Origin of the sequence: Shewanella sp. SG44-6, assembly GCF_014164185.1 — a bacterium.
In the GTDB taxonomy this organism is placed as follows: domain Bacteria; phylum Pseudomonadota; class Gammaproteobacteria; order Enterobacterales; family Shewanellaceae; genus Shewanella; species Shewanella vesiculosa.
The window spans coordinates 1-57,671 of sequence record NZ_JACJER010000001.1; the positions used below are offsets into that span (position 1 = coordinate 1).

General features: G+C 42.7%; 41 protein-coding genes and 1 pseudogene (1 of these 42 running past the window's edge). 25 read left to right on the forward strand and 17 right to left on the reverse strand.

The features are described 5' to 3' along the window. Window positions 1-673: 673 nt before the first annotated feature. The gene (locus H5185_RS00005; protein WP_259396127.1) at window positions 674-1,792 is read right to left on the reverse strand and encodes a GNAT family N-acetyltransferase/peptidase C39 family protein; all 1,119 of its coding nucleotides are present in this window, start codon (window positions 1,790-1,792) and stop codon (window positions 674-676) included. A 50-nt stretch (window positions 1,793-1,842) separates the two neighbouring features. On the opposite strand from H5185_RS00005, the gene H5185_RS00010 reads away from it, so the two are divergent. Further along, the gene (locus H5185_RS00010; RefSeq protein ID WP_124016257.1) at window positions 1,843-3,294 is read left to right on the forward strand and encodes a RimK family protein; all 1,452 of its coding nucleotides are present in this window, start codon (window positions 1,843-1,845) and stop codon (window positions 3,292-3,294) included. An 87-nt stretch (window positions 3,295-3,381) separates the two neighbouring features. On the opposite strand, the gene H5185_RS00015 is transcribed toward H5185_RS00010, so the two are convergent. Beyond that, window positions 3,382-4,272 carry a GGDEF domain-containing protein gene (locus H5185_RS00015; RefSeq protein ID WP_182741009.1) on the reverse strand — a complete coding sequence of 297 codons (891 nt, stop codon included), beginning with the start codon at window positions 4,270-4,272 and terminating at the stop codon, window positions 3,382-3,384. 162 nt (window positions 4,273-4,434) lie between these two features. Between H5185_RS00015 and H5185_RS00020 the strand changes: the two genes are divergently transcribed. The 11 genes from H5185_RS00020 (at window position 4,435) to mdoH (ending at window position 21,647) form a co-directional block, all read left to right on the forward strand. Continuing rightward, window positions 4,435-6,387 carry a monovalent cation:proton antiporter family protein gene (locus H5185_RS00020; RefSeq protein WP_124016255.1) on the forward strand — a complete coding sequence of 651 codons (1,953 nt, stop codon included), beginning with the start codon at window positions 4,435-4,437 and terminating at the stop codon, window positions 6,385-6,387. Between the two features lie 224 nt (window positions 6,388-6,611). Next, window positions 6,612-7,148, forward strand: a complete 537-nt coding sequence (locus tag H5185_RS00025) for a sigma-70 family RNA polymerase sigma factor (RefSeq protein WP_124016254.1) — start codon at window positions 6,612-6,614, stop codon at window positions 7,146-7,148. Continuing rightward, a complete protein-coding gene (locus tag H5185_RS00030) occupies window positions 7,145-7,858 on the forward strand; it encodes an anti-sigma factor domain-containing protein (RefSeq protein ID WP_182741010.1) in 714 nt (237 codons plus the stop codon). The genes H5185_RS00025 and H5185_RS00030 overlap by 4 nt, the downstream gene beginning before the upstream one ends. Before the next feature lie 459 nt (window positions 7,859-8,317). After that, a complete protein-coding gene (locus H5185_RS00035) occupies window positions 8,318-9,904 on the forward strand; it encodes a DUF4331 domain-containing protein (protein ID WP_182721912.1) in 1,587 nt (528 codons plus the stop codon). Window positions 9,905-9,914: 10 nt separating this feature from the next. Next, a complete protein-coding gene (locus H5185_RS00040; protein ID WP_259396128.1) occupies window positions 9,915-10,457 on the forward strand; it encodes a cadherin-like domain-containing protein in 543 nt (180 codons plus the stop codon). A 141-nt stretch (window positions 10,458-10,598) separates the two neighbouring features. Next, entirely contained in the window at window positions 10,599-11,747 is a 1,149-nt protein-coding gene (locus H5185_RS00045; RefSeq protein ID WP_182741011.1) for a lipopolysaccharide assembly protein LapB, read from the forward strand. A 10-nt stretch (window positions 11,748-11,757) separates the two neighbouring features. Then, a complete protein-coding gene (locus tag H5185_RS00050) occupies window positions 11,758-12,882 on the forward strand; it encodes a HupE/UreJ family protein (RefSeq protein WP_310741650.1) in 1,125 nt (374 codons plus the stop codon). A 679-nt stretch (window positions 12,883-13,561) separates the two neighbouring features. Further along, window positions 13,562-16,774: a DEAD/DEAH box helicase gene (locus tag H5185_RS00055; RefSeq protein WP_182741012.1), complete on the forward strand. Its 3,213-nt coding sequence runs from the start codon at window positions 13,562-13,564 to the stop codon at window positions 16,772-16,774. A gap of 48 nt (window positions 16,775-16,822) precedes the next feature. Then, entirely contained in the window at window positions 16,823-17,170 is a 348-nt protein-coding gene (locus H5185_RS00060) for a hypothetical protein (protein WP_182721909.1), read from the forward strand. Window positions 17,171-17,919: 749 nt separating this feature from the next. Further along, window positions 17,920-19,512, forward strand: a complete 1,593-nt coding sequence (locus H5185_RS00065) for a glucan biosynthesis protein G (protein WP_182721908.1) — start codon at window positions 17,920-17,922, stop codon at window positions 19,510-19,512. Further along, window positions 19,509-21,647 carry a glucans biosynthesis glucosyltransferase MdoH gene (gene mdoH, locus H5185_RS00070; protein ID WP_259396129.1) on the forward strand — a complete coding sequence of 713 codons (2,139 nt, stop codon included), beginning with the start codon at window positions 19,509-19,511 and terminating at the stop codon, window positions 21,645-21,647. The genes H5185_RS00065 and mdoH overlap by 4 nt, the downstream gene beginning before the upstream one ends. Window positions 21,648-21,779: 132 nt before the next feature. Here the strand turns inward: mdoH and H5185_RS00075 are convergent, their stop codons facing one another. After that, on the reverse strand, window positions 21,780-22,781 hold the full coding sequence (locus tag H5185_RS00075; protein ID WP_182721907.1) for an NADH:flavin oxidoreductase: 1,002 nt from the start codon (window positions 22,779-22,781) through the stop codon (window positions 21,780-21,782). A 9-nt stretch (window positions 22,782-22,790) separates the two neighbouring features. Further along, entirely contained in the window at window positions 22,791-23,405 is a 615-nt protein-coding gene (locus tag H5185_RS00080; RefSeq protein WP_182741013.1) for a LysE family translocator, read from the reverse strand. Window positions 23,406-23,618: 213 nt separating this feature from the next. On the opposite strand from H5185_RS00080, the gene H5185_RS00085 reads away from it, so the two are divergent. Further along, window positions 23,619-24,104 (forward strand): DTW domain-containing protein, encoded by a 486-nt coding sequence (locus H5185_RS00085; protein WP_124016245.1) that lies wholly within the window; start codon window positions 23,619-23,621, stop codon window positions 24,102-24,104. A gap of 96 nt (window positions 24,105-24,200) precedes the next feature. Further along, a complete protein-coding gene (locus H5185_RS00090; protein WP_182698876.1) occupies window positions 24,201-25,832 on the forward strand; it encodes a methyl-accepting chemotaxis protein in 1,632 nt (543 codons plus the stop codon). 92 nt (window positions 25,833-25,924) lie between these two features. Here H5185_RS00090 and H5185_RS00095 read toward each other — a convergent pair whose 3' ends face one another. From H5185_RS00095 to H5185_RS00140, 10 genes are all read right to left on the reverse strand, one after another. Beyond that, window positions 25,925-28,585, reverse strand: a complete 2,661-nt coding sequence (locus H5185_RS00095; RefSeq protein WP_259396130.1) for a glycoside hydrolase family 3 protein — start codon at window positions 28,583-28,585, stop codon at window positions 25,925-25,927. 15 nt (window positions 28,586-28,600) lie between these two features. After that, a complete protein-coding gene (locus H5185_RS00100) occupies window positions 28,601-29,326 on the reverse strand; it encodes a DUF6445 family protein (RefSeq protein WP_124016243.1) in 726 nt (241 codons plus the stop codon). A 5-nt stretch (window positions 29,327-29,331) separates the two neighbouring features. Continuing rightward, window positions 29,332-30,825 (reverse strand): tryptophan halogenase family protein, encoded by a 1,494-nt coding sequence (locus H5185_RS00105; protein ID WP_182741014.1) that lies wholly within the window; start codon window positions 30,823-30,825, stop codon window positions 29,332-29,334. A gap of 37 nt (window positions 30,826-30,862) precedes the next feature. After that, window positions 30,863-31,882, reverse strand: a complete 1,020-nt coding sequence (locus H5185_RS00110) for a cupin-like domain-containing protein (RefSeq protein ID WP_310741652.1) — start codon at window positions 31,880-31,882, stop codon at window positions 30,863-30,865. Window positions 31,883-31,927: 45 nt separating this feature from the next. Then, entirely contained in the window at window positions 31,928-32,650 is a 723-nt protein-coding gene (locus H5185_RS00115) for a SapC family protein (RefSeq protein ID WP_182741016.1), read from the reverse strand. Window positions 32,651-32,771: 121 nt separating this feature from the next. Next, entirely contained in the window at window positions 32,772-34,367 is a 1,596-nt protein-coding gene (locus H5185_RS00120) for a tryptophan halogenase family protein (protein WP_182741017.1), read from the reverse strand. A gap of 365 nt (window positions 34,368-34,732) precedes the next feature. Beyond that, window positions 34,733-37,672 carry a TonB-dependent receptor gene (locus tag H5185_RS00125; protein ID WP_182741018.1) on the reverse strand — a complete coding sequence of 980 codons (2,940 nt, stop codon included), beginning with the start codon at window positions 37,670-37,672 and terminating at the stop codon, window positions 34,733-34,735. 923 nt (window positions 37,673-38,595) lie between these two features. Next, on the reverse strand, window positions 38,596-39,600 hold the full coding sequence (locus H5185_RS00130; protein ID WP_124016237.1) for a LacI family DNA-binding transcriptional regulator: 1,005 nt from the start codon (window positions 39,598-39,600) through the stop codon (window positions 38,596-38,598). A gap of 55 nt (window positions 39,601-39,655) precedes the next feature. Beyond that, window positions 39,656-40,984: a glycoside-pentoside-hexuronide (GPH):cation symporter gene (locus H5185_RS00135; protein ID WP_124016236.1), complete on the reverse strand. Its 1,329-nt coding sequence runs from the start codon at window positions 40,982-40,984 to the stop codon at window positions 39,656-39,658. 94 nt (window positions 40,985-41,078) lie between these two features. Next, entirely contained in the window at window positions 41,079-42,410 is a 1,332-nt protein-coding gene (locus H5185_RS00140; protein ID WP_182741019.1) for a GH1 family beta-glucosidase, read from the reverse strand. A gap of 383 nt (window positions 42,411-42,793) precedes the next feature. On the opposite strand from H5185_RS00140, the gene H5185_RS00145 reads away from it, so the two are divergent. The 7 genes and pseudogenes from H5185_RS00145 to H5185_RS00175 all read left to right on the forward strand — a co-directional run bounded on the left by H5185_RS00145 (window position 42,794) and on the right by H5185_RS00175 (window position 51,078). Further along, the gene (locus H5185_RS00145) at window positions 42,794-44,101 is read left to right on the forward strand and encodes a sugar MFS transporter (protein ID WP_182741020.1); all 1,308 of its coding nucleotides are present in this window, start codon (window positions 42,794-42,796) and stop codon (window positions 44,099-44,101) included. A gap of 10 nt (window positions 44,102-44,111) precedes the next feature. After that, window positions 44,112-46,733, forward strand: coding sequence for an exo 1,3/1,4-beta-D-glucan glucohydrolase (locus H5185_RS00150; protein WP_182741021.1), 2,622 nt, complete (start codon window positions 44,112-44,114; stop codon window positions 46,731-46,733). 372 nt (window positions 46,734-47,105) lie between these two features. Continuing rightward, window positions 47,106-47,906, forward strand: coding sequence for a 3'(2'),5'-bisphosphate nucleotidase CysQ (cysQ, locus tag H5185_RS00155; RefSeq protein ID WP_182741022.1), 801 nt, complete (start codon window positions 47,106-47,108; stop codon window positions 47,904-47,906). Window positions 47,907-47,978: 72 nt separating this feature from the next. After that, complete coding sequence (gene mak, locus H5185_RS00160) at window positions 47,979-48,884, forward strand: fructokinase (RefSeq protein ID WP_124016231.1); 906 nt, start codon at window positions 47,979-47,981, stop codon at window positions 48,882-48,884. A gap of 216 nt (window positions 48,885-49,100) precedes the next feature. Next, on the forward strand, window positions 49,101-49,865 hold the full coding sequence (locus H5185_RS00165) for a YdcF family protein (protein WP_182741023.1): 765 nt from the start codon (window positions 49,101-49,103) through the stop codon (window positions 49,863-49,865). Window positions 49,866-49,930: 65 nt separating this feature from the next. Next, window positions 49,931-50,614, forward strand: a complete 684-nt coding sequence (locus H5185_RS00170) for a DUF2982 domain-containing protein (protein WP_310741653.1) — start codon at window positions 49,931-49,933, stop codon at window positions 50,612-50,614. Window positions 50,615-50,653: 39 nt separating this feature from the next. After that, a pseudogene (locus H5185_RS00175) lies at window positions 50,654-51,078 on the forward strand (GFA family protein). Here the strand turns inward: H5185_RS00175 and H5185_RS00180 are convergent. The 3 genes from H5185_RS00180 to galE all read right to left on the reverse strand — a co-directional run bounded on the left by H5185_RS00180 (window position 51,075) and on the right by galE (window position 53,328). Further along, on the reverse strand, window positions 51,075-51,434 hold the full coding sequence (locus H5185_RS00180; RefSeq protein ID WP_124016228.1) for a polymer-forming cytoskeletal protein: 360 nt from the start codon (window positions 51,432-51,434) through the stop codon (window positions 51,075-51,077). The pseudogene H5185_RS00175 and the gene H5185_RS00180 overlap by 4 nt on opposite strands. 112 nt (window positions 51,435-51,546) lie before the next feature. Beyond that, the gene (gene napF, locus H5185_RS00185) at window positions 51,547-52,032 is read right to left on the reverse strand and encodes a ferredoxin-type protein NapF (protein WP_124016227.1); all 486 of its coding nucleotides are present in this window, start codon (window positions 52,030-52,032) and stop codon (window positions 51,547-51,549) included. A gap of 273 nt (window positions 52,033-52,305) precedes the next feature. After that, entirely contained in the window at window positions 52,306-53,328 is a 1,023-nt protein-coding gene (galE, locus tag H5185_RS00190) for a UDP-glucose 4-epimerase GalE (protein ID WP_124016226.1), read from the reverse strand. 295 nt (window positions 53,329-53,623) lie between these two features. Between galE and phhA the strand changes: the two genes are divergently transcribed. From phhA to H5185_RS00210, 4 genes are all read left to right on the forward strand, one after another. Beyond that, a complete protein-coding gene (gene phhA, locus H5185_RS00195) occupies window positions 53,624-54,421 on the forward strand; it encodes a phenylalanine 4-monooxygenase (RefSeq protein WP_182741024.1) in 798 nt (265 codons plus the stop codon). Window positions 54,422-54,503: 82 nt separating this feature from the next. After that, window positions 54,504-54,845, forward strand: coding sequence for a 4a-hydroxytetrahydrobiopterin dehydratase (locus H5185_RS00200; RefSeq protein ID WP_124016224.1), 342 nt, complete (start codon window positions 54,504-54,506; stop codon window positions 54,843-54,845). 161 nt (window positions 54,846-55,006) lie between these two features. Beyond that, the gene (gene tyrR, locus H5185_RS00205; RefSeq protein WP_182698861.1) at window positions 55,007-56,545 is read left to right on the forward strand and encodes a transcriptional regulator TyrR; all 1,539 of its coding nucleotides are present in this window, start codon (window positions 55,007-55,009) and stop codon (window positions 56,543-56,545) included. Window positions 56,546-56,781: 236 nt separating this feature from the next. Next, window positions 56,782-57,671, forward strand: partial view of a fumarylacetoacetate hydrolase family protein gene (locus H5185_RS00210; RefSeq protein WP_182741025.1) — the 5' portion only. The gene runs 97 nt beyond the window's last position; only the first 890 of its 987 coding nucleotides appear in the window; the start codon lies at window positions 56,782-56,784; its stop codon lies beyond the right edge, outside the window.

A 57,671-nucleotide genomic window follows, 5' to 3' on the forward strand; every position in this document is an offset into this window, starting at 1 on the left:
ATACCACAGTAGTATGGATGTGAGTTATTATAAAATCTCATTGAGCTTTCTCCTGTTGGTTTAGTCACCTTAAGCATACCGCTGATGCGGCTTGCTAGGGAGGAGGCTCAATGAGTATCAAGTCATTCAAAAGGACAAAAAACAGTTGGCTTTTGCTCCTTCGTCGCTAATTTTAGCCAACAATTTTAGTCCGCTTAATGCGGCGTTAATCCATAGAAATTTTAATCCTAAACTTACGAATTAGATTTGGAAACCTAGCTCGTTTCTGTCCAAAAACGAGTTAGTTTTTTATGAAAATGCCTAAATTCAACTCTGAACTTGAGGCCGTTGAAGACTCCTTACAAAAGAATACGTGAGTTAGCCAAGGATGGCGAGCTAGCTTTCGAGGGGAAGGGATGTACCATCGGAAGCGTTAGCATTTTCACTCTTTATTGTAAGATGGGCCGAAGCAGGTTGCAAACGAAGTCAAAAGCTAGAGCTATTTCCGTCGCAATTTTTTCGCTGCTGTTGTTTGGTTAAAAAGCGAAAATGTTGCCGGAACGGCAGGGGTGCTCCAAGAGGGGATTGCTGTTGATCCCCCTTTTGGCCCCTGCAGGGTGGAACCTTGCGATTTCAATTCAAACGAAGTTTGCAAAGCCAGTTGTGCCCGCTGGCCATAAAAAGCTTAACCATCTTAAGCCAAAGATGACTTCACCACTAAACAAGAAACCTGTTTCTGCTTCCCATATTGCATCACTTGCGCCAGCTCCGATTGGCTAATCGGTACATACGCCGCGTTAATCGCATCCTTTTGTGCTTCAACAAATGGGTCGTGAATAAACATAAACTGTTCGTTGTAACCACTTAATACCACCCAATGAGGGCCTTTTTCGCCATTAAATCGATAGGTGCTGATCATTAATAACACAGCATAACCGCTGTCAATCCAATGTCGAAGTTGAGTCAGGCTGGGTGATGCATTGTGGATCTGAATTCCTTGTGAGGCTAATTGCTGACAAAAATCGTCATGCACTATAGTAATGACGGCTTTTTTATTGCTGCCACGAACGCTATCAATAAAGGGGACTGACGTTGACTGGCTGTACATCTCAATCTGTAATCCGCGCTTTATGGCTGCTAAAGCTAAACCATGCACACTGCAACCACCATGACCGCTGGTCATAAAAATAGTGGTGGCTTCGCGCCAAATACTCAACTCATCAACTCGGCTCGGATTATAGTGCGTTTTTACCGCACTCATGGCCATCATTAAGCAAGCGGCGCCACACGTAAAGGGTGTGGTTTGCACATACAAAGGCATCTTGATGACTTTGCTTGGCCCTGGCGGGTCTAAGCGTTTGTGCATGCGCACGCCATCAGCTAAATCGTCGTAATAATGCACTAAGGTTTTGAGTACTTTATAACCCATTTTTAAATAAAGATTTTTGGCCGCGATGTTGTCGTTTCGCACTTCTAGGCGTAATGTAATGAAGCCGCGCTCGACCACGGTATGTTCACATTGTGTGACCAGTTCAAAGGCAATGTTGCGACCTCTAAACTCGCTCGCAACAGCAATAGAGTATAGCCTTGCTAGACGTGTGCCACGATGAAATAGCACCAATGCATAACCTGCAAGGGTGCCGTCTATGTCGGCGACCAATAAGCTGTCCAGTGGCGAGTTTATAAAGCGTTTCATCTGCCGAGAGCTGATTTTATCACCACTAAAGGCATTGGATTCGATTTGGTTAAGCTGGGATAAATCGCTGGGAATAGCTTGACGAAGCAGCATGAGTTGGCTCGAGTTGGCAAACATGATAGTGACTTAATTTACGCGCTAAACCGCACAAGAGGCAATCGATATTTATGGCTCATTTTTTAATTGTCACCGACGATGTTAATGATTGGCGTCCCTATTTACCCAGTGACCATATGGTCACAGTGCATGATTATTTAGAAATGGGGGCGTTTTCCGAGCAAAGTGCCATGCAAGTGATTAACTTGTGTCGCAGTTATGATTATTTAAGCACTGGTTATTACTGTTCGTTAATGGCTGAAGCACGCGGTCACCGGGTGATCCCGCGTGTGATGACCATTAATGATTTATCTCAGGACCGTTTTTTTAGTTTACCTCAAGCTGGTTTAGATAAGCTGCCTGATACCGTGACTGAAATATCCATGAAGCTGTATTTTGGCTATTGTGATAATCCGTCGCTTGACAAGCTTGCTCGCAAAATTTTTGAACGTTTTACTGTGCCGGTATTGCAAGTGAGTTTGTTAAAAATGTCAGGAAAGTGGCAGGTTGGTTCCATTGAGCCTGCGGCTTTTCAAGACTTAACCGAATCAGAACAAGATTTATTTGCTAAGTATTTAGAGGTATTTTCACAAAAAGTATGGCGTTTACCTAAACCATCGAAACGCTATCGATATGAAATTGCCATGCTGGTGAATGAGCATGAGAAAATGCCACCATCAGATAAAGCGGCGCTGAAGTTATTTACTAAGTCGGCTAATCGTATCGGCATGGATTTAGTCCAAATTGGTTCTCACGATTTGGCGCGGTTAAGTGAGTTTGATGGCTTGTTTATTCGCTCTACCACTAATATCAGCAACTTTACTTATCGATTTGCGAAAGCGGCAGAGCAACTTGGCTTGGTGGTAATGGATGACCCTGAATCCATTATGAAGTGCACTAACAAGGTGTTTTTGACCGAGCTATTAAACAAACATAAAGTGCCAGTGCCTAAAAGTGTCATCTTTAAAGCCTCGGATAAAAACTGGGCCGATAATGTAATTAATACCATAGGATTACCGATTGTACTTAAAGTACCCGATGGGGCATTTTCCCTTGGGGTTGTTAAGGTGAACGACCGTGAAACCTTACTTGAACAAGCTGCGATTATCTTCGAGCACAGTGCGTTAATTTTAGCGCAAGCGTTTATGCCTACCGATTATGATTGGCGCATTGGCGTGCTAAATCGCCAACCTATTTATGCCTGTCGTTACTTTATGAGTCGTGGTCACTGGCAGATTTATCAACATCATCAAAGCGGCCGTGTCAGTAGTGGTGATTTTGACTGTATCGATTTAAAAATGGTGCCGCAAAATATTGTTGATGCGGCGGTTAAAGCATCAAACTTAATTGGCGCTGGTTTGTATGGTGTCGATTTAAAAGAAATTGACGGTAAGGCTTATGTCATTGAAGTGAATGACAATCCGAGTATTGACCATGGCGTAGAAGATTTGTTTTTAGGGGATTTAGTTTACGACAGGGTGATGACTGAATTTTTAAGACGTATTCAGCTTCGCGGAATGTAATCACGATAGCGTAGGCCATGGCAAAAAAGACCTGTTAAGGTCTTTTTTGGTTAATTAGTTGTGTACTGTATTACGCATTTTACGGCGTTATATTATGCTGTTTTCACAGACCCGAAAACAATTACGCCCGGCTGCTTTTGCTGCATACATGGCTTTATCCGCTCGCTCATATAAGTTTTCTGCTTGTTGCTGTGGTAATGATTGCGCAATGCCTAAACTGCATTGAATATTATATTCGGTCAGTTCAGAATGTTTTGGCATCATATCAATAATACGTTGGCAAATAATTGCCGCTGCATCTGCATTTCCTTGAGTAATAATCACAAACTCATCACCACCAATTCTGAAAGCTTGGTCCGTATTACGGATCGCTTCACTAATTAATGCTGCAAACCCTACTAAAACGTAATCACCGGCTTTATGGCCGTGTACGTCATTGAGTTGTTTAAACTTATCCAAATCTAATACCACTAATGATACCTGACCTTGTTTGCGATTCGCTCGGGCTAATGCAATATCAAGAGCTTGACGATAATAATATCGATTACCTAAGTTAGTTAGCGCATCAAACATGGCTTGATTAGACATTGCTTGATATTTTAATGCATTATTAAACGGTTGAATGAGCATGTTTTCAAGCCGTTGTAGTAATTTCTTCTGCGCCGAGTTGAGTGGCACAGACAACTGATAAGTGATAGCAAAGCTGTCATTGTTATCGTTAATAGTATGTTTTAATTCAATACCGTAATGACGTCCCCAAACAAATTTTTGTTTATCTAGGGTCAACTGCAGTCCTTTAATCGGCAAATGTTGTCCTAGGACTTTGCCAAAACAGGCAAAAACTGTCCGAGGATCTAAACTTCCATGTAGTTGTTGAATTACTTGAACAAGGTCTAGATCAGACTCTCGATTCAAGTAAGCGTCTGAACGGTACCAGTAATCATCAGGATAGAACTCTGTTGCTAGCGCGAAATCCATAGTATTTACTCCAGTACGTTACAACTAATTGTCAATTTATTAGCAAAAAGCGTGCCTATGAAAATTTTTCTATAGTTATTAGTTGCTTGTTGTTTTACTGTAGTATTTAGAAAACGTTTTATTTCCCTTTCGACACTTTTTTGACGAGGAGCCAAAGCCATAATGGAACACAGCATTTTTATCCATATTTTGTCGATGCTTGTGATTGCGATTGTGGCGATTGCATTATTACGCCGTCTCGGCTTACCTGCCATTTTAGCTTATCTACTCACTGGGGTGGTCAGCGGTCCCAGTGGTTTCCATTGGTTTACCCAGTTACAAATGCAGTCTGTGGCTGAGTTAGGTGTCGTGCTATTGATGTTCACTTTAGGGCTGGAGTTTTCTGTGCCTAGATTGTGGGCCATGCGTCGCACAGTGTTTGGCTTGGGCAGCGCCCAAATGTTGATAACGGCTTTTGTGGCTGGCGGCATCGCCATGTTGGTTGGCCAGGATTTAGTGGCCGCAATAGTGATTGGTTCAGCCATTGCCTTGTCGTCAACGGCCATTGTATTAAAGTTGCTAAACGAACAAAACTGGTTAAGGCGCAGGCACGGCGAATTATCCGTCAGTGTGTTGTTATTTCAAGACTTAGCCGTAGTGCCGTTATTGATTTTAATGCCGCTGTTAGCCAAAGGCGATGTGGAAATGAGCTTCAACAGTATTATGTGGGAATTGCTCACTGGTATTTTGGCTTTTGTCGGCTTAATGTCATTTGGTAAGTGGATACTGCCACGTATTTTCGATGAAGTGGCTCGCTCACGCTCAAATGAGTTATTTGTATTATCGACCTTAGTTGTGGCCTTAGTGACGGGCGCGTTTACTCAATGGCTTGGACTGTCAATGGCATTAGGGGCGTTTATTGCGGGTATGCTACTGGGCGAAAGTCAGTACCGACGTCAGTTAGAGGCTGATATTAGGCCGTTTCGTGATTTATTAATGGGCCTGTTTTTTATCTCAATCGGCATGCTACTGGATTTCAATCTGGTGATGCAATATTGGTGGCAAGTGCTGTTAATTTTAGTCGCAGTGGTACTGACTAAAATTTTGATCGTGCATGGTTTACTCAAGCTTGTAGGCGAAAATACGAAGGTATCACTCAGTACGGCAATCAGTTTAGGTCAAGTGGGTGAATTTAGTTTTGTGTTATTGGCATTGGCGGTGAATTATCAATTGCTCAATAACGAAGTCAGCACAGTATTAGTTGCTGTGGCAGTGATCTCTATGTCTATGGCACCTTGGTTGATCCGCCATAGCCTTGATATTGCTAAAAAGGTTAGCGGTAACAAGTTAGCAGCTAAATCTGAGCCTATTGAGGTTGTTTTACCTCATTCTGATGAAAGTGACGTGGTGCTTATTTTAGGTTATGGCCGAGTAGGGCAAACAATAGCGCGCTTTTTGAAAAAAGAAGCCGTGCCATACATGGTACTCGATTTAGACCCCACCCGCGTGTCAGAGGCCAGAGCGGCGGGCGAGAACATTCATTTTGGTGATGCTTGCAGAATGGCACTGTTAAAGAAGATGGGCATCCGCGATGCCAGTTTAGTGGTGGTGACATTTTGTGAACCACGCCAGTCAGAAGAGTGTTTAGCCGTAGCACGTAAGCTTGCTCCCGATGTAAAAATACTCGTGCGTACTCGCGATGATGCTAACTTGCATGAACTTAAAGAAGCTGGCGCAACCCAAGTGATTCCTGAATCCCTTGAAGGCAGTTTGATGCTGGTTTCGCAAGTCTTGTTTAAATGTGGAGTACCATTAGCGCGTATTATTAAGCGTTTAGAATCAGAGCGACGTAACCATTACCAATATTTACACGGTTTTTTTTCGGGCACCGAAACTGATTTCACTCTGGATTTACTCCATGCAGTATCACTGGCGTCAAGAGCCAGTGCTGTGGGGAAAACCGTTGCTGATATTCCATGGCAAGCATTGGACGTGGAGCTTAGAGCTGTGCGTCGTAAAGGGGAGGAGATTAATCCTCCGCCACCAGAGTGGGTGTTAAGGCGTAATGATATTTTAATGCTGGTGGGTAAACCGCGCAGTATCGAAAAAGCTGAAGAGTACTTGCTGCAGGGATAGTGGTTCCCTGTTTGCATCACTTTTCTGGAGTATAACTCTTCTATTTCATCAATTTTCCTAATCATAGGATCCGTATATTAAAGGGCGCTGAGCGTTTTTTTATCAAACTTGCATCCAATTAGCAGGCTGTAACGTATACACTCTGAAGGGCTTTTTTTATTCTATATATGCAGTAACAGCCCGTATTAACGAAATCGAATCATTACCGGGAAGCGTGGCATATTATGGATCAAGACACATTACTTAACTTATTGAGTGCCAGTGCGGATGGAGATAAACAAGCTTTTGCTGATTTATACCAGTCGACTAGCAGTCAATTATTTGCGGTTAGTTTGAAAATGCTCGGTCGACGGGAGCTGGCTGAAGAGGTGCTGCAAGAAGCCTACGTAAAAATTTGGCATAACGCGACCGAGTATCAACATGGCAAGGGGTCGGTACTCACTTGGATGATCAGCATAGTGCGTTACCGAGCACTAGACATGCTGCGTTATCAAAAAGTCAGAAAAGAAGATCCGCTTGAAGAGGGCCAAGAAGCGATTTTTGATGAGCCCAGCAATGACGACGGTCCGCAAGTGCATAAAAATCAACTCGATCAATGCATGAGCGAGCTTGAACCGCAGCAAAAACAAGCGATTCATTTAGCGTACTACAATGGTTTATCGCATCATGAAGTGGTTGGGCACCTAGACTTACCTTTGGGCACGATTAAGAGTTGGATCCGCCGTGGTTTACAGCAATTACAGAGGTGTTTATCGTTATGAATTATCATGATCCTCAATTGAAAGAAGCCTTGGCTGCAGAATATGTGCTGGGCACATTGCGCGGCCAAGCTAGACGTCGGTTTCAAAAATTAATGATGCAAATACCTAGCCTGCGTGAAAGCACTTGGTTATGGGAGCAACATTTGCATGGTATGAACCAGTTATTACCTCCGGTAAAACCTGATGATCGTGTGTGGCAAAATATTCGTCATACGCTGGGTTTTGTTGATAATTTGAGCCACACTCCAGCACCAGAGACACCCAATGTCGTGCCTTTAACAACTCGCCATCGCGTCTGGAAAGGCCTGGCCTCCATGGCCACAGCCGCAGCCATTATTATGGCGGTTATCCTGGTGAATAACCAACCTGTGCCCGTCGCGGCGCCGCAACAAGTTGCCGTTGTGCAAAGTGCGCAAGCTAAAGCATTATGGCTTATTGAAGTCACGGCCAATACTATTGAAGTTCGCTCTACCAGTAACCTAAAACCTTTACCGAACAAAGATTATGAGTTGTGGATGGTGGCGAAAGGTGTTGAAAACCCCATCTCATTGGGCTTGTTACCTAAATCGGGTAAGCTGAGTTTAGCTAAAAATAGTCAGTTTGATGATGTCGATATTGTTGCTTTGGCGGTCAGTTTAGAGCCTTTAAACGGTTCACCGAATGGCATGCCTACTGAAGTGTTGTATACCGCAGAGCTGGCAATTTTATAATCCATTGATGGATCTGTGAATACGGTATAACAATGATGTGTAAATGCTTATTCACGCAACAATAAGCTGAAGCATAAATCGAGACGGCCAAAGGAGATATCCTTGGCCGTTTTTTTATGGGGAAAGATTTTATTATCGCGAAATTATCACTAAATTATCACTCTAGCAGGAATTGATCATGACGAACCGTGACGGGGTGAATGTACTCAGGTTTACTGAGTATCAAGCTGCAGTATTGATGCAAAATCGATAAGGTTTCAGATGATTATCAACAAATATTCAAAAATCATCAAAAATAATTCAAATTAAGCACAGGTTTATAATCTTTATAATTCAGCGCCTTAGTGTTAATTTATTTTTATTTTAAAATTAATGCAACAATAATGGCTAAATTCTGCATCCAAAATGGAACCTGAGCCGTTTACTTACATGACTCTACTACACAACAAGGAAATGGTCATGAAAGTACTAAAAATATCCCTAATCGCCAGTATGGTATGCAGCACTTTGTTAGGCGCTAATGCATTTGCCTCAAGTCATCGAGAAGCACCGAATATCACGCGTTTTCCGACATTAGATTCTACCGATTTTTATGCATTTAACAGTTATGAAGCAGGACGTGAAGACTACGTCACTCTTATCGCTAACTATATTCCATTGCAAGACGCCTACGGCGGACCTAACTATTATGCGATGGATCCTGCTGCGGTATACAGCATTCATATCGATAACGACGGCGATGCAGTAGAAGATTTAACCTTTCAATTTAACTTTACCAATGAGCTTGCCAATAATAATCAAGGTATTGCGTTAACGGTTGGTCCAGCTGGAAATCAACGCAGTGTGTCAGTCCCACTTAAAAATATTGGTGGCATTACAGCAGCAGATCAAAGTGCGGCAAACTTTAGCGAGTCGTATCAGTTAACACTTGTTAAAGGACCACAAAATAGCGGTAGTGCAACAGTGTTGAGCAATACTGCTGGCGGGATGTTCCATAAACCTCTGGATTATATTGGTAATAAAAGTTTCGGTGATAGCAGCGCTTATGCAAGCTATGCTGGACAATTTATTTACGAATTTAACCTCGACGGTTGTGCCAGCCCTGGTAAGGTGTTTGTCGGTCAACGTAAAGACCCTTTCGTGGTTAACTTAGGCAAAACTTTTGACTTAGTTAACTATGTACCAGTGGAAGGTGATAGTGCTCCGGGTGCTGGTGATCAAGGCGGTTTTCCAGGTGGTATTACCCAATCAGCCGATAATGATGACTTAATGGATAAAAATGTTACAGCCATTTCAATTGAAGTGCCAAAGACATGTTTAACCACTCAAGGTAACGGCACTATCGGTGCATGGACTACCGCCAGTTTACCGCAAGCGCGTATTTTAAATCCAAATGCAAAAGTAGGCAAAACTGAAGTTAACGGTGGGGCATTAACTCAAGTCTCTCGTCTAGGTAATCCGCTGGTGAACGAGTTAGTGATTGGCCTAAAAGACAAAGACACCTTTTCGACTTCACAGCCTAAAGATGATACTCAGTTTGCTGATTATGTCACCCACCCAAGCTTACCAGAATTGCTCAATATTTTGTTTAAAGACGCAGTTAATCAAACTTTAGGCACAAATATTGAGACATTAGCACCAACCAATTTCCCTCGTAATGATCTCGTTACTGCATTTCTAACAGGCTTTGCCGGTGTTAACCAACTTGAAACGGTGACGCCATCAGAAATGTTGCGTCTTAATACCGGTATTCCAGCAAAACCTCGCGATATGCAGTCCGCTTTTGGTGTTGCAGGCGATGATTTAGCTGGTTTCCCTAATGGTCGTCGTCCTGGTGATGATGTCGTTGATATTGCCCTGCGCGTGGTCATGGGACGTTTATGTTACCCGATCCCAGTTAATGGAACAGATACTGATTTAGGCCTTTGTACTAGTGATGATGCCAGTGTTGGTACTGTGCCATTTACAGATGGCGCACCGGTTGATGCGACTATGATGATGGATCACTTCCCCTATTTAGCGACGCCACTTTCTGGCTCAAAATAAGGAACATAAGATGAATACTTCTATTCAATATGCTACTCGCCAGCTTATTAACGCTATGGCTAAGCCAGTGGTATTAGTCAGTGTGATCAGCGCAGGATTATTAGCTGGGTGTAACTCAGATGATGATCCGATGGCAATGGTTAAAAACAGTGCGCCTATGGTAAGTGGTTTGATGCTGTCTACTGTGACTGAAACTGCGGTAACCGATCAAGTAGCTGCCACCGACAAGGACGGCGATACCCTGACGTTTACACTAGTGAATGAGCCCACGCTGGGATCTCTGAGCTTAATGGCAAATGGTGAGTTTACCTATACACCGGCAAATGAAGTCACTGGCATGGACAGTTTTACCTTGGCTGTGAGCGATGGCGTAAATGATCCTGTTACTGCGCTGGTAAGCATTACTATTGATGCTGAGCAAGTGATGTTTTCAAGCTTAAGTCGTCAGGCATTTTCACAACCAAGCCAAGCAGCACCTTTGCGTGTTAATGGCCGTGTGGTTGACAACGATGTATCAACGACTGATTTTTACGATGACTTATTACTCGACTAAGAGTGCGTTTGCTATTAGCTCAGGTAACAATATAAATAGGACAATATACCCTGCTATTGCAGCGATTAATCATCTTATTAACAGGGGGTTAGTGGTGCATTACAGGGTATAAATGACCAAGGATGGCATTTTGGAGGCGTTATGCAAGTGACAACAGGGCGGTTAACACAAATGATAAAGTACCGGCACTCTATGGTTAATATGAGCATGTTTGTCAGCCTATGCTTATTGTTAATCGGTAATAGCCTTGCGGCGCCCTATACACCTAAGGATAACAACGAAGTTGTTGCAACTTGGAAGGTGTTTAATGATACCGATCAACAGATGAGTTTAGATGACATCAGTGATTTTATTGAACAAGGACAATATCCTGGTGAGGCGGATTACCGTTATGGCCGCGCAAAAGCTTGGTTACAAACCAAGATGGCTAATGCCAGTCCCAATGCGCAAACCTATTACTTATATGCTCGGGTATTACAACATCAGCATCAATTCGATCGGGCATTAAAAGCGTTAGATCGCGCTATTGAATTAAAGCCAACAGCGGTTAACAGTTGGTTATTAAAAGCCAATATTCATCTGGTACAGGGGGATATTGTTGCAGCAAGACAAGCGTGTTTAACGTTAATCGGTAAAGCCGATATTTTATTGATTTCTACCTGTGCTCTAGAGGTCGCTAGCCAAAATGGCAAACTGGCCGAAAGCTATCAAGAATTGGCTCGTTTGTATCGCTTGTATCAGCCGGCGAATGAACCAGAAAAAACTTGGCTTGTACAAATTCTTGCAGATATGGCATTAAAGCAAGATTTAGCAGAAGCAGCATTAGGCTATTTAGATCAGGCGAACATGGATAATGCGCCAGTCAGTTTATTAGCCTTATGGTCAGATGTGCAGATGTCACTTAATCAGCATCAAGTCGTGTACGACAAACTGTCTAACGTCATTGATCAACATCCTGTGCAGGATGATGCATTACTGTTGCGCCTTGCCATAGCGGAAAAATACCTTGGCAATACTGTAAAATGGCAATGGGCTTTTGCCCAACGCGTGACACTGCGCGAGCAAAGACATGATAGCTTGCATGCATCCGATTTAGCACAATATTACTTAAAGGTTGATGTACAGCCCAAAAAAGCACTTTACTGGGCTAAAATAAACTGGCAGGTAGCACGTCAAACTAATGACAGAATGCTATTAGAGCAAGCTAAGGCATTGTTCAGTCAGGCTAAAAATGATAAAAAGTCAGTACAAGCTAGTGGCAATCTTACTGTCGATAATTTAGCAGGCTAAGGATAAATCAGTGAAAGCATTAACAGGATTTTTTTCGATGATAAAAGGCGGTTTATTATTGCTACTGTTGCTGTTCAGTCATGTCAGTTTTGGCCATCAAATGAGCACCAGTTATTTGGCTGTTAACTTGGATAAGCAAGGGCAAGTTGACGGGACTTGGCAAGTGCGCCTTTTCGATATCAACCAAATCGTTTCTATTGATGACAATCAAGATGGCCAACTTACTTGGGCAGAGTTACAAGCTCATCAAGTGGCGGTGATGGATTATTTACGCGCATCATTAATGATCAGTAGGCAACAAGATTGTCCGCTCAGTTTCAATCCAATCCAGCAAATTGATCAGCATTTTAGTGAAGGGTATTTGGTTAGTTCATTTAACGCTGCCTGCGATAGCTCTGGTCCGTTATCGATAAATTATAATGCTTTTTTTAATATCGACTCCGATCATAAAGCTATCACGACAATTATCACGTCCGATCATCAATATGCTCGTGTGATCAGCAATGATAACCGCATAATATTGATTAACTTAGGTGAAAGTCAGGTCAGTGACACATTTACTGAATATGTGTATCAAGGGATTATTCATATTTGGAAGGGCACTGACCATGTTCTATTTCTGCTGGCGTTATTATTAACCTGCGTATTAGTGCGTGAGCAGAGAAAATGGAATCCGATAGACAATCCTAAGCAAATATTTAAAGACACAGCATGGATTATTACCGCGTTTACACTTGCGCATTCTGTGACATTAACGGCCACAGCATTAGGGATACTCAATTTTAGTAGCCATTGGGTTGAGCTGGGTATTGCATTATCGGTATTGTTTGCCGCATTAAATAATGTTTGGCCGATTGTGTTGCGATTAGGCTGGATTACCTTTGCATTTGGCTTATTGCACGGTATGGGGTTCGCGGGAGTATTAGCTGAACTTGGACTGCCAGAAAATCAAAAACTATTAGCGATTTTAGCTTTTAATGTCGGCGTTGAAATTGGCCAACTGGCGATTCTAGCTCTAGTGCTGCCGTTATTAATCTTTTTACGCCACACAAACTGGTATCGAAACTGGGGCATGCAGCTTGGATCTATCGCGATTGGCTTGATGGCGATTCAGTGGTCGGTAGAGCGTTTCTAATATTGATTTAATAAACAAGTCGCCAGCGCTTATCTGTGGCGACTTGTTATTAAGATTACACTCTCGGCAATGGATTAAGCTGCGTGGCGTTAGCGCTTACTGGTATTGGTTATACAGAAATGCGCCAACATGACTGTCTGGTCACTAGCCTTTAGCCGACATACTTAAGCAGCAGTGTTAACCCTGTAGCATTGGACTAAGCCCAATGTCTTTCAGCCATATCTCTCAGTACTATCCCTTAGCAACAATAGGCACACTCTATGGCCATCTTTTCATCGGCACAAGCTGATAACCAATACTGATGGTTCATATTGATTGGTGATAACGTTACCCGTTAAAACACCTCTAGGTTATTGCCCGTCTCAATTGCCGTTTAATGGCACAATATTATAACAATGGTCGCATAAAACCAGTTTGTCACTGGTTTTGCTAATTTGTCGCAAACATAAGTAAAACTTTTTTACGGGTTAATTCGTATGATGGTTCGGTTTGCTGCTGTATCTGTGTATTGATAGCAACGCTGAGTGCGTAATCTCAATAATATAGTGTGTTTGAACGAGTTTTTTGTCCGAAACACCAGCTAAGCCTAGATATTGCCCGCTTTCTTCCATAGAATGGCAAGTTAACTTTTTTATCAGCAGCCAGTGTTTATTTTGCTGCGGTTTTATTAGGTATATTGATGTCGGCGAAACTGTTTAATCTTCCCATTAAGCTTTCATTAGAGATGATTGCGAAACTGTTTTCGGCCACGCAAATTCAAAAAGCGCAAAACTATTTGATCCAAGGCCGGGTACTCGAAGTTACTGCCAGCAGTAACAACCATGATATTGAGGCCTATGTAGAGGGATCTGCTGCCGAGCCTTATCGTCAAGAAATCACCCTAGTCAACGTTAATCACAAAATTGTGATGCGATCTCATTGCACTTGTCCGGTCAGAACCAATTGTAAACACGTTGCTGCAGCTATGCTGGCACTGGTGGATAAGAAGCCGGTTGAAGAACAGCGCATTCATCAATGGTTACGCCAACTTGATGAACAAAAAACGGTAGCAGAATTTGAAGATGAAGAGGAAGAAAAAGACCGCATTATCTATGTGTTATCTAATGATCCTCACGGCATTTTTGTCGAATTCAAACGCAGTAAATTAAATAAAAAAGATCAATATAATAAAGGCAGTAAGCTGGCATTAGCCGATATTCGTTATAGTATGCCTTGGTGGATAGATCCTGAAGATAAACAAATTATTAGCTTGCTATTATCATCTAACAATCAAGGCTCAAAAATTTATATCGATGGCGAAATTTCATTTTTAGCCCTGACAAAAATGCTTGCCGCCGAAGTGTGTTTTTGGGAAGAAAATCGCACTCCATTGACCTGGGCCAAAGCCATTACCCCAGAGTTTATCTGGTGTGAGATAGATAAAAAACATACTCAAATGCAAATGCGCATGCCTGGGCTTGAAAATTGGGAGTTTATTGCCACCGAGCCCCCTTTGTATGTGGAACTAGACTATTTGCGTTTAGGCCGAATAGACACAGATTTACCCGTGAAAAAACTCAGTTTGTTACAGCATATGCCGCCGGTGCCATTGGCTCAAGTTGATGCGATTAGCCATAAAATGCTGCAACATTTTTCACCTAAAACCGTGCCTGTTCCAAGCGAGATTGATTTTTGCGAGATAACCGCGGAACTGGTTACGCGTTTAACCTTTACGCGTGAGTTTTTCAGCAGCAGTCAGATCATGCAACCGGTTATTCGAGTCGATCATTGTTATGGTGAAATTACTTTTAATGCTTCGACTAAGCCAGAACGGATTAGCCTAGTTAAAAAGGATCAGGTGCAATATCAAGTGCATCGACAGGTAGATCATGAATTAGCCGCGCTGCAATCATTAACCGATATTGGCTTAGTGACGCTTGAGCCCGATCCTGTGCTAGTCAGTTCACATAAGCCCTATTATGTCAGTGTCGGTTTATTACCTGAGTCTATTTTTGAATGGTCTGAGTTGACCAGTGATGGTCTTGATGCGTTAAGTGCATTGGGCATGGACATTCACTTTGATGATGATTTTGACTTACAAATTACTGATGCACAACTTGATGTCGACTTGGTTGACGATGATGAGTCGGGTTGGTTTTCGTTATCACTCAGTGCCGACATTGATGGGCAGAGTGTACCGTTATTGGCTTTAGTGGCTCGTTGGTTACAACAAAATGGTGAACCAGCAGATGACGATGAATTGCTGTTACCTGGCCCTAATGGCGGCTTTATTAAAATTAAAGCCAAAACCATTAAGCCACTGATCAGCATCATCCAAGAATTATTTAACCGCCATTCTGGTGATGTAATTGCAATACCTCGTAACCGTGCACATATTTTAAATGATTTGTCTGCTAGCGATGTGCGTTTGCTTAATGGCGAGCGAGTGCGCAACTTAGCCACGAAACTGGCTGAGTTTAAAGGGGTTGTTCCGGTTGAATTACCCAATGGTTTACATGCGACATTACGTGATTACCAAAAACAGGGTTTTGATTGGTTGTGTTTCCTCAAGGAATATCAACTGGGCGGCATTTTAGCCGATGACATGGGCCTTGGTAAAACAGTTCAAGCTTTGGCATTTCTACTCAAAGCTAAACAAGAAGCGACTGAACATCGCACCAGTTTAATTGTCTGCCCGACCAGTTTAGTTGGTAACTGGTTAAAAGAAGCCAACAAGTTTGCACCATCGCTCAATGTAGTGGTGATCCACGGTAATAAACGCCAACCATTATTAGACCAAATTAACCAGTTTGATGTGGTCGTGACCACTTATCCTTTAATGTTGCGTGATGAAGCTATTTACTGTGAATATGTGTTTGAACACATTATTTTGGATGAAGCACAACAGATTAAAAATGCCCAAGCCAAAGTCACTCAAGTCATTAAAACCCTCAAAGGTAAGTTCCGCTTGTGCTTATCAGGTACGCCACTTGAAAATCATTTAGGCGAATTAAAATCGTTGATGGATTTTTGCTTACCGGGTCTATTAGGTCAGCATACTTACTTTAATAAACAGTTTCGTGGTCCGATTGAAAAGCAGGCTGATGTCGAAAAATCCTTGTTACTGAGCCAGCGTATTGCGCCCTTTATGCTGCGACGCACTAAACAGGAAGTGGTATCAGAGTTACCTGAAAAAACGGTAATTATCCAAACCTTGGAGCTTGAAAAAGACCAACGTAATTTATATGAATCTATCCGCTTAGTGATGGAGAAAAAATTGCGTGAGTTGTTTGCTAAAAAAGGCGTATCGAGCAGCCATATTGAGTTTTTAGATGCGTTACTCAAGCTTCGCCAAGCCTGTTGCGACCCTCGTTTAGTTAAGCTTGAACAAGCTCAGCAAGTAAAAGATAACGCTAAAATGACTTGGCTTATCCAAAACCTGCCTGACATGATTGAAGATGGCCGTAAAATTCTTATCTTTAGCCAATTTACTGGCATGTTAGCGCTGATTGAAGATGAGTTAAAACGCTTGGCGATTACTTACAGTAAGCTGACAGGGCAAACACGCGACCGTCAAACCCAGATTGATGCGTTTCAAGAAGGCGGCAACTCAGTGTTTTTGATCAGTTTAAAAGCTGGTGGCACCGGGCTTAATTTAACCACTGCGGATACCGTTATTCACTTTGATCCTTGGTGGAACCCAGCCGCAGAAAGGCAAGCAACTGATCGTGCCCATCGTATTGGTCAGTTAAATCCGGTCTTTGTGTATAAGCTGATTGCCCAAGGGACTGTTGAAGAGAAAATTCAAGAAATGCAGCAGCATAAGCAAGGTTTAGCGGACAGTATTTTATCGGATGGCACTCAAGGTCCATGGCAGGGCAGTGCCAATGATTTATTGGCTCTATTGAGTTAACTCACGGTGAAGTTAATTGAATAACATATGGTTAATGAGGTAACGTGATTGCCAGCAGTGTACTTTAAACGAGGTTCGTCGCAGCCAAGACAACGGCGCTCAAATCGGGCGACACCTGTTCAACATATGGCGTATTTTGAGCAAGTGTTTGCCGAGCTTCGGCTTCATCCTGAAAAAATAGCGATTGTGAGACACAATATTGCTGAGTTTCAGGCTCAGCCATACTTGAAGAAAGGTCTGCATACGGCAATCGACAGATTGTTGTTAGTGTTTGAAGATGATGACGACATTGAACGTTTGTATCGACAAGTGATGAGTGATGATATTGGTCAGAGGGTAAGGCGTTATCCGCTTATTTTTAAAGGTATTATCTCAATATCGTCAGACCTGATTTAAGTGCATTTTGCCTATGTCCATATCATGTTTGCTCTAATCGATATGGGCGTTAACTCATGCTTAAAAGTAGCCTTAGATTAACGCCCTGATCAGCACGCTGTGTTCCAATGACCGCTTATTTTATTACTCCTTTTAGCTTCATTGAGCCATGATCCCAAAACCATCACTTCAACTCTGTTCCTCTCAGCTTACTCATTTTATTAGATCAATTTATTTACTTAGAACACTTGCAGCATAGTCGATTGCATTTACCTGATGGCATATTACAGATAATCGCGATTGCTGGTGGAAAGACGGGCTTTATCGTTAAGCCAAATACCGTTGGAGTATTAAAGATGATTCATATTGTAGGGGAAATACATAAAACGATTAAGTTTTTCTGCTATTAATAACTAGAAGCTCTACTATTAATAAATAGAAGTTTATGTTCAAACGACTTGGTTTCACTCTCTTGCAAAGCTGAGCCCATGTTGTCGTGATAAACCCAGTACAAACAAGGAACCTTAAATCGGGATAATATCGGATATCAAGCCGTCCTATGTCCTGACATTGTGATGAGTAAAACCCATATTCAAATTTGGCTCGTTTATCCCATTGCTTAACCCAATCTGAGGTTAAGCCGATATCAATGATCTTCGATTAACGCCTACCTCGATCAACATTATTTCCGATTAATAGCAGAGGGTCAGTTCAGTTACTAGTGCGATATTGTGATGTTATTTTGTGAATGCTCAATTAAGGAGTTTTATATGTTAAGGACTTTGAATCTGTTTTGCGATTCACCGGTTAAACAAAGGATTTATGACCAATTGTCTGTCAAAGGTTTTCTTAACCTTGTCGTATTTGTGTTACTCGTCTCATGGACAAACCTTGTTAACGCTCAGACAACAATACCCAAAACGGATGGTAAGGCCTTCTCCCATGACACAGTCGTCGAGATTGCACGTAAATTGTCGCAGAAACCTTTTATTGAACCTAAACAAGCCCCTGAAGCGCTGACTAAAATAGATTATTCCACCTATCGCCAAATTAATTTCCAGCAAGATGCCGCTATTTGGGGCAATGCACCCACACCTTTTTCTATACAACTATTTGCGCCTGGCTATATCTATAAACAGTTAGTCGACATTGATGTGGTCGAAAACGGTAAATCATTTCCGGTTGCCGTGTCTGAATCATCATTTAGAGTGCCAGATGAGTCAATTGGTCAGTTACTGCAACAAGTCGGCAAATATGCCGGCTTTCGTCTGCATTACCCCATTAATCGCGATGATTATAAAGATGAGTTCTTAGTGTTTCAGGGGGCCAGTTATTTTCGGGGAGTATCTAAAGGGCAAGCTTATGGTTTGTCGACCCGTGGACTAGCCATTAATGTTGCCGATCCTAAAGGCGAAGAATATCCGCTGTTTAAAAAATTCTGGATCGAACGTCCATCAAGCCACCAAAAGGCGATAGTGGTTCATGCGTTGCTAGACAGTGTTAGTGTAACCGGCGCCTATCGTTTTGCGATTTACCCTGGCGATCCAACTCGAATGGGGGTCGATGTAATGCTTTTCCCAAGGCGAGATGTGCAAAATGTGGGTCTGGCGCCGTTAACATCAATGTTTATGCATGGCGGTATAGACCGTGCTGACACAGCAGATTACCGTCCAGCGGTGCATGACTCTGAAGGCTTGCTGATGGAGAAAGGTAATCGTGAGAAAATTTGGCGACCACTGAATAATCCACGGGGATTGCAGGTGAGTTCTTTCATGGACGAAAATCCTAAGGGCTTTGGTCTGATGCAGCCACATCGACAAGTTGATTACTATCAAGATCTTGAAGCCAAATATCATCAACGTCCATCTGCCTGGGTTGAACCAACAGGTGATTGGGGTAAAGGCAGAGTAGAACTGGTTGAGATCCCATCGGATTCGGAGGCCAATGACAATATTGTTGCTTATTGGAAACCAGAAAATGGATTGAAAAAAGATCAGCCATTTGCATATTCATACCAACTCACTTGGGTAGATAATATTCCCAAAACTGAGGGCAAAGTTAAAGTCGTTCGAACGGCTGGTGGTCGTAAGTTATTTACCGATAAAAACGAGATCGTTATCGATTATAGCCATCTTAGTGCAAATGATGTTAGCAACATTAGCGTTGATGCGAGTATCAGTAGTGGCGCGATTTTAGAGGCCCGTATTGAGCCCAATCCTAATGTTGATGGTGCAAGAGTGTTTGTTACTTTTGATCCAGAAGATGCCGATGTAGCTGAATTGCGTGTACAGCTGAGGAATAACGATAAACCGCTTGGCATGACGTGGTTGTATCGATTTACGTCGGAGGACTGGCCATTATGATACAACAAGATAATGCTTTGTCGGCGGCAATGACCGAAAAAAATCATCGTAAACGAGCCTTGCCTGACGAATCGCCATTGGTTATGAATCGTCATGAAGTTTCTGAGGCTGGTCATCGATTGAATTCCAGTCAACAGACTATGTTGTTTAGACTTCGCACGTTTGTTGCCCAATTATTTGTGTTTATGGTCACTGCGGGCTTATCTACTTACGGTATAAGGGAAATGTATTTGGTGCTAAACACCAATAACATTACCAATTTACAGATAGTCTTTTTAGTGTTGTTTAGTATTAACTTTCTTTGGGTTGCTTTTGCTTTCTCGCAGGCCTTATTGGGTTTTCTATTGCATCTCAAGCCGCGGTTAGTAAAAGAGAGCGAAATAGACCCCAGCTTTAAAACGGCTATTTTACTGCCGATTTATAATGAAGATCCGCTGCGCATTAGGGCTACAATTGAAGCCATGAGTGCAGATCTCATTGCCACTGCGCCAGGCAAGTATGCTTTCTTCATTCTCAGTGATACTAATCGAGCTAATGCTTGGATTGCTGAAGAGGCTACCTTTTTAGCACTTATCAATAAATATCAACCAGAGTGTCCAGTGTATTATCGTCGTCGTCACCAAAACAGTGAACGTAAAGCCGGTAACATCGGTGACTGGGTGCAACGTTGGGGCGGTGATTATGAAGCCATGATAGTGCTTGATGCTGACAGCATCATGAGCGCAAAGTCGATGGTGACACTGTCACGTCGTTTGGCCGCTGCGCCTGGTGTCGGCCTTATTCAAACCTTGCCGACACTTGTTTTCGCCAATACCCTATACAGCAGGCTACAACAGTTTGCTAATCAATGTTTTGGTCCCATCTATGCTGCGGGCTTGTCAGCCTGGCATGGTTTGTCTTCAAATTTTTGGGGACACAATGCCATCATTCGCACTAGAGCCTTTGCTGAAGCCTGTCATTTGCCTATTCTGCCCGGTAAAGCACCTTTTGGCGGCCATGTATTAAGTCATGATTTTATTGAAGCGGCGCTGCTGCGCCGTGCGGGGTGGGGGGTACGTTTTGATACCGATATTGAGGCTTCATTTGAAGAAGCCCCTCCTTCGTTACTTGATGTGATGATCCGCGATCGACGCTGGTGTCAGGGCAACTTACAGCATTCGGCATTTATGTTCGCCCGAGGGTTTTCCTTGCCAACCCGGTTGCATCTTTTGTCTGGGGTCATGTCTTACCTAAGTGCCATTTTTTGGTTAGCGTTAATTATGGTGGGGCTGGCGATTGCCGTTCAGGCGGCTTTTATTCGCCCTGAGTATTTTGCTAATCCATCGCTGTTTCCAACCTGGCCAGTGTTTGACTCTGAGCGCGCGTTAAGTCTGTTTGTGGTTTCAATGGCAATTGTATTGGCCCCCAAAGCCTTTGGCTGGTTTGCTGCGATGATTAATATTCCTCGGTGCTTAAGATTTGGTGGCCCAATCTTGTTAACCTTGAGTACCTTATTCGAAATGGTAATGTCTGCTCTGTATGCGCCAATTCTGATGGTGTCGCAGTTTGGCGTGGTGTTATCTATATTTCGAGGTAAAGACAGCGGCTGGATGCCCCAATCAAGAGATGACGGCGCATTGAGCTGGATACCAGTGATGCGTGCACATCTTGGCCATACTGTGTTTGGTGTTGTACTTGCTTTGACTGCAATGTTGCTAAGTAAGGAATTGTTTTACTGGTTATTACCGATCACCATAGGGTTAATGTTATCTATCCCACTTTCATGGTTAAGCGGCGGCGCGCGGCGCACGAAATGGATTAAAACCATTGGGTTACTGCGAGCGCCAGAAGAAAAGAAGCCAGTTCACATTCTGGTTGAATTGAAAGCCAACCTGGCTAAAATACCACATCTACAACACATGCATCCGTTCAGTCGACTGGTGAATAATCCACAGTTATTTACATGGCACCTTGCTCAGTTACCTGACTTAGATGAGCAAAAACCGTTGTTTTATGCTCCGAGGATCATTGCCGAGTGGAAATTGGAGCATGCTGAAAGCTTATCGCAACTGGAATCATGGTTAGAACCGGCAGAAGTCATAGCCTTACTCAGCAAAGCGGATTATCTACAAAAGCTGCAAACAATCGGCAAGTAATGTCTGTCATAGAATTAAAAAGGCCCGAATAACGCGTTATTCGGGCCTTTTTTACTACTCAAGCTTAGACTCTAGATGATGATTTCATATCGGCTACTATGATTTTGAGCCATGATGGACTTTACATCATGATTAATTGTTAACCATCACACGTGTTGCAAAATCAGTTGGCCCTGCCAAAATGGCGCGGCCAACTGCCACCAGATCTACTTGCTTGTTCGTTAAAATGGTCTCAATGTAATCAAGGGTTTCAATGCCGCCAACACCAATAACCGCAGCAGCAGTTTTACCTGTTAATGGCGCAGCATCGGCAACTAAAAAGCCTTCGCCGCGGATATCTTTAGGTCTGTTCCAACCGCCAATGCCTGACGACACATTGAGTATTTCCACGCCCGCATCAACTAACCACTGGCTAACTTGGCCCATATCACTGTGGGATAGGCCTCCTGGGTAACCATCTTGACCGGGAATACGGGTCATTATGGCTAATCTTGGCGCGGCTTGTTTTATCTGACTGACCATTTCTAGCAAGATTCTGGCGCGATTTTTAACACTGCCACCGTATTGGTCTGTACGTTGATTGGTTAGCGGCGATAACCACTGATTGATACCATAACCATGTGCACAATGGATTTCGACTAAATCAAATCCAGCTTTGTCGGCACGAATAGCGCTATTGACGAAGTCTTGCTGCCATCTTGCTATATCATCCTGTGTCATGGCGCGCGGTGTGGGTAATACGCGATCGTATGCTGGCACTACAATGCCAGAAGGACCCATAATATCGGTGCTAATAGCAGCACTGTCTTTGCCGCCGCAATGGGTAATCTGTAAGCCTGTTTTAACATCCATTTGGTGTAATAGCTTGGCAATTTGACTCAGTCCAGGTAAACAGGCGTCATCATGGGCGCCAAGCTGATTTGCTTCGCTGCGACCAGCTAGATTGACATGGCTATACTCTACCATCACTAAGCCCGCACCAGACTGGGCTAAGCCTTGATAATGGCTAAAGGTTTTCTCGGTGGCTAAACCATTATTGTCTGCCGTTTGGGATGCCATAGGCGGCACCACAACACGGTTTTTTAAGGTTAATCCATTGACTAATGTAAGGGGAGTAAAGCGTACTGCGCTCATTGCAACATCCTAAATATTTAACACAATCAATATGCCTGCAATCAACATAATACTGCCTGCGGTTCGATTGATTATGGTGACCGCATTGGGTGAGGTAAATACATGCTTTGCACTAGAGGCTAAATAAGCATAAGTCAGATTAACAGAACCAAAAGCCAGGGTTGCAGTAGCCAGTATGATAATAACATCGGTCACATCTACTTGGTTCATCGGCACAAAGGCAGGGAAGAAACTGACGTAAAATATTAAGGCTTTAGGATTGCCTAGCGCAATTGCTGTGCCGGTGATGATATTCTTAAGCTGACTGACCTTGGGCGTGGTGGCTAACTGAACGCCCTTTGCTGTGTTTCGCAGCATACTGACGCCAAGCCAGCATAAATACAGCGCACTAGCGTATTTTATTAGCTCAAATGTTGGCCCCATGGCGTTAGCTATTGCCGATAACCCAAACAGTGCTAATAGGATATAAATAAAATCCCCCAGCAATACACCAAAGGTAATGGCAGTACCATGATTAAATCCATTCGAAAATGATCGCGATACCACCGCAAATACAGCCGGACCTGGCACTATGGCTAAAATGAGCATAGTGAAAAACAGCGCGATAACTTGTTGTAATAGCATTATCTCAGTTCAACTCATATTAAGGGATAGGATAACTTAGCAAAATATTTTTGCGATTATAGCGTAAAGTGATGCAGGTAATGAACAGGTTAACGCTAAAGTATCCATCTAATTTTTATTGATTTTTTTATCTCACTTAGGTTTATTCTATCGTTTTTGCATCTGTGTTACATTGCGAAATTAAATTAATCATTTGTTCAGTTGAGTATTGTTGTGAATATTATTTTGTTAACTCATCCTCGCGAAATGTTACGAGCCAATAATACGGGCAAATTAGTGTCTCAGGTGTTAGGCGAGCGCGCTCGTGTGGTTGAGTGGCACCGTAAACAGCCTGATGCTGAATTATTACGTTTGATTGCAGCTGGTAAGGTGGGGTTGGTTTTCCCCAGTGATGATAAAAATATTTCACAAAAAGTATGCGAGATATCTCAAAGACTATTATATTTAGTGCTTATTGATGCAACTTGGCAAGAAGCTCGCAAGATGTTTAATCAAAGTCCATATCTCAAAGCACTACCTAAAGTGTTATTAATTAATTCGCCCAAGTCGATATACCCACTGAGGCGAAACCAAATAGAAGGAGGATTATGTACGGCAGAATGTGTTATACATTTATTGACCGAGTCAGAAAACATAATCGAAGCACAGCAGTTAAGTGAGTTATTGATGACATTTATTGACACTAAGGCCGGTGTTTGAATGGGGAATAAGCGTTAGCCATTATAGATTGATAAATTTGTTGTTTAATCACAAATAATAAAAATACCTAAATTACAACATTCATCGGAGGTTGCTATGTTTAGCACTATTCGCGCTAAATTCTCATTGATATTCATTATATTTGCAGTAGCTTTAGCCATTATGGCCATTACTAATGCCACTCAGAGTCAAAATCAACTAGAGCAGATCCATGAGCTCAGTCGTCAATTTAATCCTGCTATTTCAAGCATTATCAATGGTGATCGCGATTTATATCAAGCTCATTTAAGTGAAGTTCTTTTGCTTAGTAGTGAACTAAGTGCGCAGCAAAGAGATGATCAAATCAGTAATTGGCAAGAGAATGCCGATCAAGCTAAGCAGCGAGTTGCCGAATTTAGCCGTCTGTTAACACTTTACCCAGATGTGGTCAGTGGGCTAAACGGCTTTGATACTCAATATGACAAATGGTTTACGGCCTCGTCGTCGGTAATCAGTGCAGTTAAAGCGGGAGACTATTCCACTGCAAAACAACGTTATAAGGACGTGTCTTTATCTGAGTTTTCAAGATTGCGTGATATTTATAATACGGCCGGCGAGCGTGCCGATGAGCAAGTTAAATTAATCGACCAAAATAATACTCAAACAGCAAAAAATCAGCTAACAATATTATTTACAGTGTCTGGCATTCTGATTATTTTGACCATCTTCTTGGCTTATTACGGCCCTAAAGTGGTGGTGGATAGAATTAATGATGTGAACGATCGTATCACTGATATTAGTCGAGGTGATGGTGATTTAACCCGTCGATTAATCATTAGGCAACATGATGAAATTGGCGAGCTGGCTACAACATTTAATCATTTCATTGATCATTTACAGCAAATGATTATTGCTATCGATAAACAGTCTAATGAGGTTAATACCAGTATTGGACAGCTAGCGGGCAATGCTGCAACTGCCAGCCAAATTAGCCAAGAACAGCATTATTCAGTGGATAGTATTGTCACCGCCGTCAATCAAATGAGCTCAGCGGTTCGTGAAGTGGCTAAAAATGCATTGGATACCGCATCTGAAATTAATAATGTGAATGATCAGACGGTTGAAGGTAAACGCATTCTGTCGTTGTCTATCGATAATATTCAACAACTGTCGACGTCTGTTCAAAATGCTGTGGTGGTTATTCAAGCCTTGTCGACTAATTCGTCACAAATTGCGTCGGTTCTTGATGTGATCCGCGGTATTGCAGAGCAAACCAACTTGCTGGCGTTAAATGCGGCAATTGAAGCGGCTCGCGCTGGTGAGCAAGGTCGTGGATTTGCGGTGGTTGCTGATGAGGTACGAACCTTGGCCAGCCGAACAGAACGATCAATTCAAGATATTCAGAATATGATTGAGCAGCTGCAACGTGGTGTTAACGATGCCGTTCATACCATTGAAGCGGGTGCGAGTTTAACCGCGACTACGGTCGAGTTATCTTCACAAACACGAATTTCCCTTGATTTAATTTTGCAAGCCACAGCCAAAGTGACCGATATGTCGACTCATACCGCTGCGGCAACTGAACAACAAACCCATGTAACCGAGGAGATTAATCGTAATCTAACTGAGTTATCTGATAAAACCCGTCATTGCAATGATGTGATTGCTGAAAACCAACAAATTGCGCTAAAAACAGCTTCAGTGTGTCAATCATTACGCTCAGAAGTGGCTCGCTTTAAGGTTGTTTAACACGAGATTGAATTGAGAGTGTAACGTTATAAAAATGGCTTAATGTTGATTACATTAAGCCATTTTTCGTTAGATCTTTTGAATATAATGATTTATTTTACTTGTTGATACTCAAAGGTTTTACGTAAGCGTATGTCTGCAACCGATGCGCCAATCATCACTTCAAATGTGCCAGATTCTGCTAGCCAATCATTGGTGTTAACGTCCCAAAATGATAAATCACGTTGAGTTAAGGTAAAGCTAGCTGTTTTAGTTTCGCCGGCTTTTAACCACAGTTTATCAAAACCTTTTAGCTCTTTAATGGGGCGTGGGACGCTGGCTTTGACATCGTGTAAATACAGTTGAGCCACTTCTGCACCATCGACTTTACTGGTGTTAGTAATATCGACTTTGACTGTGATGGTGTCGTCGCCTGCAATACTCGCACTTGATAGGCTAATGTTTTGGTAACTAAATTTGCTATAAGACAAACCATGACCAAAAGCAAATAAAGGCTTAATTTTCTGTTGCTCAAACCAGCGATAACCAATAAACACACCTTCGGAATATAACGACTCAGTTGCATTGTAATCATTTAACGCAATAGGTGCGGTATCGATGAGTTTTTTAGGCAAGGTTATCGGCATTTTACCGCTAGGATTAGTATCCCCAAATAACATGTCGGCATAGGCGTTGCCTGCTTCCATACCACCATACCAGCCCCACACAAGCGTACTTGCGCTATCGGCCCATGGCATTTCAACCGCCGAACCGCCAATCATAAACACGATTGTGTTGGGATTTGCTTTCAGCAGTTTGGCAATAACCTCATCTTGCTGACCGGGTAAGATCATGTCTGGACGATCAATTGATTCTCGGTCATCGGCATGGCTTAAGCCTGCAAAATAAAATACTGCATCTGCCTTCTTCGCCGCGGCTAAATATTCTTTTTCGCTATTGTACAAGCTGTTGGGTGTTTCCCAGCCCAAGGTGGCTTGTTGGTCGCCCTGATAGCGTAAGCTAACAGCATAGGTTTCGCCTGCTGTTAACTTTATTGCTTTAGTGATGATGCTATCTGACTTAGCCATGGTTGAGGTTAATAAAGGTTTATCATTGATAAATAGAGCAATGTTTCCGTCTGCTTTGATATTAAAGCTATGGCTGCCGCTTTCGATTGGTTTAAGGTTGGCTTTTATCTCCACAAATTGACGTTGGCCTTTTGCATCAAACTGCGGATCGGCAATCCAAGATTCACTGGCAAGCTTGGTCATTGCTTTATCACTATAATAGTTAATTTGCCAAGACGGGGTGCCAGTCCAATGACGAGTAGTGAGATAGTCATTAGGAATAGGCATAAACTTGCTGCTGGCAGCTCGCATTAGGGTAATATCAACCTTGTTACCTAGTTTGGCTTTTAATCCCTCTAGCGGGCTAATTTCATATAAGGTTTTAACCTCGGATGAACCTCCACCAAAGCCATGACGCTTGTCGGCATTGGGGCCTAAGACTAATACTCGTTTAAGTTTGTTGGCGTTCAATGGCAGGATATTGCTGTCATTTTTGAGTAGCACTATGCCATTGGCTGCAATAGTGCGAGCATCATCACGATGTGCCTGAGTATTACGCTCGCCTGATAGGCGCTGCTTATCCATCATGCCGATACTGAGTTCTAATCGTAAAATACGACGAACTTTGTCATCTAACACCGCTACTGGGATTTTGCCAGCAGTAATCATTTCCAGTAATGGCTTGGCAAAAAAGTAGTCGTCAAAATCAGCGACATCGGTGCCCATCTCAATATCAAGACCGTTCATCGCAGCATCATAAGTGTTTATGTCGACATTCCAGTCAGTTAATAACACCCCTTGAAAACCCCATTCGCCTTTTAATATCGTATTAACTAAATGTGCGCTTTGGTTGGCATTCGTGCCGCGAAACTCGTTATATGAGCCCATAATAGAATGGACATTGGCTTGTTTTACTGCCGCTTCAAATGCAGGTAAATACACTTCACGAAGTGTGCGTTCATCAGGTTTGGCATTCACTCCAGTGCGGTTGAGCTCTTGAGTATTTAACGCATAATGTTTTACGGTTGCACCGACATCATTAGCTTGAATCGCAAGCACTTCAGGTACCACTAGACTGGCAACTAAAAATGGGTCTTCTCCCATGTATTCAAAGTTACGCCCATACAATGGCAATCTTGCTAGGTTAACACCAGGACCAAGAATAAGGTCTTTATTACGATGACGCGCCTCTGCACCTAAAATATTGCCGTGCAGGCTGGCCATGTTTGGGTCCCAGCTGGCGGCTACTGCGGTTAATGGTGGTAAATAAGTGGAATAATCGTTAGTCCAGCCAGCAGGTGCCCATGAATTTCGGTCAATTTCATAACGCACGCCGTGTGGGCCGTCAGACATCCACATTTCATGTATTCCTAAGCGTTCAATGGCTGGGATGTGAAACTTGCCCGCAGCATGTACTAATGACACTTTTTCAGCCAATGTCAGCTGTGGTAATAAGCGGTTAACCTCGTCTTCGACTTGGCTGATACGATCGCCAATACGCAACTTCTCGCTGTCGGATAATACTGTTAATGCATGCAGGGTTTCAGGCGTAATATTAGGGTGTTCGGCAAGCGCTGCTGGACTGATGGTGACAAAACTGCACATCAACAGGGCGCTATAAAGAGGGCTTAAGGTGGTGCTAGACGCACTGTTTTGTGGCTTATTTTTATGGCGAATAGGCATTATTATCCCAAGAGGATTAACCATAACGTGTTCCTTATGTTATTGAAAATTTATAAAAATATTAGTGGTGAGCCGACCTGAACTAGGATTTGCATCAATGTCAGTTTGTGGGTTTACTATGGTTGAATGTAATAAGTTACCGGGGTAAATCACTAAGCGATTTGGGCGATATTCAATTTGATGATACAAGCTGTAATGCTCGTCGCTGGCAACAAAGTAACTGGCTGGTGTTTGGGTTTTGCTGTCGAGAAACGGCTGCGCTTTGGTAAAATAGTCTTCGATATTTTCCGCCGTTATCCGCTCCAGATCGGTGAGGTTATGCCTAAAAAAGCCTGTGTTGCCATGTGGACCATCGTTAAGATAATGCAAAATGGCAAAGTAATGCGGGTTTGTCGCATCGAAGTGAGGCAAACATTGTAGTGGAGCCAAGGTTTCTGGCTGTTTGTCGATTAATGAATAGACATATTGTTGCGGCTTTAATCGTAATGATGCTGGAATGCGATAAACGTCGTAGATCAGTTTGTACAGCGCATTGAGAACCTCGATAACATATTGCTTGGGCAATGATGTACGACATCCTGGGTAGTATGAGCCTTTATCTTGACGGAATGTGCTGTCATTGACCGCAATAGCGATCAACTGAGCGATATCTTCAGCAAAATTATCAATCACAATCACAGGTGTTTGTTGTTGGCCAATCAATTGCACCTGCGGTGCAATATGATTGACCTTGATAATGGGCTTGGTTGTTGCTGATACAGACATCAGAATTAGCCCTGCATCGCCGTTGATTTACAATAATGCTGCACAAAATCATGGTGTACAGGCAAGGTATCAACTTTGCGTTTTACGGTGGCTTTAATGCTGTTTAAAAAGCTCTGTAATTCAGCATCGTCCATCATGTCGACAATTGGATGGTACTCTTTAGGTTGTAGACCTTGGCCCATCATAACTTGGATCCATGAGCTTTCACCAAACAGTTCACTGCCGTATTTGTAGACTTTGCCTGATTGGCTAAACATGTCGATACGATGTTGTAATGACGTTGGGATCTGCATGTTTTTGCAATAACGCCAAAAGCGGCTGTCTTCACGGTCAGTGACTTTGTAATGCAAAATAATAAAGTCGCGAATGTTGTCTAATTCAATCTTGGTTTGTTGATTAAATTCATCAATGTCGGCTTGAATTATCCCTTGAGATGGAAACAGTTGCAGTAAGCGGACAATGCTTCGTTGGATCATATGAATGCTGGTTGACTCTAACGGCTCTAAAAATCCCGCTGATAAGCCAATGGCGATACAGTTTTTATTCCAATGTTGACGACGCGTACCGGTTTTGAACTTAATGACTCTAGGCTTATTGATTGGTTGGCCTTCAATATTGTTGAGTAACAGTTCGGTGGCATCGGCATCAGAGAGGTACTTGCTGCAAAATACTAAGCCATTACCAGTACGAGTTTGCAACGGAATGCGCCATTGCCAGCCAGATTCACGGGCAATTGAACGTGTGTAAGGTATGGGGTTTTGCACTGCTTCGGTTTGTACGGCAATAGCACTGTCGCACGGTAACCAATGACTCCAGTCTTCAAAACCAGAGTTTAAGGTTTGCTCAATTAGTAAGGCTTTAAAACCAGTACAGTCGATAAATAAATCACCTTCGATGAACTCACCATTTTCAAGTTGTAATGCGCGAATATTGCCCGTGTCTTCATGTTGCAAAACATCGGCTATCTTGCCTTCAATGCGCCTCATTCCATGTTGCTCAGCAAATTTTCGCAGAAACTTGGCGTAAAGACTGGAGTCCATGTGGTAAGCATGGTTGTAATCTTGATTTGGCAGCACAGCAAAACGGCCTTGGCGAGCGGCTAAATGTTCGGTGCAATAATCACCAATTTCGCTGACCATGTTTTTTTGTTGGCCTTTAAGCCAAAAGTGCTGAAAACCACAGGCCCAGCAGTCTTTGCCTAAAAAGCCAAATGAATGCAAGTAGTCTTTATTAACATCATGCCAGTTTTCAAATTGGATACCGAGTTTAAAGGTGGCATTGGTAGCAGCCATCACATCTTGCTCTTTTAATCCCAGTAAACGATGAAAGATATGCAGGGTAGGGATGGTAGCTTCACCGACACCAATAGTGCCGATTTCATCTGATTCGACTAAGACAATATCAAGATTTTTGCCCAATAGTTTGCTGAAGGCGGCAGCGGCCATCCAGCCAGCGGTACCACCACCGGCAATCACTACTTTTTTGACTGTTTTATTCATCTTGAGCGTCCTGTTTGATGTCTTGCTGTTCGCAGCATTATCGTTTTAATTTGTTGATTAAATCTGCGCGTAACTTACGGGCGTTGAGTTCATCTAATGGCTTGGTTAACATGCCTTTAGCTTGGTCTGGTATATGGCTGTCATCAATATCGTCGTGGTTAAAAATGTAATGTTCAAAAAGTGCTTTCCACGCTTGGCGTTGTGCTTTAGGTAATGATCGAAGGCTTAGCATGCTGTGAAGCAGGGCATTGTTGGGTCTGCCTAAATAGCCTGGTGTGTCGCGCCACCAATGGGTGATGAGTACGTTAAAGTCGTCAACTCCGCGCACGTGATGCCACCACATGCTGGGAATAAACAACACATCACCCGGATTCAGTTGTGCGGTCAATGATGCCGCAAGTGCCTGCTTAAACTTAGGGAAACGCTCGAAGTCCGGTTCTGCAAAATCTACCATGCTGATGTCTTGTCCACCTGGAGCGAATTCCATTGGGCCGACATATAAATTGCTGATTTGCTCAGGCGGAAATAAGGTGAAAGTGCGTTTCCCCACAGCGTTACATGCGAGGTTGAGCGGAAAGTCAAAATGCGCTGCTACCTTGGTTTGGTTACCAAGCCAAATACTCGTCAATGGTTGCGTTGGCGATAAATCTAAACTGTTTTGTTCACCCAGCCCCGGCAGACATTGGTGTATGTCTGTTGAGCCCATGTAGATCCCCGCAGGTGCTTGGCTGGTATTTTCTTGTTTTAAGCGGCTTAATAATTGGTTGAAATCCAGGCGACCTGCTTGGTAATTAAAACCATTAACCTCTTGATTGTAAAATACCCGTCCATGTTGCTCGTGGGGTAGATAATATGCGGTCACCGCCGAGCCTTGATAAAATTGACGCAGATAATCCATTGCCTTGTCTGCTGACTCAAGACCCGCTTGGACTAAAGGCCAGTGATGGCATAGGCCTTTAAATACTATGGGCTTATCTGCATGCTCAATATGAGCGAGCACTTGCTCTAAGGTCCAACCGCTTACGCTGTCGACAGCTTGTGTCGAGTGAGCTTGTATCGGCTCTGATAGGTTTGGATTTGTATTGTGGCTCACCATTATCGATTAACCTTGAGCATTTTTAAGGTTAAGTAGCTCGCGAACTTTGCTTTGCGATGCCAGAGCCATATAAATGGCTTGTAAATAACCTTGCTGATGCAAAGTGCCTAGCACTTCTGCAGGTAACGCGGCTAGGGTGTTTTCATTAATGGTATAAAAACCAATCATTTGATGTTTTTGGCCATTGTCTAGTTCGAGGTCTAAGGTAAACGATTCCAGTAACTCATGCTCAATTAAGACATCGATAAAACGATTACTGTCACTGAGTCCATGATGAATCGCTTCAAGCATTTCACCGACTTCATCCAATAAAGGCGTGTTACCACCATAAGGAAAAAACAGCGCTTCACCGTCGTTATGGCTTACTCTTGGGTGGTCTAAATCGATGTGAATAACCCGTTGCTGACGCTCAATGCCATCTTCTTGAACGGTTTGTTGTCCTATCAAAAATGGCTGGCGACGCACACTTAGAGGAATATAAGATGCATTCCAACCAGCGTCAGATAAAAACAGATTCTCATTTTGCTTAAAACCAAATAATGCCACCGCATAAAACTGGCCAGTGGTAGCGTCTTTATGAAAGAAAATAGGGTAATGAGCTTGAATGCTACGAAATTCTTGCGGAAAGGTTAAGCCGAACCAAAGGTTATCGCCTAACGCACTAGAACGGGTGGTGATAACCTTAAGGTCTTTATGATCGATGCTATTTAGTAATACATGTTGGCTCATTTTGATGTCCTATCTTGTTCGTTCAAATACGTTATGTAGTTATGATTATTGTAGGTGATCTTAGTTAGTCGTTTGATATTAGCTGTCTGCCATCCGAGCAACCCATCTGAGTTAATCTAGATTACAGCTTAGCAAATCCATATTGCACGACTTTGGCTAGCAAATCGCGATTGCTCAGTAAGCTTTTACTTAATACTTGAGTGCGCTGCTGATTATCATTAAACAGTTGCTGTGCCTGTTGTTGCATTGATGGTTTTACATGGCTGGGTAATTGAGTATTAAAACCCATGCCATAGAGCACATATTGAAAACTGGCAGCCGGAAATAAGGCTTCTTTATAGCTAATATCGTGTTGGTTTGGCACTTGATAGCGCCATAATTCAAGTTGCGCTTGCAGACTATCGGGTATTGATTGCTTATCGCGATGATCGCGCCAATAGCTGTCAACTTCACGTTGACTTATTACATAGTGCAGCTTTAAAAAGTCGATAATTTGTTGCCAGTGCATTTGATAGCGCTGGTTAACCCTTGCCGCAATCGTATCCATCACTTGGCGATTGGAGGGGAGTTGTTGGGCTAGGGTAGCTGCTGTCCATTCAATTAACGCTAATGCTGAGGCTTCTAGCGGTTCGATAAATCCTGCAGCCATGCCAATGGCAATACAGTTATTTTGCCAGCATTTGGCTCTATAGCCTGGATTGAACGATAATTTTCGTGGCGTTAGTTTGTCGGCCGTGGCGCTATCAAGCCCTAAATAAGTTAATAGGATTTGCTCGGCGTCAGCATCATTAGTATGGCTTGATGAATACACATACCCCACTCCCTTGCGAGTCGGCAAGCCTATGTCCCAAATCCAGCCATTTTGCTGAGCCGTTGAATGAGTACAAGATGCGATAGGGCTGTCTGCTTGTTCATAAGGTACCTGTACAGCAAGGGCGCTATCATTAAATAACACTGACTTTTGAGATAAAAATGGTACTTGTAAATGCTCACCTAATAACAGTGATTTAGTGCCAGTACAGTCGATAAATAATTGCCCGTGGATTTCACCATGTGCTGCAGTGATCACTTTGGCTATATCACCATTATCATGATTAATAATATGACTGACATGATCACGAATATGACTAACGCCAAGCTTTTGGGTGCAATGTTCGCTTAACATCTGGCTAAATTTGCCAGCATTAAGGTGGTAGCCGTAATTATTTTGAAAATGATATTGCGCTGATGCGATGGTTTTGGGCGCTAATCCAAGTTGAGTCAACACTGCTTGACTACTGACCGCCTCAGCAAAGCTAACTTGATCTGCATGGGGCAACCAAAATGGGCATAAGTCGAGTTCTTGGTGACCGTGAGGCAGGCTAAAAGGGTGTAAATAGCTGTTTGACTGAGTCGGCGCTTTGCTGTCGTCACCTTTACTTGGGTCATTGCGCCAATCAATAAATCTTGAACCTTGCTTAAAGCTTGCGTCACAGCAGCGAATAAACTGGTTTTCATCAATGCCGATTTTGCTCAAAGTTGAACGCATCGAAGGCCAAGTGCCTTCTCCTACGCCAATGGTGGCAACATCTGGTGATTCAATAAGGGTAATGTTGAGCTTAGGAGAGTGGGCCAGGACACCTTTGTCGACATTATGCTCTGCAGCCAGTAATCCAGCGGTTATCCAACCGGCTGTACCGCCACCAACAATGACTATTTGGGTGATTGGTTTATGCATTATCTCTACCTACGCCTTTGGCACTATTGTTATTATTAAGTTGTTATCAATATTTTTATTGCAGATTTTATTATGTTGAAGTCTCATCATAAGTAGAATTTAGAAAAATGTAACCACTTAATACGTATTGGTTATTCATCTTCTCTTAGCAATGTTTTTAGCTCTTATAAGCAGCATAAAAATAGTAACGTCCTTGTTACTCAATATGTTGCAATAAAAAGAGGTGACAAATTACGTGCACCTCAACGACCTAAAAGGGAAACTTATATGGATAACACCTAACACTGAGCGTGTTAGGCACCATAATATAAGGTTAAATCATTGAGCTAAGTGGTGCTTAGCTCAATATTGCTAACGTTATTCACTTAGAAGGTATAACGAGCACCTAAGCTATAACGTGCGCCGGTTTCAGTCAGGTTTAACACTTGCTCTTCAGCACGGCCGTGAACACGGACGTACTCTTCTGTAATGTTAAGTCCTTCGAAAAACATGGTTAAGCCTTCAACTGATTCGATATCATAACTAACAGACAAATCGATTTGTGAGTAGGCTTCAGTATACTTAGGGTTTGCCCCAGTATCCTGACCACGTGAGTTTAAGAACTCATCACGCCAGTTATAAGCAACACGAGCTTGGAAACCATAGTTTTCATAAACTAAGACTGCGTTAGCGGTATCACTAATGCCGATAAGTGCTGATTGGTCTGCTAATGAGTAGTTGTTGTAGGCTTCATCACTATTAACCAAGGTATAGTTGGCTATGACACCAAAACCCGTTTCACCGAAGAAATGTTGCGCAGCAAATTCCCAACCATCGATCACCGACTTACGTGGGCTGTTTGACGGGGTATCGATATTGAAGGTCAATAGATCATCATTATTTGCAGCACTACCGGCGATAGTTTGATTAGCAACATCTACCGCAGCATTGTCAGCATAGTTTGCGAAAATATAATCACGAACAGCCCCAGCTTCGGTTGTACCCGTTGCTGCCACAGCAGCTTTATATAAATCACCAGATGCTGGGTTATAAATACCGTTAGTCGTTTTAACAATACCATTGCTAATGAAGTTTGCAGTATCCTTGCGGAAATAACCTACAGACACATAGCTTGACGGTGCGTAGTACCACTCTGCCGAGAAGTCGATATTTTCCGATTCTAATGGCAATAGTGTTGGGTTACCTGCAGATCCACCACCATTAGTTCGGTTTGCGAGAGTTGCTAATACCGTACCGCCTTGGATATCTGTGTAGTTAGGGCGCCCAATGGTTTCGCTATAAGCTGCACGTAAGATCACATCTTCAACCACTTCAATGTTGAAGTTGAAACTAGGAAGTAAGTAGTCGTAATCACCCGTTTTAGTTTCAAATACTTGTTCACCGGTGGCAGCAAGTGCTATTTCAGTTTCTGCAATCCAAACTGCGCCATCATAGCCCGCTACTGCAGCTGTTGATGTCACGTCAGTTTTTTCATAACGCAAACCAAAGTGAACATCATATGGCATGCCGGCAATTTCATTGTCGTAGTTGTACTGGACGTAAACAGCTTGTGACTCTTCTTCTGTATAACGGTCTGTTTGAGCCGCATAATTAGTAGAAGGACAGAAACCATTACCACAATCACCACTAACAGAAGAGGTGTAATTAGCTGCTGAGAAGTCACGAACAGCAGCAAAGTCCCACATGAAGATGGTATTTAAAATGTCAAAGTTGCCATCAGCGAGTGAGAAGTCACCACCATTGGCATCAAATTTGTCAGTAATCGTATCGGCTGGGAACCATGATTCGTCGAAATCACCAGCAGAACCTACACCACCCCAATCGTTACGTTGTACGTCAACTTGCTGAGAGTGATTGTTGACATTAGTAAGCTCAACACCAAAGTCGATACTACCTGCGTCTTCAAACAAGTACTCGCCATCAAACTGATATTGATCAATTTCAGATTTGTTGCGTGCATTAGAGAAGTTGGAACCAGTAAGTAACATGTCTGCAGGAGTCACAGCATTACCACCACCAACCGCAAGCACTGGTAAATCACCGCTAAAGTCAGTAGCCGCGCTGGTACGTATAAATGCAGCGGTACTTAAATTGTTGCTAGAACCATAAATGTTATTGGGTTTAAATTCGGCCGTTGAGTTATGTGCATCGAAAGTCAGTTTTAAATTATCTGTCGCTTGCCATTCAATGTTAAAGCCTAATGAGCCACTCTCGTTACGAACACCAAAATCGCCAGCTGCCATCGATAAGTCTACAGGTGAGCCGTAAGTTTCAGAATAAATGAGCGGTGATGCGACTGGGCCGTCACTCCACACGTTTTCAGATGGTACAAAGTTAAACCAAGCTGATACATCATGAGATTGAGTGTCGATATCGTTACGCATGTAGGTATAGTCTAGGCTGGTGACTATGCTATCTACTGGGCTGTACTGTAAAACTAACTGGCCATTGGTACGAGTACGTTGTTGCTCTTCAAAACGATAAACGGTTGTCTGCGGCACTGAGTAAATATCATCATCACCAGGACGGTTTACTTGAGTGTCGTCTTTAGCGACACCGCCCCATTGACTATTGTTGTCATCTGTACCAGCAAAACTACGCCAGCCTGTACCAACTTGCGCTTGTTGGTTACCGCTTTCGCGTTCTTGATAACTGGCCGATAGCGAAATACCAAATTTGTCGTCAGCAAAAGTATTTGAATATAAACCGGACAATTCTGGTGTCATTGAGCCTTTATCTGTTGATTTATCATCAACAGCTTTTACCCCAAATGTGGCTTTCAATCCAGGAGAGCTAAATGGTTTGTGAGTCAAAATATTGATAGTAGAACCGATACCACCAGTGGAGTTTGACGCTGAGCTCGTTTTATATACTTCAACACCGCTAATACTTTCAGATGCGATATTGGCAAAATCAAATGAGCGCGAGCCAGTCGTTACTGGCATTTGACGACCATTGAGGGTGATCAAGTTGTAGTCTGGGCCAAAACCACGCACGGACACTTTGCTGCCTTCACCGTTAGAACGGTCAATTGATACACCAGTAATACGTTGTAATGATTCTGCTAGGTTGGTATCAGGAAACTTACCAATGTCTTCAGCAGAAATAGAGTCCACGACACCACTTGATGAACGTTTAACGTCCATTGATTTAATTAAACTGCCACGAATACCTGTAACTTGGAGTACTTCAATATTCTCATCACCAGCTTCATCAGCTGCGTAGGCAGGTAACATACTGCTTACACCAAGCACTAGCGATAAACTGGTCGCTAGCTTGGTTTTTGTAAATTTTGTTGTTTTCATCTAGGAAATCCCCATTGACTAGATTTTGCTTCTCTCAATATTGCGGGTTAGGCGCAAATCGTTTTTTTAATTCTCCATCAACGCTGTAGTCATTATTTATAATGGTTATGTTATAAAACAGCTAATGTAAGCGCTTACATAAAACTAGTGTAAATTGTGACCGCCGTCAACAAAAACAAGTTTTAAATATTACATTTCATTAACCATAATAAGAAGCTATTCAAGATTTGTTTTATTAGTTTTTGTTTAGTAAGCTTTTTATTTTTTATGAACATTTAAAATAAAAATGTAAGCGCTTTCTTTTGTTGGTTGAATTGTTACCACTTAGGTTGGGTTTTATCCGTTACTGAGAACAAGTAAGGTTATTCTAGACTAACTTTCTAGCGCGTTAATATTTTGTGCATGTTGCGACAGTGAATTGATGTGGTTGTTGCTTATGGTGTTAGGGCTTATTTCAGTGTTATCGATAACAAAAGTATGAGTCATTAAGATGCATGTGAATGACCACAGGACTTGAGACAACATATTATCCAAAGGTTAACTGATTAATCATTGCGCGGCTGATAGCTTGCATAGGTCGATTGAAATCTCACTATTGCGGTATTTTATGGCCATGCTTGTTCTCTCATTACTCATAAGGTGCGTTTATGTGTGGTTAAGTTGTTAGTCTATAGCGCATATTGCATTATTTGTTTGCGAGCAGATGCTTGATGGCACGTCACAGAGAGATGGTCAGTATCAGTACTTTTTAATCGCTACGAGATACTATCATCTCTGCATAAGGAATCGTTGACTCACTCGTGATCGATTACTGACTTGGGGCAGCCACTTATGGGAAGAGGGACTAATCATCTGGCTTTTTTGGATGTCTTTTATCGACATTGCAGCTGGATAGGTTAACCGCTAAATGGTTCGGTTGGCTCTTACTGATTGATTGCTCTAGCTGATTCTCGCACAAATAGCTCTGGTGTAAACGAGCTTTCAACTAAGACGGCTTTATCGTTATACACTTGTTGTAATACCCAGAGGGCTGCCATTTTACCCATTTCGTGAATAGGGTTGTTAACGGTCGATAATTTCGGTGAGATGTACTGTGGAAATGGAATATTATCGTAACCAATAAATGAAATATCATCGGGTACGCGGATTCCGTGTTCTAAACACACTGCAATTGCCCCAGAGGCCATTTGATCATTCGCACACACGACAGCAGTTATGGTTTTATTCATCGACAGTAAATGCTCCATCGCTTCACAACCGCCAGCTTCTTTAAAGTCACTTTCAATGCAAAGGGTGTCATCAAAATCGATATTGTATTGTTGCAATGCTCGTTTATGTCCTTTTAGACGATCTCGTACGTCGAGCTTAAACAATGGCCCTGAAATGTAAGCGATGTCTTTATGACCAAGTGATAATATGTGCTCGGTAGCCATGAAACCGCCTTGCTCATTTTCAAGATAAACACAACGTTCCTTGATAGCGTCGATATAGCGGTTAATAAATACCACTGGTGTTGGGCCTTTACTCAATTCAATCAAGTAATCGTCTGATACCGCCTCAATGTCCAAAATAAGAGCATCACAACCGCGACTCATCAAAAACTCAACCCCTTCTTTTTCTTGCTTCTCGTCGCTATGACCAGCAGCAATAATCACGTGCTTGTTAGCTGTTCGAAGGGCGGTTTCGATTTCTGTCATCATGGGACCATAAAAAGGACCGTCAAGCTGAGACACTAAAACCCCAACACTGTTGGAGCAATTTGAGGCTAATGATTGGGCAATAGTATTAGGGCGATAGCCTAAAGAGGCCATCGCATCGAGAACCTTTTGTTTGGTTTTATCGCTGACTTTGGTGTTGTTATTCATCACTCTAGACACGGTCGCTAGAGACACACCAGCCATTACGGATACATCGTAAATTGTTGCCATATAATTAGTTTTTAAAAGCCGTCTTGGAGCACATGGCTCCAAGACTATCATGCTTTTATTTTACTTCTCTATTTAATTCTAAGTGTATTTGGTCCACTTTTTCATTGTCCAAGGTGTACCAACGCATAACAAAGGCCACTACCAATGAACCGATAGCAGGGTATACAGTGAATGAAAGTAATATTCCTTGTTGAGTCTGTTCAGTTTGGATGATATCTGGCTGATAACCATAACCTGCCAGTAACCAACCAGCTGCCGCACCACCAATAGCAACCCCAAGTTTGATAAAGAATATGACCGATGAGTAAATCATTCCGGTAATGCGTACACCGTTTTTATGTTGACCATAGTCGACCACATCAGCCATTTTTGCCCAAAGCAGTGGTGTAGCCATATTGAAAGTAAAACCCCATATGACATACATCCCAAAGGCCAGTATCACTTGATCGCTTGGCACAAAGTAGCTTACGACACACATGGCCGCCGCCAGCAGTTGCAAGGTAATATAGGCTTTTACTTTACAAAAACGTTTTGCTAAAGGTTGAGCTAAAATACAACCGAATATATTACCAACCATGCCAAGAGTGATGAAAAGGGTAATAGAATCAGGCATATTTAAGAAATATTTCACATAGTAAATCGCTAAACTGGTGCGCAATACCATGCCTGATAATAGACAGACTGCCGCAATGGCCAATACTCGCCACTGATCATTTTTTAGCATGTCGGTGAAGTCTTTTTTAAAGCTTGTTTGTTGGTCTATAGGTGGATGTAGACGCTCTTTGGTGCCCCAAAAGCAGGCTAAAAACATCGCAACACCCAAAATGCTCATCGCGGCAATCGTCAGTTGATAGCCTTTAGCCTGATCGCCTTTACCTAAAAACTCCACCAAAGGTAAGGTTAGGCCTGACACCAATAATCCGCCCAGCATCGCAAACACAAAACGGTATGATTGCACTGACACGCGTTCTTTAGGATCCGCCGTTAATACCCCGCCTAATGCACAATAAGGAATATTAATCGCGGTATACACCATCATCAATGCGGTATAGGTGACGAAGGCATAAATCATTTTACCGTCTTCAGACAAATCTGGCGTAGTAAAGGCTAATACGCTAATAAAGCCAAAGGGAAGGGCAAACCATAATAGATAAGGTCTAAACTTACCCCAACGAGTGTTGGTTCTGTCTGCTAGCGCGCCCATTAGTGGGTCGGTTATCGCATCAATTAAGCGAACAGCTAAAAACATTGTGCCCACAAATGCAGGCGAAATACCGAAAATGTCGGTATAGAAAAAAGTTAGAAATAGCATCACGGTTTGAAACACAATATTACTGGCGGTGTCCCCAAGTCCGTAAGCTATTTTTTCTCTAGTGCTAATCATACATGCCTCAATTATTGTTGTTATTGCTTAAAATGATGCAACTATTTGAATAGAATAAAGCCGTTTATATAACGGCTTTATTCTGGTTAACATATTATGTTCTTGCGTTAATAAAGTCTCTATACGCGTATGCACTGGCTTTTAAGGTACGTTCTTGGCTTGCATAATCAACATAGACAATACCGAAGCGTTTTAAATAACCTTCTGCCCACTCAAAGTTATCCATCAAACTCCAAGCAAAATAACCCACAACATTAACACCTTGTTCAATGGCATTATTTACCGCATTTAAGTGAGCGTTATAGTATTCGAGTCTGTCTTGGTCATCCACTTTACCGTTTAACAATTTATCATCCATTGCCGCACCGTTTTCGGTAATGTAGATCGGTGGTAAAGGATAAAGTGCATCTAAAGAGGTTAATAAATCACTAAAGGCTTGTGGGTAAATTTCCCATCCCATATCTGTTTTAGGTTTGCCGACCATGTCTACTTGGCTAAAGCCATTAACTGGGTCGGCTTTATAGACTGCACGGGTATAAAAGTTGATGCCTAGAAAGTCGATAGGTTGAGCAATAATATCAAAGTCGCCAGCTTCAATAACCGGCACATCTTCTGCGGCAAAGTCATTGATAATGTCTGGGTAGCAGCGGTCAAACAAGGGTTTGATGTACCACTGATTGAAATATTGGTCGGCTTTACTTGCCGCGTCAACATCTGCGGCAGAATCTGTGGCGCTATAGCAAGGCGTAAAGTTAAGCACGATACCATTTTGGCTGTTAGGGCTGTTTTTTTGCAGCACTTTCATGGCTAAACCATGAGCCAATAATAAGTGGTGTGCAGATTGACGGCCATAAGCTTTTTTCGCTAATCCAGGAGCATGAATGCCAATTTCATAACCTAAGTATGAACTGCAAAAAGGTTCGTTAAATGTGGCATATGAGTAAACTCTGTCACCGAATGCATGGGTTATTTTGTCGGCATAGTCAGCAAATAAATAGGCTGTTTCGCGATTTAACCAACCACCATTATCTTCAATATGTTGTGGTAAATCCCAATGGTACAAGGTCACAAAGGTTTTAATGCCACGACGGTTTAGCTCATCGAGTAAGTCGGTATAAAACTGCACACCTTGTGGATTCAGGCTACCATCTTTGTGCATAACGCGAGGCCATGAGATCGATAAACGGTAGGCATCGACACCTAGCGATTCTATTAGATCGACATCTTCACGCCATAACTTAACGTGTTCGCATGCTTGCGAGCCATCAGACCCATCACGAATTTTGTCAGGAGTCGCACAAAATGTGTCCCAAATACAGGGCAGGCGAGTTGCCACAGCACCTTCAATTTGAAATGAAGCTGTCGCCACACCAAAGGTGAACGCTTTTGAATGCATTTTTGAATCGGCTGGTAACATAATTTTCATATTTTAATTCACTTAGTATTGATTAATTTTGTCTTTTTTTATTACTAACTTATTAGCTTAAAACACACTGATAAAAGGCCTAGTGTCGCATTGTCCTAACCGTAAATATTATGCTCTCGCGTTTAAAAACCGTTGACATCAGTTATCGATATGTTAAAAATGAAAGCGCTTACATTGAGATTAGTGATTAATTATCCAAAGGTCAATAATTGATTTGGTTAAATATTGAATCCTCATCTGCTTGCACAAGTGTGGGAATAGCGATATGGAAAATGCCTAGCGTTTACGGGGAGTTAACTCTTAGGTAATGACAAAGAGCATCCAGTTCACTGGCGTTATGTACTGCAACCCAAGATAACTATTAACAACAATAAGGGAATGTCATGACGACTTCGCAGCTTCAACTCGAATCGACTCCGGTTAATTCAATTCATCAGCAAGGAAACTTTCGCTTTGCGTTAGTGGCGTTAACATCATTATTTTTTATGTGGGGTTTTTTAACCTGTTTAAATGATATTTTAATCCCTTATCTAAAAAACATGTTCGACCTTAATTACACTCAAGCGATGCTGGTGCAATTTTGCTTTTTTGGTGCGTATTTTGTTGTGTCGATCCCTGCCGGTGCGCTAGTCGGTAAAATTGGTTATCAAAAAGGCATTATTACCGGACTGGTTATTGCCTGTATTGGATGTTTATTATTTTATCCGTCAGCAAGTTATGCTTCTTATAATATGTTTTTGTTTGCCTTTTTTGTATTGGCATCAGGCATTACTATTTTACAAGTATCTGCCAACCCTTATGTCAGTGTTTTAGGCCCTGCAGAAACCGCATCGTCTCGCTTAACCTTAACCCAAGCATTTAATTCATTAGGTACAACAGTTGCGCCATTTTTTGGCAGTTGGTTAATTTTATCAACGGTTGAGCATGATGAGAGCATCACTGAGGTAGGTGAAGTTATTGGCCGATTATCAGTAGAGCAACAAGCCAGTGCCGTTCAAATCCCTTACTTAATTTTAGCCTTGTCATTGTTTGCATTGGCATTGATTTTTATGATGTTAAAACTACCGCTATTGGGCAAAAAAGATGCGGCATCGACCACCTCTGCAACGGGAAGTGCTTGGCAGTATCCGCATTTGGTGATGGGCGCGGTAGGGATTTTTGTATACGTCGGTGCTGAAGTTGGTATTGGCAGTTTTCTGATTAGCTTTTTAACTCAAGATCATATTGGTGGTGTGTCTGAATCGCAGGCAGCCCATTATATTGCTTATTACTTTGGTGGCGCTATGGTCGGCCGTTTTATTGGCGCCGCTGTGATGCAGAAAATTAATGCAGGTAAGGTGTTAGCGTTTAACGCACTGTGCGCATGTATTTTAGTGGCTGCAGCCATGATGAGTGTTGGCACTGTAGCCATGTGGGCCTTGTTGTTCGTCGGTCTGTGTAACTCCATTATGTTCCCAACGATTTTCAGTTTGGCACTACAAGATTTAAAACAACACACAAGCCAAGGCTCAGGTATTTTGTGTTTAGCCATTGTTGGCGGTGCGATTTTGCCCTTATTTCAGGGCATGCTGGCTGACATCATGGGGATTCAATTAGCCTTTATTGTCCCCTTGCTATGTTACTGTTTTATCGGGTACTACGGGTTAATTGGCTGCAATGCTAAACGTCCAGTATCAACAGAAAATGCGTAAGGGAAATACAATGAAACTGACTCAAATACAGCGTACAACGAGATTAAAAATGCCGATGAAAACCACTGTAATCACTTTGGGGCTTTTTCTTGGCGTTAGCGGGTGTGGTGATAATCAAAGTACTCAGCAACAAACGACAGAAGCCGCTGTAACTTCGGAGCAAACGGCATCAACAATATGGCCTGCATTACCCCCTGCCATCGCTAAAGATGAAGCATTAGAGGCCAAGATAGATGCCTTAGTTGCCAAGATGACGCTAGAGCAAAAAATTGCCCAAATGATCCAGCCAGAAATTCGCGATATTACGGTTGAAGATATGCGTAAATACGGTTTTGGTTCTTATCTCAATGGCGGCGGTGCTTATCCTAACAACGACAAGCATGCCACGCCTGCAGATTGGGTTGCCTTAGCGGAATCATTTTATCAAGCATCTGTCGATGACAGTATCGACGGGATTAATATTCCTACCATGTGGGGCACAGATGCGGTACACGGTCATAACAATGTTATTGGCGCAACCTTATTTCCGCATAACATTGGTTTAGGCGCTGCCAACAACCCAAAATTGATTGAAAAAATAGCCGCCATTACGGCTCAAGAAGTCATGGTGACTGGGATTGATTGGGTATTTGCTCCTACCGTTGCCGTGGTGCGAGATGACCGTTGGGGCAGAACCTATGAAGGGTATTCTGAAGATCCACGCATAGTAAAAGAGTATGCTTATGCCATTGTTGAAGGCTTGCAAGGTTCTGTCAGCGGTGACTTTTTATCAGACCAACATGTTATTTCAACGGTAAAACACTTTATCGGTGATGGTGGAACTGAAAACGGAATCGATCAGGGCGAAAACCTTGCTAGCGAACAAGATTTATATGACATTCATGCTCAAGGTTATGTCGGCGGACTTAATGCTGGGGCACAAAGTGTTATGGCGTCATTTAATAGTTGGCAGGGGGAAAAAAATCATGGCAATCAATACCTATTAACCGATGTACTTAAAGATAGATTAGGCTTTGATGGCTTTGTGGTTGGCGATTGGAATGGTCACGGACAAGTCGCTGGTTGTACTAATGAGTCTTGTGCTAAGTCAGTCAATGCAGGATTAGATATTTTTATGGTACCGACTGATGCATGGAAACCATTGTATGAAAATACTATTGCCCAAGTTAAAAATGGTGAGATCAGCCAAGCGCGTATAGACGATGCGGTTAGCCGTATTTTACGAGTGAAATTTCGTGCCGGCTTGTTTGATAAACCTAGCCCAGCCAATCGTCCGTTATCGGGTAAAACTGAGTTAATCGGTCAAGCGAGTCATCGCGAGGTTGCTCGCGAAGCGGTGCGAGAGTCATTAGTCTTGCTTAAAAATAATCAATCGATATTGCCGCTTAAGCCTAATATGAAGGTGCTTGTTGCCGGCGATGCAGCAGATAATATTGGTAAACAATCAGGTGGTTGGTCAATTACTTGGCAAGGTACTGACAATAAAAATAGCGACTTTCCTGGTGCAACCTCCATCTACTCAGGTATCGAGCAGGTCGTCACCCAAGGTGGCGGCAAGACAACCTTAAGCGCAAACGGTGACTTTAACCCTGAACAACAACCTGATGTTGCTATTGTTGTGTTTGGTGAAGAACCTTATGCCGAGGGCAATGGTGATATTGATAACCTTGAATATCAGCGTGGCGATAAGCGTGATTTAGCATTATTGAAAAAACTTAAAGCGCAAGGTATCCCAGTTGTATCAGTATTTATCAGCGGTCGCCCTATGTGGGTTAATGCTGAATTTAACCAGTCAGATGCGTTTGTTGCAGCTTGGCTTCCAGGCACCGAAGGCCAGGGCATTGCAGATGTATTATTTACTAAGGCAGATGGAACGGTTGCATATGATTTTGTGGGTAAATTGTCATTCTCATGGCCAGCTACACCCCAACAAACTCAGGTCAATGTGCCATTAGCGCAAGATAAACGTGTGCAAGCACAAGCTGACTATCAACCACTGCTCCCTTACGGATATGGATTAACCTATCAGTCTGTTGCAACCGATGCGATAAGCTTAGATGCGTTATCAGAAGATAATTTAGCCGCCAGTCAAACACTCGAAGACTTAGCCCTATTTGAACGTGCAGTTAAATCTCCTTGGTCAATGTACATAGCAACAGATAATGAACAGCAAGCCTTAACCAGCAGCGTGGCGAGCAACAGTGCGCTTAATATCCGCACCATGGATCGCGCCGTGCAAGAAGATGCCCGCTTGGTGTCGTTTAATGGCACCGAGCAAGGTACCGTCGGCTTAATAAGTAGTTTTCCACGTGACTTAAGAGCTTACAGTAATAGTGATTCAGCATTGTCTCTTAGTATCAAAGTTGAACAATCAGTGTCAAAACCTCTGTGGCTAGGTCTCGCATGTCAAGGTGATTGTCGCCAACAAGTGGATATCGCCAAGCTGGTGAATACTAGATTAGCTGAATGGCAAAACGTAAGCATTTCCCTGGCTTGTTTTGCGGGAGAACCGATGGACTTTGGTAAAATTGCCATGCCGTTTTATCTTAGTACTGACGCTAAAGTCGATATTAGTTTTAGTGATGTCGTCATTAAAGCGACTGCAAACGACAATACTATCCAATGTCACTAGAACCCTAATCCAGCTCGACCTCATTTCGGTCGAGCTGGATTTAGTTTGATTATCTTCAGGGCGTCAGTCGATAATCGTCGGCCGTTTGACTGCAATCACGTCAGATTTGAGCGGTCTCATAGACTGCTGAATACGAATGCAAAAACGCACTGTTTGCTTTGAGCAAAGCGGCGCTTAGCTTAGTATCGAGCAGCCTTTGAGGTATTGCAGCTATCTTGTGTCCCCGCGGTGGTTTTTTTCGGTCAGTTTTTTGAGTCGATTTTGAATCAAGTGCAATCAAAAAGTTATCAATCTATGATGTTAACAATGGCATAATAACGTATCGATAGTGTATTGATCGCTAAAGCGATATGAATTTGATAAGGAATTGATTTGTCTAATATTGTATTTTCTAAAGCAGACTTACAACAGATAGTGCTCCTCGCCAAGCAAGCCGGCGAAGCAATTATGCAAGTTTATGCGCAAACTGATTTACAGATTGAAGTGAAACAAGATGATAGCCCAGTTACTGCAGCCGATATTGCCAGTCACAATGTGATCATCGCTGGGCTTAAGCAGCATTTTGCTGATATTGCTGTCATGAGCGAAGAAGACGCTGATATTAGTTGGGCTGAACGCCAGACTTGGCAAACCTATTGGTTGATCGATCCACTCGATGGTACTAAAGAATTTATTAAACGTAATGGTGAATTTACGGTTAATATTGCGCTGATCCATCAGGGACAAGCTATCGCAGGCGTGGTGTATGCGCCCGTATTAGACAAATGTTATAGCGGTATTGTTGGCCAAGGTGCATGGCTACAGCACAAAGGATCGACATCAATATTAGATATTCGTCAGCGGCCATTACAGACACCTCCTGTTGTCGTTGGCAGTCGTTCTCATATTAGTCCTGATGTCGCCGCCTATTTACAGACCATTGGCGAACATCAAATGCTTAGCGTTGGTAGCTCATTAAAGTTTTGTATGGTGGCCGAAGGTCAAGCCGATGTGTACCCAAGATTAGGCCTCACCAGTGAATGGGATACTGCAGCAGCGCAAGCTGTATTGGAAAGTGCTGGTGGTAAAGTGGTTGAGTATCCAGCACTCACAGCGCTGCAATATAACCAGAAAGAAAATATTTTAAATCCGTATTTTATTGCCGCGTCCTTGGCGTGGTTTGAACGTAAATAATTGTGCTTTAAAGTAATTTGCGTTAATCGAACATTGAATCTAATTAATAATAAGTAAATGGAGTAATAAGTTATGATGCGTATGGGCGTCGATCTCGGTGGTACCAAAATAGAATTAGTGGCGTTGGCCGATGATGGCGCTGAGATATTTAGAAAGCGCATTCCTACTCCAAGAGACTATCCAGCGACATTAGCGGCGATTGTGGGCTTAGTCGCCGATGCTGAAACCGCAACAGGCCAAACAGGTTCTGTGGGTGTTGGTATTCCTGGTGTTGTGTCACCGTTTACTGGCTTGGTTAAAAACTCTAATTCAACCTGGATTAACGGCCATCCGCTTGATAAAGATTTAAGCGAAGTGTTGCACCGTGAAGTGCGTGTTGCCAATGATGCCAATTGTTTTGCTGTATCTGAAGCCGTCGATGGTGCTGCTGCCGGAAAAGGTGTTGTTTTTGGCGGTATCATTGGTACAGGTTGTGGTGCTGGTATTGCTATTAATGGTCGTGTGCATGGCGGTGGTAATGGAATTGGCGGTGAATGGGGCCATAATCCTCTTCCGTGGATGACGGCTGATGAGTTTAATTCGACTAGCTGTTTTTGTGGTAATCGTGACTGTATCGAGACCTTTATATCGGGGACTGGCTTTGTACGTGATTTTCGTGAAGCAGGCGGCGATGCAATCAGTGGTATCCAAATTTCTGAGATGATGCAACAAGGCGATCCGTTGGCTACCGCAGCATTTGAACGTTATATTGATCGATTAGCGCGCTCACTTGCGCATGTGATCAATATGATGGATCCAGACATGATTGTATTAGGTGGCGGTGTATCAAATATTGATGCTATCTACACTGAATTACCAAAAGTGTTACCCAAATACGTAGTTGGTCGCGAATGCGGCACTCAAGTGGTTAAAAATAAGTTTGGTGCATCTTCTGGCGTTCGTGGTGCGGCCTGGCTTTGGGGCAAAGACGAAAAGTAGGCTTAACTTGTATGCTGAACAGTTGTTCAGGATAGATATTTGTGAGAATGAAGCTAAAGGTCATTTCGATTCACTTGGCTGAGCGTTCATCTGGCAATATGGTTAATTCATCAAACGGCACTTTAATAGTGCCGTTTTTGTTTGCTTGATAGGGTTTGTATTCAGACTTTATAACGATAAACTAGCGACAGTTTTCATTGTTCAAGTGATATACCGATGTTTTGGCTTAAAAAAATCTTATCGCAATTAGTCATGCCCATTCCGCTTAGCATTATGCTATTAGTTATAGCAGCCGTGTTATGGCGCACAAAAAGAACACGCTTGCTGCAATTTGGCCGTATTGCCTTGGTGGCTGCGATAGCGCTACTGGTATTAACCAGCCAAGCGCAAGTAAGCTATTATTTAGCGGATTCGTTAGAGTCACAGTATCACGTTAACCATCAACCAATAACAGGGGCTTGTGTTGTGATGGTATTGGAATCGGGTAACCGTGAGCAGCAAGGCCATACCGCAGTGCAGCAATTATCATCTACAGCACTGGCTCGATTAACTGAAGGCGTGCGTCAGTTTAGCCTTGGCCAACACTGCACCTTAGTGGTCAGTGGTTGGAGCGGCGGTAATCAGCCAACTGCTCATGCCACTATTATGGCTCAAGCGGCCCAAGAATTAGGCATCCCCAAAAAGAGTATTACGGTCTTCAATCAACCTAAAGACACCATTGAAGAAGCCAATGCACTTAAGCAATTTTTGGGCACTCAGCCTTTTAGATTGGTGACGTCGGCAACACATATGCCAAGGTCTATGCGCATATTTAACGCTTTAGGGATGCAACCCCAAGCGGCGCCAACTGACTTTATTGCTAATAGTAGCGATTGGTGGCGTTTAAATGCGGATAATTTGTTAGATTCACAGCGAGCCATTCATGAGTATGTCGGTATATTATGGTTGTGGGTTAAAGATCTATTAGTGAATAATCACTAGCGTTGTTTACTAAATAGTTGGGTAGCAGTATTTTGAATAATTTATCAATCAATTCCAAGGACACTATTGTGAGTGATGAGCACATGTTAATTAGTCCTTATGCTAAGCGAAATGGCATCACGCTTACAGTTGTTGGCGCGTTAAGTTTAGTGACTAGCTTGATTATTTTTATTGGGCTTAAAGGCTTTTTTGTGCCCGGTATGTTGTGTTTTGCCTTAGGCTCAGTCGCACTGGTGTTAGGTGTCGCTAAAGTGTATCAGCCAGCGGTCAGCTTCAAACTAATGCCTACAGGAGTGGTATTTTTTCATCGTCGTGGTCAGGTATTTATTGAATGGCATAATATTCAGCGGCTTGATAGCGTGCGGGTAAATCAAAATATGGAGATGATTGAACTGCCTTATATTGGCGTCAAACTTAAAAAGATTAATCCCATATTAGATTGTATTTCACCGCGTTTGGCTACCGGATTACTAACCGAACAGCGGCCACTTTTGATGACCGCTGCCACTCAAGATGAGGATTTACAAAGTTTAGAAGGTTACTTAGGTGCAGAATTTACCCCGCTAGTGGTTAACGGTGAACGTTATCGTGGTGTTCTAGCGATGTTCGGTCATCGTTGCCAAACCTTGAATGAGCAGCTTGGTTACCATGTGTACCTATCCATTGACAGTTTAGATCGAGAGCCCAAAGAGTTTGTCGCTTTGTTGCGTCAATGGCAGCGACAAGTACTAATCAATAGTGATGAATAAGCCATTATTAAAGGATGTGGTGATCTTCTAGGAGGTAACATGGCACAGCTTGAGCTATTACAAGGAGGGTGTTTATGTGGCGCCATCTGTTATCAAGTTAATGGTTTGCCATTTGATGCCGATCACTGCCACTGCAGTCAATGTCGAAAAAGTGCCGGTGCGGTGATGATGAGCTGGATGGATTTTGTTATGAACAAGTTCAATGGCTAAAAGGGCAAGTCACAGAGTTTGCTTCATCAAAGGATATTCGTCGGGGTTTTTGTCAACACTGTGGTTGCTCACTGACTTACCGACATCTGGATTATCCGCAGTACATAACATTATCGATTGCATCGCTTGATCTACCACAAAAAGTGCAGCCAACTTACCATATACACACTGATGAGCAGGTTAGCTGGTTAAATATCGATGACAATTGTCCGCGTTATAAGGCAGGAAAAACGCTGACAAAAAGCTCAAATTAGCTTTTTGATGAAATCAGAGTCAATGGTTCTACGTGGCGATAACCTAAAAACTGGCCACCGTCTAAAATTTCGATGTTTTCACAATACGCATCCCCTTCAAAAATACCTTGCTCATGCAGGGTCATTTTTTTACAGTGTGCTTTACCTGTTAGTTGGCCTGCAATCATTAAGTTTCGGCACAAAATATCACCATCGACTGTGCCATTGGGTTCAATCGTCACATTGCCTTGTGCTTTAATATCGCCGTTGATATGCCCCGCAATGAGTACATCACCGCTGAAAATAAGTTTGCCGGTTAAGTGACATTCTGGGGCGATAAAACTCAGCGGATTTGCAGCTTGTTTTTGACCAAACATCTCAGTGCTCTTATGGCTATATTTTGGCTGATAATATAGCGTTAAAGGCAAATAAATAACACCAAAATCGCTCGCTATATTGCTAACTGATTAACATACCGTATTTGATAAATTAGCTCGGTTTGCCAATCTGTATGGCATTAGAAGGGCAGGGAGATACACAAGCACCACAACCCGTACAGGCATCAGTATCTATCAAGGGTTTAGGCACTTGTCCTACTGCCATGATAAAGCTAATTGCGCGTGGATCGCAGGCATCTTTACAACTCTGGCACCAAACACCTTCATAGGTTAAGCAGCTGTCTTTTATGCTGGCGCGAATTGACCAGGGTAAGGACTGGGCGAGATCGAACACCGGCTCTGGGCACACATCAACGCAAAGCTGGCAAAAAGTACATTCACCAAGATTAAAATCTATTTCAGGAAACCCACCTTCACCGCGTTTAATTATTTGGGTTTCGCAGGCGGTAATACACTTGTCACAGCGGGTGCAATTGTCAGTAAATTCTTGATCTGTTTTGCTCCATGGCGGGCGGGTGACATTGGATTTTCTGCGACTAAATAGATTACGCCGACTTTGATTAATACTTTGGCTCATGGCTATCCTAATTGGACGTAAACGCATTAGCTGGCGCTAGGGTTTGTCGCTCTATCAGGCTAAAAATGGCTTCGAGCTAAAACCTGTGCTAACAAGGGCGTTTAATCGCAATTTTGGGGCGGATTGTGGCTTGTTTCTACTGGGTTATCGCTAATTCATGTTAAGTCGCTACATGAATTAGCTCCGCCTGGTATAACATCACCACACAGCCGCAAAATTTACTTTGAAAGATTAACACACCCTGATATTAGCATTCGCTGCAGCTAAAAATTGTTAAGCGCTAGGCATTTTATAACCATCAGGGTTATGTGATTGCCATTTCCAACTGCTATTGGCCATATCTTCAACGGTATGAGTTGCATGCCAGTTAAGTTCTGTTGCGGCAAAACTCGGATCGGCATAACAAGCGGCAATGTCACCAGGACGGCGTGGACTGATTTGATAAGCAATGGTTTTACCACAAGCTGTTTCAAATGCTTTGACCATGTCTAACACACTGTAACCGATACCCGTACCGAGATTATAAGTCACCAATCCAGGTTTTGTTTGCAGCTTTTTAAGCGCTTGTAAGTGACCCACAGCTAAATCAACAACATGAATATAATCGCGAACACCTGTGCCATCTGGTGTGTCGTAATCATCGCCAAACACGCTTAATTTTTCGCGTTTACCGACAGCAACTTGGGCAATAAACGGCATCAAGTTATTCGGAATGTCGTTAGGATCTTCACCAATTAAGCCGCTTTCGTGAGCTCCAACAGGATTGAAGTAACGTAGTCGAGCAATATTCCAGCTGTTATCTGAGTTGTACAAGTCGGCTAAAATATATTCAACCATCAATTTTGACTGACCATATGGATTGGTCGCGCCCGTTGGGAAATCTTCTTTAATGGGCAGACTCGCTGGATCGCCATAAACCGTGGCGGATGAACTAAAGACTAAGTTTTTAACGTTATTTTCGGCCATGACTTGGCATAAAATAATCGTGCCAGTCACGTTGTTTTCATAATACTTTAATGGTTCGGCGACTGATTCACCGACGGCTTTTAAGCCTGCAAAATGAATAACAGACTCAATGCTATGGTCTACAAATACTTTTTGTAGCAAAGCTTTATTTAAAATATCGCCTTGATAAAAAGTGACATCCTTACCAGTAATAGTATGAACACGGGCTAGGGCTTCAACACTTGAATTTGATAAATTATCAACAATGATCACTTCCTGTCCGGCATTTAATAGCTCAACGACTGTGTGGGTACCAATATAGCCGGCGCCACCGGTTACTAAAATTGCCATAAATAAATCATCCTATGAATTAATGAGTCATGTGTGAATGATATTGTAAATTATCCCAGCTCTATCGTCAGTTAAATTATCGATGGCGCGCTAAATTAACTTGGGTTAAGTCTTGCTGTAATGTGTTCATTTATGGTGATAAAACCTTAGCCTACTCATGGGGCTCATAGCTCGTTTGTATTTATTTGTTTACGATTAAAGCAACATAACCGCATGAAATAAACTGTGAGGGAGTTAACAAAACGTCAACGTTAGCACACTATGTAGGGAGTGAAGTTGACGTAAAGTGGAACCTATGAGTACAGCAACAAAGTATATTGCCCATCAACCTGATGCCCAGGGTTACATTGATTATTCTGAGCATGAGAATCAATTATGGCAACAATTGTATCAGCGCCAAGTGACGAATATGCCGGGGAAAGCTTGTAATGCTTATCTGCAAGGACTCGATGCTTTAGGCATGTCGAGTGACCGTATTCCGCAGTTACCCGAAATCGATAAAGTGTTATTAGATGCTACGGGTTGGAAAACCGCAGCGGTACCAGTATTAATTTCATTTGGGCGTTTTTTTGAGTTACTGGCCAATAAAGAGTTTCCAGTAGCGACGTTTATACGTAGCAAAGAAGAGTTTGATTACCTGCAAGAGCCTGATATATTTCATGAAATATTTGGTCATTGTCCATTGTTGACTAATCCATCATTTGCACATTTTTCGCATATGTATGGCCAGTTAGGACTTGCGGCATCCAAAGAAGAGCGAGTGTTTCTTGCGCGGCTATATTGGTTCACTATTGAATTTGGTTTGGTACAAGCGAAAAATGAGCCATTAGCCATTTACGGTGGTGGTATTTTGAGCTCTCCTGGTGAAACGCTTTATTCGTTAAGTGATGAGCCAGAACGTAAACCTTTTGACTTACTTGATGTGCTGCGTACTCCTTATCGTATCGATATTATGCAGCCTATCTATTACGTGATTAACCATATTGATTATTTAGATGAAATTGCCCGTATGGACATTATGAGTATGGTAACCAAGGCCCGCCAATTAGGCATGTTTGAGCCTAAGTTCGCCCCTAAAATCAAAGCAATTTAATCGATTTACTGCTACTGAATAGAGGTTTTTTTCTCATCAGTATGCAAGTTAGACATTATTATAATTAAGCCTAGGAGTAAAAATGAACGCATTAACCGAGATGAAGTGTGAAGCATGCCAAGCAGATGCCCCTAAAGTGAGTGATGCTGAGTTGGCTGAACTTGTCGGTATGATCCCCGATTGGGGCGTTGAAGTTCGTGACGGTATTATGCAACTTGAGCGGGTTTATAAATTTAAAAACTTTAAGCTGGCCATGGTGTTTACCAATAAGTTAGCTGATTTAGCCGAATCTGAAGGTCATCATCCTGGAATATTAACCGAATGGGGCAAGGTCACGGTCACTTGGTGGTCACACTCAATTAAAGGTTTACACAAAAACGATTTTATCATGGCTGCCAAGACAGACCAGTTGTTAGACGCGTAATTATCGTCATCGATTTCAGCACATTACGTTAACGTAATGTGCTGAAATAATCGCTCTGTTACAATTCTACTGTAAACTTCACTTGCCACCGAAGCAATATCCCTCTAACGTTATGCCAAATTTCCGCAATAAAACTTCAATAAATAGGGAATCGTTACATTATGCGTTTGGAAGTCAGCTGTATTGATCGCGTGGGTTTAGCGAAAGACATCCTCGTCGTGCTCGAAAAACATGGAATTAACTTAATCGCAATTGATGCCAGTAACAAGGGGTTCTTATTCCTGCAATTTGCTGAGATCAGTTTTGAAACATTACGAGAGTTAATGCCGCAAATTCGTAAGGTTGAAAGTGTACATGACGTCCGTACCGTGTCTTTTATGCCGTCAGAACAAGAGCATTATGCCCTTAAAACCTTACTTAAAACCTTACCCGACTCAGTGTTTTCAACTGACGCTAAAGGGCGAGTGCGCATCGCTAATGAATCGGCCTTATTGACGCTCGGTATGGCAGAACATGAAGTGGTAGGGGAGTCACTTAACCATTGGGTTCAGGGGTTTAACTTTGCCCGTTGGATGAGTGAAATACCTGTATTGGCTCAAGCTACTCGAGTGCAAATTAACTCGAACGAGTATTTGGCCGAAATGCTACCCATTTATTTACCTGACGATGATGACAAAACCATTTTAGCGGGTGCCGTTATTTCGCTCAAATCACCTGCTAGAGTCGGTAAACAATTTAACGCGCTGCAAAATCAAACCACAGGTTTTGATAATGTATTAGCGGTTAGCGATAAAATGAAAGACATACTCAAGCAAGCTAAGCGCATGGCACAGCTCGATGCGCCTTTGCTGATAACCGGTGAAACGGGGACGGGTAAAGAGCTCATGGCGCGTGCTAGTCATGATGCCAGTATGCGCCGCGAGCATCCGTTTATTGCGATTAATTGTGCTGCACTGCCAGACAGCGTCGCAGAAGAAGAATTATTTGGTTTTGTCAGCAATGGCACCGTTGTAAAACGCGGGTTATTTGAAGAAGCCAAAGGCGGGACGGTATTTCTGGATGAAATTGCCGAAATGTCCAAAGCGGCGCAAGTTAAATTACTGCGTTTACTTCAAGACGGTACCTTTAGACGCATTGGTGGTGATGAAGAAGTTCGCGCAGATGTGCGTATTATTTGCTCAACCCAAAAACATTTAGCTGAGCTCTGCCAGGCGGGTGAGTTTAGAGAAGATTTATATTACCGTATTCATGTATTAAGTTACCACATGCCATCCCTGCGTGAGCGCCGAGTCGATGTGCTGCCATTAACCGAAATGTTCTTAGAACATTATAGTCAGCAGTTATCGAGTCCATTAAGACGGATCTCGGCAACTTGCCGCGACTATCTGTTTACTTATGCGTGGCCAGGTAATGTGCGTCAATTGAAAAATGCCATTTTTAGGGCGGTATCCATGTGGGATGGTTCGACAGAGCTGACCGTTGAACAACTCAAATTACCATCCTATGCCGAAGGTTTTGGTTACTTCGACGAAGAGTTTGAAGGCACCTTGGATGAAGCCATGAAAGAATACGAAGCGGGTTTATTGCGTCGATTGTATCCTGCGTATCCAAGTACACGACAGTTGGCTAAGAAACTTGGGGTGTCACATACCGCAATTGCTAATAAATTACGCGATTATAATATTAGTAAGAAAAAGTGATGTAACGATTTAATGCCAGTATTTTGCTGGCATTTTAGTCACATAAACGCTGTAAATCAGTATTTGCGGTGCGTTTATATTAATGTAACGAATAATTTACAAATAGCCGTGAGCACCAACAAAATGTGATTGAGCTCACGCTATAGGTTTTTCTGCCGTGATCGGTTATTTGTATCGTCAAATTGAGCGTGTAGTGTGGATAATCCGCTGCGCTCACCCAGTATTTAGGAGCAATAATGAAACTTGCAAGTTATCACAACGGACGTCGCGACGGCCAATTGATGTTAGTCAGTAAAGATTTGAGCAAAACCGTCGCCGTACCTGCTATTGCACATACTATGCAGCAATTATTAGATGCTTGGGATCTGCTTTACCCACAATTGAATGAGTTATATGAAGCGTTAAACGCTGGGCATATGGATAATGCGGCAGATTTTGATGAAAGTCGTTGCTTATCACCTTTACCACGAGCTTATCAATGGGCCGATGGCAGTGCTTATGTCAATCACGTTGAATTGGTTCGCAAAGCGCGTGGCGCTGAAATGCCGGCATCTTTTTGGACCGACCCTCTGGTGTATCAAGGTGGCTCAGACAGTTTTATTGCGCCTAAAGCTGATATCGAAATGGCCAGTGAAGAATTTGGTATTGATTTTGAATCTGAAATTGCCATTATCACTGATGATGTCGCCATGGGTGTTAGCAGCGAAGATGCCGCTAAGCACATCAAACTATTGATGTTGGTTAACGATGTATCACTGCGTAATTTAATCCCTGGCGAGTTAGTCAAAGGCTTTGGCTTTTTCCAATCAAAGCCATCAAGTGCGTTTTCACCCATTGCGATTACCCCTGATGAATTAGGTGATAAGTGGCAAGACAGTAAGGTGCATTTACCCCTAGTAACACATTTAAATGGTGAGTTGTTTGGGCGTCCTAATGCGGGCGTGGACATGACTTTTAACTTTAGTCAGTTAGTATCACATGTGGCTAAAACACGCCCATTAGGTAGCGGTGCGATTATTGGTTCTGGCACCATTTCAAACTATGACCGCAGTGCTGGCTCAAGCTGTTTGGCTGAAAAGCGCATGCTTGAAATTATCGCTGATGGTAAAGCCTCAACACCTTTTAT

What these genes read in the sequence shown, in the direction of transcription:
- H5185_RS00165 (WP_182741023.1), top strand. Translation starts at nt 49,101, where the DNA reads ATGTTTTGGCTTAAAAAAATCTTATCGCAATTAGTCATGCCCATTCCG.
- H5185_RS00105 (WP_182741014.1), bottom strand. Translation starts at nt 30,825, where the DNA reads ATGAATAAAACAGTCAAAAAAGTAGTGATTGCCGGTGGTGGTACCGCT.
- H5185_RS00125 (WP_182741018.1), bottom strand. Translation starts at nt 37,672, where the DNA reads ATGAAAACAACAAAATTTACAAAAACCAAGCTAGCGACCAGTTTATCG.
- H5185_RS00140 (WP_182741019.1), bottom strand. Translation starts at nt 42,410, where the DNA reads ATGAAAATTATGTTACCAGCCGATTCAAAAATGCATTCAAAAGCGTTC.
- H5185_RS00145 (WP_182741020.1), top strand. Translation starts at nt 42,794, where the DNA reads ATGACGACTTCGCAGCTTCAACTCGAATCGACTCCGGTTAATTCAATT.
- H5185_RS00020 (WP_124016255.1), top strand. Translation starts at nt 4,435, where the DNA reads ATGGAACACAGCATTTTTATCCATATTTTGTCGATGCTTGTGATTGCG.
- mak (WP_124016231.1), top strand. Translation starts at nt 47,979, where the DNA reads ATGATGCGTATGGGCGTCGATCTCGGTGGTACCAAAATAGAATTAGTG.
- H5185_RS00090 (WP_182698876.1), top strand. Translation starts at nt 24,201, where the DNA reads ATGTTTAGCACTATTCGCGCTAAATTCTCATTGATATTCATTATATTT.
- H5185_RS00120 (WP_182741017.1), bottom strand. Translation starts at nt 34,367, where the DNA reads ATGCATAAACCAATCACCCAAATAGTCATTGTTGGTGGCGGTACAGCC.
- H5185_RS00005 (WP_259396127.1), bottom strand. Translation starts at nt 1,792, where the DNA reads ATGTTTGCCAACTCGAGCCAACTCATGCTGCTTCGTCAAGCTATTCCC.
- H5185_RS00035 (WP_182721912.1), top strand. Translation starts at nt 8,318, where the DNA reads ATGAAAGTACTAAAAATATCCCTAATCGCCAGTATGGTATGCAGCACT.
- H5185_RS00180 (WP_124016228.1), bottom strand. Translation starts at nt 51,434, where the DNA reads ATGTTTGGTCAAAAACAAGCTGCAAATCCGCTGAGTTTTATCGCCCCA.
- mdoH (WP_259396129.1), top strand. Translation starts at nt 19,509, where the DNA reads ATGATACAACAAGATAATGCTTTGTCGGCGGCAATGACCGAAAAAAAT.
- H5185_RS00200 (WP_124016224.1), top strand. Translation starts at nt 54,504, where the DNA reads ATGAACGCATTAACCGAGATGAAGTGTGAAGCATGCCAAGCAGATGCC.
- H5185_RS00130 (WP_124016237.1), bottom strand. Translation starts at nt 39,600, where the DNA reads ATGGCAACAATTTACGATGTATCCGTAATGGCTGGTGTGTCTCTAGCG.
- H5185_RS00025 (WP_124016254.1), top strand. Translation starts at nt 6,612, where the DNA reads ATGGATCAAGACACATTACTTAACTTATTGAGTGCCAGTGCGGATGGA.
- H5185_RS00055 (WP_182741012.1), top strand. Translation starts at nt 13,562, where the DNA reads ATGTCGGCGAAACTGTTTAATCTTCCCATTAAGCTTTCATTAGAGATG.
- H5185_RS00010 (WP_124016257.1), top strand. Translation starts at nt 1,843, where the DNA reads ATGGCTCATTTTTTAATTGTCACCGACGATGTTAATGATTGGCGTCCC.
- H5185_RS00045 (WP_182741011.1), top strand. Translation starts at nt 10,599, where the DNA reads ATGCAAGTGACAACAGGGCGGTTAACACAAATGATAAAGTACCGGCAC.
- H5185_RS00135 (WP_124016236.1), bottom strand. Translation starts at nt 40,984, where the DNA reads ATGATTAGCACTAGAGAAAAAATAGCTTACGGACTTGGGGACACCGCC.
- napF (WP_124016227.1), bottom strand. Translation starts at nt 52,032, where the DNA reads ATGAGCCAAAGTATTAATCAAAGTCGGCGTAATCTATTTAGTCGCAGA.
- tyrR (WP_182698861.1), top strand. Translation starts at nt 55,007, where the DNA reads ATGCGTTTGGAAGTCAGCTGTATTGATCGCGTGGGTTTAGCGAAAGAC.
- H5185_RS00015 (WP_182741009.1), bottom strand. Translation starts at nt 4,272, where the DNA reads ATGGATTTCGCGCTAGCAACAGAGTTCTATCCTGATGATTACTGGTAC.
- H5185_RS00095 (WP_259396130.1), bottom strand. Translation starts at nt 28,585, where the DNA reads ATGGTTAATCCTCTTGGGATAATAATGCCTATTCGCCATAAAAATAAG.
- phhA (WP_182741024.1), top strand. Translation starts at nt 53,624, where the DNA reads ATGAGTACAGCAACAAAGTATATTGCCCATCAACCTGATGCCCAGGGT.
- H5185_RS00030 (WP_182741010.1), top strand. Translation starts at nt 7,145, where the DNA reads ATGAATTATCATGATCCTCAATTGAAAGAAGCCTTGGCTGCAGAATAT.
- H5185_RS00080 (WP_182741013.1), bottom strand. Translation starts at nt 23,405, where the DNA reads ATGCTATTACAACAAGTTATCGCGCTGTTTTTCACTATGCTCATTTTA.
- H5185_RS00100 (WP_124016243.1), bottom strand. Translation starts at nt 29,326, where the DNA reads ATGTCTGTATCAGCAACAACCAAGCCCATTATCAAGGTCAATCATATT.
- galE (WP_124016226.1), bottom strand. Translation starts at nt 53,328, where the DNA reads ATGGCAATTTTAGTAACCGGTGGCGCCGGCTATATTGGTACCCACACA.
- H5185_RS00040 (WP_259396128.1), top strand. Translation starts at nt 9,915, where the DNA reads ATGAATACTTCTATTCAATATGCTACTCGCCAGCTTATTAACGCTATG.
- H5185_RS00115 (WP_182741016.1), bottom strand. Translation starts at nt 32,650, where the DNA reads ATGAGCCAACATGTATTACTAAATAGCATCGATCATAAAGACCTTAAG.
- H5185_RS00065 (WP_182721908.1), top strand. Translation starts at nt 17,920, where the DNA reads ATGTTAAGGACTTTGAATCTGTTTTGCGATTCACCGGTTAAACAAAGG.
- H5185_RS00075 (WP_182721907.1), bottom strand. Translation starts at nt 22,781, where the DNA reads ATGAGCGCAGTACGCTTTACTCCCCTTACATTAGTCAATGGATTAACC.
- H5185_RS00150 (WP_182741021.1), top strand. Translation starts at nt 44,112, where the DNA reads ATGAAACTGACTCAAATACAGCGTACAACGAGATTAAAAATGCCGATG.